Here is a 57,671-nt window from a genome sequence, read left to right as displayed (position 1 = left end):
AGCCTCCTTCGAGCTTCAGTACAATGGCGTTTCCACGGTGATTCCTCTCCAAGGAATCGATTTCGCCAAAACGGCCTCCCTGCTCAATGCAGGAGGTCCTACCGGCTATCTCATGCTCTCGATCGACGACAATCCGGCGACCCTGGCGGGGAGCTTGCAGAACGCGGTCACCAAGGGCGGCCTGCAGGCAGCCTCCAGCGTCATCGGAGTCGACATATCGGTCATCGGGACATCGGCGACGTCGGCCGACCGGAAGAAGCTGAGCGGTCTCAGCCGTTATGCCTCCACGACCTTGCTGACGCCATCAAGCCTGGTGCCGGCATCCGCCTCCACGGTGTTCCTCGACGATGAGACGGCCATGCTCAGCTACGTGCCGACCCGGATCAGCGGGCTGTCTGTGACGTTCAAGCATAAGTCCGGCGGCGTCTTCGTCGTCGTGAGAGGCACGCCCGTGCTGAGCGACGTGAACGGACATTGGGCGAAGAACGATATTGTCGCTCTGGCATCCAAATCGATCGTCAGAGGCAGAAGCGCCAATTCCTTCATGCCCAAAGCCGACATCACCAGGGCGGAATTCGCGGAGTACATCGCAAGGGCCCTTGGCCTCAAAGGCGACCGCGCCGCGGCTTCGGCCTATAGCGACATAGCGTCCGGATCGGCGACCGCTTCTTATATCGGAGCGGCTTCTGCGGCCGGAATCGTGCAGGGAAGCGGCGGGCAGTTCCGGCCGAATGCGGCCATCTCCCGCCAGGAGATGGCGGCAATGATGGTTCGCGCCATCGAAGCCTCCGAGATGAAAATCATTCCGGCGAAGGATAATGCTTCTTATTTGGCGAAATTCAAGGATAAGGGCAAAATCAGCGCCTGGGCGCAGCCGTTTGCGGCCAAAGCCGTTTTTGCGGGCATCGCGAACGGCCAGACCGCCACCGAGTTCGCTCCGCTGGGTCAGGCGACCCGCGCAGAGGCGGCCGTCATGCTGAAGAGGATGCTGCTGTACCTCGGCATGATCGACGTGTAGGTAGAACGGGAGCTGTCTTGCCGGCATCTTGGATGCGGCCGGGCGGCTTCTTTTTTTCATCTCTGTCACATTCCGTCCTTTCCTATTGTCTTCAGTAAGGAGTCAACAAAAGGAGGAAGATTGAACATGAAGCTGCGCATGAACTACTACAAATCCGTGCCCGAAGCCTACCAGGCTATGGCTGCCTTGGAGAAAGCATCCGGGAAGAGCCTCGACCCTGTCCTCAAGGAGCTGGTCAAAATCCGTGTCTCCCAGATCAACGGCTGCGCGTTCTGCATCGATATGCATGTCCGGGACCTTCTTAAGCTGGGGGGGCAGAACGATCGGATGCCGCTGATCAGCGTCTGGCATGACGCACCATGCTTCTCGGATGCGGAGAGGGCGGCGTTGAGGCTGGCTGAGCATGCGGCGGTCGTTTCCGTGAAAGGCATTCCGGAGGAGGTCTATGAGGAAGCGAGGAGGCACTTCGACGAGAAGCAGTTCATGGATCTGATTCTGGTCGTCAACGCCATCAGCGGGTGGAATCGGATCTCCATCGCCACCGGCATGTTCCCGGGCTGCTTCTCATGACCGGCTCCGCCGCGGAGACGCTGTACCGGTCGTGGAAAGGATATGTGTTCGCCATCGCATACCGGATGCTGGGCTCTGCGGCGGATGCCGAGGATGTTGTGCAGGACTTGTTCGCCGAGCTACAAGGGGACGGCATCCCGCAGCCGGATCATCCAAAAGCGTACTTGACGCGAGCCGCAGTCAACCGAAGCCTGAACATGCTGAAGTCGGCACGCCGCAAAAGGGAGCAGTACGTCGGGCAGTGGCTGCCCGAGCCGCTGCCCTTGCAGCCGGACGAAAACGGACCGGAGCAGCTCGCCGAAAGCCGCGAGGCGCTGGGTTATGCGTATATGGTGCTGATGGAGAAGCTGCTGCCGGCCGAGCGCGCGGTGTTCGTCATGCACGAGGCCTATCAATACGATTACCGCTCCATCGGCGAATGGCTGGGCAAAAGCGAGGCGGCCTGCCGGCAGCTTGGAAGCCGCGCGCGCAGGAAGCTGCAGCTTGGGGAAGGAGCGCCTCTTCCGGCAGCGTATTGGAGGATGCAGGACGACAGGTCAAAAGACAGGAGGAAGGCTTTGCTGGAGCGGTTCCTGTTTGCGTTCGAGCGGCATCAGGTGGATGAGCTTCGGGAGCTGCTGGCCGCGGATGCGGTGATGGTCACCGATGGCGGAGGCATCGTTCGCTCCGCCCTGAATCCGATTGTCGGAGCGAAGCGGGTCCATGCCTTTACCGCATCGCCCAAAACCTTCCAGAAGCTCCGGCGGACGAGAACGACGCTGCTGGAGCTGAACGGAGAGCTGCAGGCGCTGTTCTGGGAGGACGACAGGCTTCATGCCGTGCTGTGCTTCAAGCCCGATGAGAGGATGGAGCATCTGAAGGAGCTTTATCTCCTTACGAATCCGGAGAAGCTGGAGTCGATCCAACATCGATTGAATGCATGAATGGGGCCATGCCGGCGGGCATGGTCCTTTTTTTCGGGCAAAGATTCCTGACCGCAGGGCGGACGCGACAGGTCCTTCCTTCCATTCTAAGAGATTATTAACATAGAAAAAGTCAATCATTGTCGAAAGGCTGAAAGGACTATTCTATCAGACCCTCTTTGGTCGTAACTTTTTTCCATTCTGGAAGTCTATTCATTCGTAATGACAGAGTTTCAGACTCGCAAAACGAGTGCCATCCAGATAGGAGAGTTGCAATCTTTATGTCCAATGAAAAGAACCACACGGCAGTCCACGCCCCTTCGGCCCCTACATATAAGCATCCTCGCCCGCTCGGCGGCCGCAGGGTGCTCGTTACCGTGCTCGGCGCCGCCCTCATCGTGCAGCCGCTGCTGGCGCTTGCGCCTGCGCTGCCGGGCGCTCCGTCCATCCTGTCTCCATCCGTCGCCCATGCGGCCGAAAGCGCTCCGAAGCTGACGGTCACGAACCAGGAGATGGTCACCGCCGGCGCCCAGCGCATCGACTATTTGTGGAAGGGCACGCGCAGCGGCAAGGCCGTGCAGGCCAATATCCACGTCATCAAGGTCGATCTGACGAATCCGTACGTCAAGCTGAACGCCATCAACAATACGCAGGGCGTCGTCACCGACCGCGGCAGCGTCATGAGCATGGCCAAAAATTCCGGCGCCGTTGCCGGCGTCAACGCCGATTATTTCCAGACCTCTTCCACGGACGGCGCTCCGATGGGCGCGGAGATTCTCGGCGGCAGCCTGCTGACGAGCCCGATGCAGCTGACGGGCATGTACATGTTCGGCGTCACGAAGGACAAGAAGCCGGTCATCGACCGCTACCAGTTCCAAGGAAGCGTCACAGCCGCCGACGGCTCCGCGTTCACGCTGGCGGGACTCAACCAGTCCTCCTACACGACGGAATATCCGGCCAAGACGAATTCCCATTCCGATTCGCTGTTCATGTATACGAGCGCCTGGATGGATGCGGACCGCCCGGCTGGAGCGAGCTATGCGACGCCTACGGAGGTGCTCGTCCAGAACGGAGTCGTGCAGCAGCTATCGGAGGGCGCCGCCTTCTCCTCCAAGCCGCCGGCTGACGGATATATTTTGCGGGCGCATGGCAAGGCGGCCGCATTCGTGCGCGATCACCTGCAGCCGGGTACGGCCGTGAATGCGAACTACTCCCTTCAGTCCCTGACGACCCAGCAGCAAGCCGATCCGGCCAGCTTCGAGATGATGGTCGGCGGGCATACGATTCTCGTGGACGGCGGCAAGGCGGCGACGTTCTCGCGAAGCGTCTCGTCGATCAGCGGCACTACCGCGCGCTCCCGCACGGCGGTCGGATATTCCTCCGATGCCAAATCCGTCTTCATCATCACGTCGGAGACGAACGGCAGCAGCTCCGGCTTGACGCTTGCGGAGCTCCAGCAGGCCATGGTCAGCATCGGCGTCTACAAAGGGGTCAACCTGGACGGCGGCGGCTCGACGACGATGGTCGCGCGTCCGCTCGGCGACTTCGGCCTGCAGCTTGCCCATCCGACGGAGTACGGCACGACGATGCGGCAGGTGTCCAACGGGCTCGGCGTCTTCAGCATCGCTCCTCAAGGCGCGATCAAGGGCATCAAGGCAAGCGGCTCCGGAGTGCTCTTCCTGGGCCAGTCCGGCACCTATTCGCTGAAAGCCTACGATCAGTACTACAACCCGATGGAGCCGGGCGGCCTCAGCGCCAAATGGAGCTCGTCCAAAATCGGCGGCAGCTGGAACGGCAATGCATTCACCCCGACGAAGGCGGGACAAGGCAGCATCACCGTGAAGTCCGGCTCGGCTGAGGATACGCTTCCCGTGACGGTGGTTGGAGCGGACGACATCGCCGCTATGAGCATCGGCAGCGCCCAGGCCTCGCTTGAAGCCGGCACGACGGTATCCGTGCCTGTGACGGCTACGCTGCGCAGCGGGCAGCAGTACACCGTTCCGCCGGAATCCGTGAAGTGGGAATTCCAAGGGCTTACGGCAGCCCGCAACGGCGAGAAGCTGACCGTGCAGTCCGTCGCCGACGGGGCGGCCATCGGATACGCAATCGCCCGCTACGACGGTTTCTCCGCCGTGCTTCCATTCGCGAAGAGCGGCGGCAGCAGCGTAGTCGCCGACTTCGATGCGGCTTCTCCGGCAGCCTCGTTCTCCTCGACGGCAGGCGTCACCGGCAGCACGTCCCTCCTGAGCGGACTGGATGCCTCCAATGCGACCAACGCGCTGTCCTTGTCCTATGATTTCTCCGCAGGCACGACGGATACGAGAGCCGCGTACGCGATGATGGGCAGCGGCGGCGTTCCGATCGCAGGCACGCCTTCGGGCATCAGCGTCGACGTTTATGGAGACGCGAGCCTCAACTGGGCGAGGGCGGAGCTGACGGATGCCGCAGGAGCGACCCATCTGCTCACGCTGGCCAAAACGGTCGACTGGAGCGGCTGGAGAACGTTGAAGGTCAACCTCGCCGACTCCGGAAAAGCCGTCAAATATCCGGTCAAGCTGACGCGTCTGTATATCGCGAGCCTGAAGGAAGGCGCCGACGAGCGCGCCGCAAGCGGACAGATGGCTTTCGACAACGTGAAGGTGGATTCCCCTGCGGCCTTGCCGGCTCCGGCCTCCGTCAGGATCGAGATGAAAGCCGGCAGCAAGACCGCCATGGTGGACGGCAAAACGACCGCTCTGGACTCCGCTCCTTATATCAAGGGCGGCACCACATATTTGCCGCTCCGCTTTGTCGCCAGCTCGCTCGGCAGCACGGTGAACTACGAAGCGGCCGCAAAACGCGTATCCGTGCTGCGGGGAGGCCAGCTGCTGGAAATGGTCATCGGCAGCAAGGAACTCGTCTCGAACGGCAAGCGATTGTCCGCTGATACCGCGCCGATCGAACAGAATGGCAGGACTTTAGTCCCTATCCGCCTCGTATCTGAGCAGATGGGCCTAACGGTAAAATGGGACGGAACAACCAAAAGGATTACCGTCGAATGATACAAATCTGAGCACGCCTGCTGTGGTATGATAGAGGGGACCTGTCCCTTTCATATTGTAGAGAAGGAAGGTATCTTTCACAGATACCTTCTTCTCGTTTCCTCGCATTTGTCCGCTGCCGCCGGTTGGCGGCGGACCGTGCGGCTTGAAAACGAATGGAGCGGCAGGAATCTCCAGCATCAGAAAGGCAGCCGTGATGACTGTGGATCACCGGATTGTGGACATCGACCGCGTTATCAAAAACGCGATTCAAGTCATGGAAGAAAGCAAATACCAAATCTATGAGATCTGCGAATCCGCGCGCAAGGAACTGGTCACGCTCGAACAGGAGCTGAATCAGGTGCTCCAGGAAACGATCCAGACGATCGACAAGGTCGACAAGCTGGAAATGGAGTACCGCCTTGCGCGTATTCGGCTTACGGAGGTAAGCCGGGATTTCGTTCGCTATAAGGAAGAAGACATCAAGAACGCCTATGAGAAGGCTACCAGCCTGCAGCTGGAGCTGATGGTCTTCCGCGAGAAGGAGACCTATCTCAAGGCGCGCAGGGACGATCTGCAGAAGCGGGTCAAGAACGTCGAGAATTCGGTGGAGAGAGCGGAGACGATCCATTCGCAGATCAATGTCGTGCTCGAATACCTTGCCGGAGATTTGACGCAGGTGACACGCATTCTGGAGTCGGCCAAAAACCGCCAGCTGATCGGCCTCAAGATCATTTTGGCCCAGGAGGAGGAGGAGCGCAAGCGGATCGCGCGCGAAATCCACGACGGTCCAGCGCAGTCGCTCGCCAATCTAGTGCTTAGGACGGAAATTGCAGAAAGAATGCTCGCCAAGCAGGAATTCCAAATGGTCCAGCACGAATTAATAGACTTAAAGGCACAGGTACGCTCTGGATTGGAAGAAATCCGGAAGATAATATTCAATTTGCGACCTATGGCATTAGATGATTTAGGACTTGTTCCCACTTTGCGTAAGTATGTGCAGGATTTTGAGGAAAAAACGCGAATTCATACGGTGTTCGAGACAATCGGCCGCGAAATCCGGCTTCCCTCCGCCATGGAGGCAGGCATCTACCGCTTGGTCCAAGAGGCGTTCACGAATGCGCTGAAGCACGCGAGCGCGAGCTTCGTCTCGCTGGAGCTGACCTATCAGTCGCAAATGGTGAAAATTTCGGTACAGGACAACGGGAGCGGATTCGACACGGAGTTGATTCAATCGAGGGCCAAGATCAACCAGCATTTCGGACTTATGGGAATGCGGGAGCGAGTGGAGCTACTTGAGGGAAGAATGGAGCTTGAGTCCGCCAGCGGCCAAGGCACCAGGATTACGATTCATATCCCTACAGGCGTGGATCAAAGAAAGGAGTAACAAAGCGTATGGACCTGAAGGCAGCAGGAGGCAAGCGCAAGATCAAATTGCTGATTGCCGACGATCACCAGCTTTTCCGGGAAGGCTTGAAGCGCATCCTGAACATGGAAGAGGACCTGGAAGTGATCGGGGAATGCAGCGACGGAATTCAGGTTCTGGAGTTCTGCAATCAACACCAGCCGGAAGTCGTGCTTATGGACATCAATATGCCGATCGAGAACGGGGTTGTGGCAACGGAGCGGCTCCGGGACATGTTTCCGCATATCAAGGTCATCATCCTCTCTCTTCATGACGATGAGAGCTACGTGTTCGAAACTCTGCGCAAGGGCGCGTCGGGTTATCTTCTGAAGGACATGGAGGCGGAGTCGCTGATCAATGCGATCCGTTCGGTGGTGCAGGGACACGCTTACATCCATCCCAAGGTGACGGGCAAGCTGATCAACCAGCTGCGCCGCATGACTTACCTCGATGAGATGGGCGCGAACTCCGGAGCGGCGGCAAGCCGCGAGACGGGCGTGAAGTTCGTCGCCGGCGAGAACAATCCGCTTACGCGGCGCGAAGCGGAAGTGCTGCGCCTCATGGCGGAGGGCAAGAGCAACAAGATGATCGGCGAATTCCTGTTCATCAGCGAAAAGACGGTCAAAAACCATGTATCCAGCATTCTGCAGAAGATGGAAGTGGACGATCGCACCCAGGCTGTCATCAACTCCATCAAATACGGATGGGTGACTCTCTAAGCCTGCGAAGCCTGGACGGTACATAATAAGCCAAAACCCCCGGAGATGTCTCTCCGGGGGTTTTGGCTTATTCGCTTTGCAGGCGGAGGAATATATCCATAAACCCGTCATGCAGAACATACTCCCGTTATTAGGGACGAATATGCTTATCCCTCTGCTAAGTAGAATGAACTCGACCCGCATAGTCTCACGAGTTCCTTTTTTATCGCAAATGCATGCCGGCCGCCGTAACGCCCAGAGCGAAAAAGGCATATGGTACAGTATCCGTCACGGCATACCCCCTTGAGCCGTTCCGCGGGTGCGGCCATCGAAATGATGCTAGGCCGGCCGGTTCGAGGGATTCCATGCCGCGTGAGAGGAGAAGCGGTCCATGATAGATATTTTGCTCGGCGTCATTGGTTGTTACGGCGTTGCGGCGGCAGCGGTTCATATGGCTTCTTACGTCATGGCCAAGGTTCCCCGTGCCGATAAGCATTACATTCTGATGACCCGGAACGATGAATTGCGACTGGAAGGATGCATCCGTTCGCTTCACCGGTTTTCCAAGCTGACAGGGACGTCCGTCCGGATCACCGTGTGGGATCGAGGCTCGACAGACGATACCGCCTTTATCGCTACGCGCTTCGGAGACGGGATTCGTCTGGTGACCGTTTCCGACATGGACAGCGGGGTCATGCATGAGAGAACGGAAGAACAGCCGGAAGCCGATTCGGCGAGCAGCCGGATGGAAATTGTCAAAAGAGAAGCGAGTGAGCTTGGAGCGGGTTGGACCGGAAGTGAAGCTGGCGAGCCTGGAGCGGCATGGACGGGAAGCGAAGCGGATGACCTTGGAGGGGATTGGACGGGAAGCGACGCCGGCGAGCTTGGGGCGGTTTGGACGGAAAGCGGCGGGGCTGCGGACTCCTCGAAGCGGCAATCCCTCGGGGACTCCGGTAAAGGCGGGCGCGATAGGCTGTTATGGAGCCTGCGCAGCCATGGAATCGTGAGGGAGCAGGATCAGCCTGTGCTGGTGGATCTGGATCTTCCCGAGGATTGGTTCAAGCTGCCGTTCTGAGAAGGAATGGAGCCTGCGCTGTCGGGACGATGAAGATGGCATAGCCAAGCGGCGCAAGCTCGGTTATACTAATGCTGTATTTATTTGGGAGCGGAACAGGTGAAGCACACCCGTCGGCGGCGAGCCGCAGGAGTGTGCTTTTTTTGCGTCCTCCTGCCGCGGGCCTGCGGTTCCGTGAGGGAGGATGAGCAGATGGAGGCAGCAGTATATATCAGCCGATCGCCATCGGGGAATTGGCAGGCGGGTTTGACCATCGTTCCGGAGATCGACCGGCTGTGGTTGCTGAACGCGAAGTGGAGGAAGGAGGCTTGCAGCGCTGCTGGAGAGGATGATCTTCCTGGTGCCGAGGAAGTGCTGGCATGCGGCATGCTTCCGCTGGATACGGCCGTCCGGGCGGCGGAGCTGTGGGAAGAAGCCGGCTTGGGGAGCATCGGCTCGCGACAGGCGGAGGAGACGCTGGCAAGATGCGCGGCCGAAGCGGAAGGCCAGCGCGGAGAGAAGGAGCAGGCTCCCCGGCGGCAGACAGTCCGCTGGGAGGCGGACTGGCCCGCCGCTCCGGCTGCAGCGCCGGGCGGAGCGGCCGAGCTGGCGCGCGCGGCCTGCGCAGCCGCAGCCGCGCTGCAGGGCCGCGCGCTGCTTCGCGGCGAGACGCATGCGCTGCTCGGCGCCGCGGGAGCCGCCGGCAGCTGCGACGCCGCGCTGCAGCTGGCGGCGCTGCTTGGCCGGCTGCGCCTCGGCAGCGCCGTTGCCGCCCTGGCAGGGCGCGGGCGGCCCGGCGGCTTCGCCGCCCTCCGCTGCCGGCGCTGCGGCAGCGGCAAGGCGCAGCTGCGGCGCGCGGAATGCGCGTCGTGCGGACGCCGCAGCTGCGCCTACTGCGAGGCATGCCTCGCCATGGGCCGCAGCCGTCAATGCGGGCTGCTCGTGCTGGGCATGCCGCAGCCTAACCGGCGGGCGGCAGCTCCCGTCCCGCCGCAGACATTGCCGCCGGCGGCGGACAGGCTGCGGCGCTGGCGGCTGAGCCCCGCCCAGAGCGCCGCCGCGTCCGCCGCGCTGCAGTTCATCGAGCGGCCGGCTCTGCCCGGCTCGAATCACTCCGCAACGCCGGCAGCGGCATTATTCCCGCCATCCGTCATCGCAGCTGTCTCCCTGGACACTCGTTCGGGCGATTCGGCAGCGGGGCTACAGGCACATGCCGAGCGAAGCCGAAGGAGTTCCATGATGGCAAAGGTTCAAGCCCCGCTGTTCGATTTGGCCGGAGCTTTCCGTTCCCGCTTTTGCAGATCGGCCTCTCCCCTTCCGGCATTTCTGATCTGGGCCGTGACCGGGGCAGGCAAGACGGAGATGGTGTTTCCGCTGCTGGAGTCGGTGCTTTCCAGGGGAGGCCGTGTGCTCGTGGCGGCGCCGCGCCGGGATGTCGTCCTGGAGCTGGCGCCCCGCGTCCGCCGCGCCTTCCCGGATCAGCAGGTCGTCGCCCTCTACGGAGGAAGCTCCCAGCGCTGGGAGAGCGGCTCCATCACGCTGGCGACGACGCATCAGCTGCTCCGCTTCCGGGAAGCTTTCGATCTGGTGGTCGTGGACGAGATCGACGCCTTTCCCTATGCGGGCGATCCGCTGCTGGCCCGCGCCGCCGCCGCCGTCTGCCGCCGCGGGGCGCCGGTCATCCTGCTGACGGCGACTCCAGGCAGGACTCTGCGGCGGCTCGCCCTATGCGGGCGGCTGCCGCATGCCAAAGTCCCGGTCCGCTACCACGGCCATGCGCTGCCGGTTCCCCAGCGTCTTGCCTGCCCGCCAGCGGCGCGTCTGATCGAAGCGGGAAGCCTTCCCCGCAGCCTGGCGAAGGCCATCCGGATTTCGCTGGCGAGGGATGCCCAGATCTTCGTATTCGTCAGCCGAATCCGCCAGGTGGAGCCCCTGACAGCCCGCTTTGCTGCCTGGTTTCCCGGTACGGAGGTGGCGGGCACCCATTCCGGGGATCCCGAACGCGGCGACAAGGTGCTGCGGTTCCGCGAACGAGCCATCCGTCTGCTGGTCACCACGACTATTCTCGAGAGGGGAGTGACGGTTCCAAAGAGCGACGTTTTCGTCCTGGACGCCAATGACCGCATTTTCGGAGAAGCATCGCTGGTGCAGATCGCTGGGAGAGCAGGCAGGTCGGCGGATGACCCCGGAGGCAGGGTGTATTTCGCGGCGCCGGAATACACGGGTTCGCAGGCGGGCGCTATCCGTCAAATCCATTCGATGAACCGCCTGGCCGGCAGCGGAGCTCCCGGAAGGCCGGGCTCGGCTTGCCAGCCGGAGCCGGAGAGCCGATCATGATGGCGCAGCACAATCGCCCCGTCACGGGAACGACAGGGAGTACAGGTCCATTCCTGCCGGGAGGAGAGAAGCCGCCCTTCTTATTCCCGCTGCTGCGCCGCCTTCTGGACCTTCTCTCGCCGGCGCCGGCGCGCTGCATCATGTGCGGCAAGCCCCACCGGCCGGGAGCTCCCAATTCCCAGGGCATCTATGCGACGACATCCCTGCCTCCGGATGCATTCCCGAGAGCCTGGCAGGATTCCCTATGCCGGCCATGCAAGGCAGGCATTCCCTGGATCCGAAAGCCGGCCTGTCCGGTGTGCGGCCGCCCGGAACAGTGCGGAGATTGCCGGAGACGGACGAACGGGGGGCTGCTTCGCAACCGGAGCTCCGTCCGCTATGATCCTTTCATGAAGGAGCTTCTCGCGAGATACAAATACAAGGGAGACGAGGCGCTGCTCCCCCTGCTCGGCGCCATGCTGCTGCCCGCTTACGAGCAGCTGGCCTGGGATGCCCTTGGCATGAGGACAGGGCAAGGCCGCTCTCGCCCGGCCTTTGATTTGATTACGTATGTGCCGGTCAGCCCGGAACGGCTGCGCGAGCGCGGCTTCAATCAGGCGGAGCGGCTGGCGCATCAGCTGGGACTTCATGCGTCCTTGCCCGTAGCAGGCCTGCTCCGGCGCCAGGAGGAAAGGGGCAAGATGAGCTCCAAATCCCGGAGCGAGCGTCTGCAGGCTTCCGAGTCCTTGTTCGCGGCCTCAGCGGAAACGAATGTCCTCCTGCAGGCAGCCGCGCTAAGCCGCGCCGCGCTGCCGGGCGCTCCGATCTCTGCCGTCCAGCCGCTGAGCCTTCTCATCGTGGATGATATTTATACGACGGGAGGGACGCTCGACGGCTGCGCCCACGCGCTGCATGCGGCTTCGCCTGTGCCGCTCGACATCCGCTCCCTTGCTTGGGCGAGGGCTTGAGAGCGTCCTATTTCTATTCTTGTGCTGTCGCTCCCCGCCTTCCAGAGGCGGCGGAGCTGTTCGGCATGTCTTCAGCCCATGCAATTCCCAATACATTCCTGCAATCCTGGACTCCAATGTGACGGTCTCCCCGCCGATAATAGAACTATACAGTCTGGTATCATGAAAGGGGCTTGGCCCATCCGATGAACAATCTCGACAATTGCCCGCGCTGCGGCAGGCTGTTCGCCAAAAACTTCCGAGACGTCTGTCCCCAGTGCATCCGGGATATCGATCGCGAATACGAGCTCTGCTCCGATTATCTCCGCAAGAACCGGGGCACGGCCATCAACGAGCTTTCCGACATGACCGGCGTCAGCATCCGGCAGATCACGAAGTTCATCAAGGAAGGCCGCATTTCGCTGGTTGATTCCCCTAACTTGAGTTATCCGTGCGAATCCTGCGGAATTTTGATCCGCGAAGACCATATGTGCGAGTCCTGCCGGGTACGTCTCAAGAACGACGTGCGTCGAATGAAGTCGGCCGAAGAGGAATCGCTCCGCAACACCTCGGCCTTAAGGGCCTATCAGAGCAAGAATCTGGGCAAAGATCGTACTTGAGTACGGTATGAATTTCTTGTTTATACGATAAATATAGGACTTGACAATTAGTCCGACCGCTCTATTCAGAAAGCTTTTGGGCAGGCCGATAATACGTGTAGAAGCCAAGGCCGATCAGAAAGCCCAATAACGAGGTGAATGGCAATGAAAATAAATGAAACCGGCAGGATCCTTCCTGTCAGCGCCTATCAGAAGACAGGCGCCGAGAACCGGGTGCAGGAAACCGCCCGTCCCCGCAAGACCGACCAAGTGGAAATTTCCGAGGAGGCCAAGGAAATGCTAGCCAGCCGCCAGCCGGAAAGCGCCGAGCGCAAGCAGCGCATCCAGGAGCTGAAGAACGAAGTGGCTTCCGGCAATTACCGCGTAGACGCCCGCAAGATCGCCGACAAGCTATGGGATCATTTGAATTCTTGAGGAGCGAAGCATCATGCCGATAGAAGCGATTATCGATACGCTGGAGCAGCAGGATGCTCTTTATTCTCAGATGATCGAGCTCGCCGACCATAAGACCCCCGCGCTCGTGAAGGGCGATTTGGATGTCCTGAATGCGCTCCTGATGAAAGAACGCAAGCTGGTGAAGACGGCCGGGGAGCTGGAGGAGCGCAGGATGACGCAGGTGAACATCCATTTTTCCAAGCTGCAGCTCCGGCTGCGCAGCGGCAAGCTCGCCGACCTCATCCGGACGGTCAGCCAGCCGGAGGACAAGCAGAGGCTGACGGAGATCCAGCAGGAGCTGAGCGGCAAGCTGGAGCGGCTGAGAATGAAGAATGAGCATAACCAGCAGCTTTTGCGGCAGTCCCTTGAATTCGTCGAGTTTTCCCTTGAGCTTGCCAGCGACCAGCCTCACGACGACTATACCTATATCCATCCGCAGGCAGGCCCGGGCGGTTACGCCAAGGCAGGCATGTTCGACAGAAAAGGCTAGAGGAGGACAGCCCTTATGGCTTCCACTTTTCACGGAATCGAAACGGCCAAGAGAAGCCTGTTCACGCAGCAGACGGCTCTCAACACGGTAGGCCACAACATATCCAACGCCAATACGGCAGGTTATACGCGCCAGCGCGTGAACATGTCGGCGGCGACGCCGATGGAGCCCTTCGGGTTCTTCCACTCGACCGCTGCCGGACAGCTCGGCACCGGTGTCGAGGCATCCACGATCACCCGGCTGCGCACGAGCTTCCTGGATGATCAGTTCCGGGGCGAAACCCAGGCCCAGGGCAGCTGGCAGATCCAGGCGGAGACGCTGGACAAGCTGGAGAAGATCGTCAACGAACCGTCCGACACGGGATTGCGTACTCTGGTCGAGAAGTTCTGGTCCTCCTGGTCCGATCTCAGCAAGGATCCGGGCAACATCACGAATCGCCAGATCGTCAAGCAGAACGCGATCGCGCTGACCGATTCGTTCAACCAGCTCAGCAAGCAGCTGACCGATCTCAGCGGCGACCTGACGAACAGCGCGGATACGAAGGCGCAGCAGGCGACTTCCATCCTGTCCTCGATCGCAGATCTGAACGGCCAGATCAAGCGCATGGAAGGCATGGGCGACCAAGCCAACGACCTGCGGGACAAGCGGGACCTGCTCACCGACCAGCTTTCCAAGCTGGTCAACGTCAACGTGGCCGAGACGGCCGACGGGTACTCCATCGCCATGGGCGGCGCCAATCTCGTCGCGGGAACCGTCAGCTCGGTGCTTACCGGAGCGGGGCTGGAGGCTTCCTACCAAGCGGGCGACCTCCAGGGCGGCGAGATTTTCGGCACGTTCAAGGCGCGCGACGCCAACGTCAAAGGGCTGCAGACGCAGCTGGACGTTCTGGCGAATACGCTGGCCAACGGGGAATTCCAGGTTACCGTGCCGAAGGGCTCCGTCCTGCCGGGAACGACAGTCCCTCTGGCAGACGATACGGTCATGACCGTCAAAGGAATCAACGGCTTGCACAAGCTCGGCTATACGCTGGAGGAGCCTGCGACGGCGGGGCTTGATTTCTTTACCTTCGACACGGCCGGCGGTTCGACAGGCATCACGGCAGCCAGCATCCGGCTGAATCCCGCCATCAATTCCGATCCCAACAAGATCGCCAGCTCCATGCGCACTTCCACGGACGCGGCCGGCGTCACCACCGTCATCAAAGGCAACAACACGCTGGCGCTGCTGATGGGCGAGGCCAAGGACAAGGCGTTCACGATCGATCTCACCTCCTCCGGAGGCTCCGTCTCCTCGGCGACGGTCGGCAGCTATTACAATTCCATCGTCGGTCTGCTCGGCGTCCAATCCCAGGAAGCGCAGCGTAAGTACAGCAACTCGACCGCGATGGTCGATCAGGCGGACAGCAGCAGGCAATCCGTCAGCGGCGTTTCAACAGACGAGGAAATGTCCGATATGATCAAATTCCAAAATGCATACAACGCGGCCGCCCGCTTCATGACGGCGATGGACGAGCTGCTCGAGAAGCTGATCAACGGCACCGGACAGGTCGGCCGCTGACGTTAAGGAGATGAACGGAAATGGCGCTTAGAGTGACCCAGGGCATGATGCATGCCCAGCTGATGAGCAACCTGAACACGAACCTGAGCAAAATGTCGACGCAGCAGGACCAGATATCCACCGGCCGCAAAATCAACAAGGCTTCCGACGATCCCAATGGAATCACCTACGGCCTTCGTTACCGCAGCGATCTGGCAGGCAATGCCCAGTATCAGAGCAATGTCGCTTCCGCCCAATCCTGGCTGGACTTCAACGATACCCAGCTCGATCAGGCGACGCAGATTCTGCAGCGCGTGACGAGCCTTGCCACCCAGGCATCGACCGGGACGAACACGCAGGACTCGCTCGACGCCATCAACAAGGAAATCGCCGAGCTCAAAAACCAGATGACGGATATCGCCAACAGCAGCTTCAACGGCAAATATGTTTTCGGCGGCCAGCGCTTCGACCAGAAGCCGTTCCCGGCCGGAGCGGATGCCAAAGGAGTCGCTGCCGACGGCGGAGACGTGACCTACGCGATCAGCGAATCGATCACGCTCAACGTGAACCTGAAGGCTTCGGACGTATTTGGAGCGGCAGATGCCGCAGGCTCGACGGACAACGTCTTTTCCGTCTTCGATCGTCTTTCGGCCGCCCTTTCCACCTCGAACTACGGCGCCATCGGCGGCGAGCTCGATACGATCAAAAGCCGGATGAACAAAATCATATCGGCACGCGCGGAGAACGGCGCCCGGACGAATCGGGCGGAGCTGATGGACAACCGGCTGAAGGATATGAACATCAGCCTGACGGCTCTCCAGTCCAAAACCGAGGATGCCGACGTCGAGAAGCTGTTCCTGGATTCAACCGTCAGCCAGAACGTGTATCAGGCTTCCCTGTCGGTCGGCGCCAAGATCATCATGCCTTCTCTCGTCAACTTCCTGAACTAGGATGCGGCTGCCGCAGATCCAGATCCAGCAGCAGCCGATCAAGCTCGATATCCAGAGCCTGCGCGCGCAGGTTGATATCAGGCAGCGGAGAGCGGACGTCCAGATCGAGACGTCCAGGCCTCCGATGGAAGCTCAATCCTATCGGCCTGTGCTCAGCATCGACCAGACGGACACCTGGAACGCCATTACCGGCGGCAAGCCGGAGGCGTTCACGCAGCGCATCTATTCCCAGTCGGGCCAATATGCTCAGCAGCACGCCATCCGGACGATTCAGAAGTGGCGGCAGGTATCGGACTTGTCCGCTAAGGAGAACCCGATTCCGGATATGGCGGCTGCGGAAGCGTTCCGGGAGAGAAGCCCTCTTCCGGTGTACGGAGAGGCATCCATTTTCAACACCCGGATTCAGATCGACGTCCGGCCGCCGGATATCGAGATCCAGCCTTGGAAGGTCAACATCGACGTCCAGACGCATAAGCCGGAGGTGGACTACCAGCCTGCCAAAGTGAACGTTGCGGTGGCTCAATATCCAACGGTCACCATCATTCCTCCTCCGCAAGTGGAGCTGATGGCTTGAAGCTGTGCTGGACGAGTCAAAAAAAGACATCGGGCACTCTGAACCGAATTAATCTTTGCCAACGATTGCAAAAGAGCGATAAAATCGGAATAACGATTTTGTTGCTCTTTGTTTCTTTTTCTTGTTTTTTAATCTTCTAGTTTCAAATTTATGATCTCTGATTAATCTCTGATCTTAAACTTCTATTCTTTTCTTCTTCTTTTCCACAGATCAAGCAGACCAGGGAGTGATTGAAATGCTGATTGAAACGACCCGTTTCGGGCAATTGGAGTTCCGGGACAACGAGGTGTATACATTCCCTCACGGCATTCCCGGTTTTGCGGATTATAGAAGCTTTACTTTGATCGATGTGGAGGACAGCCCGTTCTACTATCTGCAGTCCATCGAGGAAGGCAGCCTTGCTTTCGTCGCGGTCGATCCCTTTTCCTTTTATCCGGATTACGAGTTCAATCTTCCCGAGCAGACGGAGCAGGAGCTGGCCATCGCGGCGATCGAGGATGTCCGCGTACTGAATATTGTGAGTATCCAGGGCTCGCTGGAACAGGCCACGATCAACCTCGTGGCTCCCGTAATCTTGAACGCGGCCGCCCGCAAGGGAGCACAGATCATTTTGGAAGGGACGGGGTATACGACTCGACATCGTCTGCAAGCTCCCGTCACAACCGCTGGAACGGAGGGAGAAGCCTGATGCTCGTACTCAGCCGCAAAAAAGGCGAGTCCATTCTGATCGGCCATGACATCGAGCTCAGCGTCCTGGAAGTGACCTCCGACGGAATTCGGCTCGGCATCTCAGCCCCCAAGGATGTCACGATCCTTAGGAAGGAGCTCTATGTCGCAATTGAGGATTCCAACCGCGAATCGGTTCAGCGGTCCGTTTCTATGGATGACTTGAAGAGTCAGATTCAAGCTTTAAATTTATCTAAAAAGCTATAAACAATGACGCTTTCCTCCCCGATATATTCTTTAGAGCAGTTAAAGGGCGGCCGACCTGATAACTGCTTTACCACAAGGATGTGGGACATTCTTTATACTCAGGGAGGAAATGAATCATGATTATCAACCACAATATTTCCGCGGTCAACACGCACCGCAACATGGGCCTGAACCAAACGGCTGCCAGCAAAAACATGGAGAAACTCTCCTCCGGCCTGCGCATCAACCGCGCTGCCGACGACGCTGCCGGCCTTTCCATTTCCGAGAACATGCGCGGCCAGATCCGCGGCCTCGAGCAAGCTCAACGCAACACGCAAGACGGCATCTCCTTCGTGCAAACGGCTGAGGGCGCTCTGAACGAAGTTTCCGCCATGCTGACGCGCATGAAGGAACTGAACATCCAAAAGGAAAACGGCACGTACCAAACGGCTGACAAGGACAACATCGGCGAAGAAATGACGGCTCTGTCTTCCCAAATCAGCAACATCCTGACGAACACGACGTTCAACGGCAAGAGCATCACAGCCGGCGCCGGCATCGTTACGGACGACAAAGGCACGCTGATTACGATTTCCTCCGTGACCACTACCAGTTTCGGCGGTCTGACCTCCGGATCCACGCTCACAAGCATCAACGATGCGATCTCCGCCGTAGCAACGGAACGCGGCAAGCTGGGCGCCGTTCAAAACCGTCTGGAGTACACGTCCAACAACTTGGGAACGACAACGGAAAACCTGACGGCTTCCGAGTCCCGCATCCGCGATACGGACATGGCGAAGGAAATGGTTGCTCTCACGAAGAACAACATCCTTCTTCAAGCTTCGCAATCGATGCTGGCTCAAGCCAACTCGGCTCCGCAAGGCGTTCTGTCCCTGCTTCGTTAATCTTTTCTTATCTTACAGCCTTATCCGAGGACCTTGGATTTCATCCAAGGTCCTTTTGTTGTATAAACAGAGAAATATGAACAGCATGAGAAGGCGATTGGCATTGAAGATATGATCAGGAACGGGCAACGCTGCGCCTTAACTGAATATCGCTCCTGCAACGCGAAACGATTCACAGCTCCGTTCTCTACGGAGGATTTGAAGAATCTGATTCAAGCCTTGATTTTATCAAAAAAAGCTATAAACAATGACGGTTTCCTCCCCGATATATTCTTTAGAGCAGTTAAAGGGCGGCCGACCTGATAACGGCTTTACCACAAGGATGTGGGATTATTCTTTATACTCAGGGAGGAAATGAATCATGATTATCAACCACAATATTTCCGCAGTCAACACGCATCGCAACATGGGCCTGAACCAAACGGCTGCCAGCAAAAACATGGAGAAACTCTCCTCCGGCCTGCGCATCAACCGCGCTGCCGACGACGCTGCCGGCCTTTCCATTTCCGAGAACATGCGCGGCCAGATCCGCGGCCTCGAGCAAGCTCAACGCAACACGCAAGACGGCATCTCCTTCGTGCAAACGGCTGAGGGCGCTCTGAACGAAGTTTCCGCCATGCTGACTCGCATGAAGGAACTGAAGATCCAAAAAGACAACGGCACGTACCAATCCGCTGATACGGCCAACATCGGCGAAGAAATGACGGCCCTGTCTTCCCAAATCAGCAACATCCTGACGAACACGACGTTCAACGGCAAGAGCATCACGGCCGGCGCCGGCATCGTTACGGACGACAAAGGCACGCTGATCACGATCTCCTCCGTGTCGACGGGCAGCTTCAACGCTCTGACTTCCGCTTCCACGCTCTCGAGCATCAACGATGCGATCTCCGCTGTAGCAACGGAACGCGGCAAGCTTGGCGCGGTTCAAAACCGTCTGGAGTACACGTCCAACAACCTGGGAACGACAACGGAAAACCTGACGGCTTCCGAGTCCCGCATCCGCGATACGGACATGGCGAAGGAAATGGTTGCTCTCACGAAGAACAACATCCTTCTTCAAGCATCGCAATCGATGCTGGCGCAAGCCAACTCGGCTCCGCAAGGCGTACTGTCCCTGCTCCGTTAATCGTTTTTTATCCAACAGCATCACCCGAGGACCTTGGATTTCATCTAAGGTCCTTTTATTTTTATAGAGCGAGGAATGGAATGGCATGAGAAAGCAGTTGGCATTGGTTATGATCGTCAAAAACGGAGAGGCTACGCTGGGACGCTGTCTCGAAAGCGTTCGTTCCCATGTCGATGAGATCATTGTCGTGGATACCGGCTCGATCGACAGAACCAAGCAGATCGCGCAGGACTTTGGAGCCGATGTGTTCGATTTTCAATGGGGAGACAGCTTTGCGGAAGCGCGGAACTATGCTCTCAGTCGGTCGTCTGCCGAATGGAAGCTGATTTTGGATGCGGATGAGTACGTGGTATCTGCAGATTGGGAAGAGATCAGGAAATTCATGGAGAATGCCGGACAGATAGGCCGCATCCGAATCGACAGCGATTTCGTGAATGGCGAAGGGGAGAACAGCCAAGCCGGCGGCTGGGTGTCCAGACTGCTTCCCGGAGACGTTCGATATGCAGGCAGAATTCATGAGCAGGCCCAATCCGATGCGCCCCGCCGCAACATTCCTCTCCTCGTAAACCATGACGGATACAAAGGGACGGATAAATCCTCAAGAAACATCCCCCTGCTGCTCATGGAATATGAAGCGGAGGGCACAAGCAAATCCTATTACGCTTATCAATTGGGCAAGGAGTATTACGGCATCAAAAATTATGCGGAAGCATCCCGGTATTTGAAGGAGTCGCTGGGACGGCTCCATGGCCGGGAACCGTATGCTCCCAATGTAGTCGTGCATTATTTGTACGCCCTTATAGGTCTTGGAGACTTGGACCGGGGAATGGAATTGGTCAATCAGTCCCATGAATATACGAGCCAATTTCCCGATTATTACTTTGCATGCGGAATTTTTTATATGGACTACATAATGGCGGAGCCTTCCACTCGTGTCCACCTGCTGCCCCGGATCGAACATTCCTACTTGAAGGCAATAGCCATAGGCGACAGCGATCGTTATGACAGCGTCAAGGGGACAGGTACGGACGCGGCGCAGTTCAACCTGGGCTTATATTATGAATTGTCGGGACAAGCCGGCAAAGCTGCAGAGGCCTACCGCGAGAGCGCCCGTCACGGCAATGAAAAGGCGCAAGCGAGGCTCGATGGCCTTAACCGGTAGGAAACTCTCACAACTTCTTGCGATTAAACCGATAAAAACTATAGTCAAACAATCGGAGGGAACGTCGATGTCCATGAACGTATCCAATCTTTCGTCCATGAACACCAAGCAGCTGCCACCGGTTCCGGCGATGCCGGCAGAGGCTGCCAGGCACGGAATCAGCAAGACCCAAGTCATCAATACGACAGACGCGCTTAGGCTCGCAGAGCTTAGAGGAGCCCATCCAAGCATCTCGGACGAGCAGAAGATCAAGGCGGTGGATCGTGCCATCAAAGCGATGGAGGGCCCCCACACGACTGTGGAGTTTTCCGTCCACAAGGAAACGAATGCCATCATGATCAAAGTGATCAATAAAGAAACGAATGAGATCATCCGGGAAGTGCCTCCGGAAAAAACATTGGACGTCGCAGCCAAGCTGATGGAAGTAGCCGGATTGCTGATCGACCACCGAATCTAAACCTATCCGTCAGAGGGGGAACCAATCGTGACCAGCATGCGCATATCCGGATTCAATTCCGGACTCGATATCGATGCCATGGTAAAGCAGATGATGAAGGCGGAGCGAGCCAAGCTAGACAAGCTCAAGCAGAGCCAGACGTCGATTACATGGCAGCAGGAGCAGTACCGGGATATCAGCACCTCTCTGGTGGACTTCCGTAACAACAAGCTCTCCAAGTACAACACGCTGAATTCCCTCAGCGCCAAAGTCTCCGAGGTGACGGGCAATACAGCTGCCGTGTCGGTAACGTCCACCAGCAGCGGAGCTTCCGGCTCCTTAAGCGTGACGGTTCAGAACCTGGCCACCTCTGCTTCTCTTTTGGGACAGACAGGGGCAACATCGGTCAAGGCGGATACGACCATGAGCGATCTGAATAATTCCGGTTCCAATAGCAACGAAATCAGCATCACTTCAGGCGGGAAAGAGTATAAATTCACTTTTCAACCGGATGAGCTCGTAAGCGATGTTGTGGCTCGAATCAATTCCAATAAAGAATTGAATGCGACGCTCATGATTGGAGCCGGAGGGGAACTGTCCATCCGGAGCAATGCGACCGGTCAGAACGAGCTGTCTATCAATGCGCCAAGCTTATTGAAAGCGGGAAGCACCCAAGCGCCTGCGAATGGCCTCGATGCCGCCTACACCGTCAATGGGATTTCAATGAAATCAGCCAGCAATTATGTCAGCGTGAACGGGTTCAACCTTCAACTAAAGGCGGAGACAGGCAGCGCCGGTGCGAGCACCGTATCGTCGAAGCTGGACACGGATTCTATCGTCAACACGATCAAGTCATTCATAAGCGACTACAACTCTTTGCTCGATCAGGTCAATACCAAGCTCAATGAACAACGGTACCGCACGTATGCTCCACTGACAGAGGAACAAAAGGCGGATATGAAGGAGAGCGAGGTTACTCTCTGGGAATCCAAAGCCAAGAGCGGCTTGCTCAAAAACGATTCCATCCTGAGCTCGATGGTTACGGATATGAGAACCGCGCTTGTATCTACCGTAACGACAGGGACGGGCGACGATGCCATCAAAACGGTTCAATCGCTCGGCATCGTGACCGGACAATGGTCGGAATACGGCAAGCTTAAAATTCAAGACGAGCAGCAGCTGAGAGCGGCAATCGAAAAAAATCCGGAACAGGTCATAGCCTTGTTCACCAGCAAGGATTCCAGTCCTTTACCGGATACCGATCCTAACAAACTGTCTAAATCCGTCGATCCCAAATGGGGAATTTTTGAACGATTGAGCAGTACCGTGATGAAGTCTCTCCAGCAGCTATCCGAGAAAGCGGGAACCTCGTCGTACAGCACAGACAAAAATGGAACCTTCATGGCCAATTCGATGCTAGGCGAACAGCTTCGTACTCTCGATACCCGAATCAGCGACATGAACCGCCTTCTGCTCAACAAGGAGAATCGTTACTATAAACAGTTTACCGCGATGGAAACGGCGATCAACCGCTACAGTTCCCAGTCGGGAGCCTTTGGAAGCCAATAAAAGGAGTGACCTGGTATGATACAGTCTCCCTACCAGAAATATCAGCAATTATCAGCCCAGACCGCCACGCCGATTCAGCTTGTGCTCATGCTCTATGATGGGGCCATTCGGTTCACCAAGCAGGGAATCATGGGAGTCGAGCAGCGCAATTACGAACTCGCCAACAATTGTTTCTGCAAAGCAGAGGCGATTTTGCATGAGCTGATCGCTTCCCTGAACTTCGATTATCCCCTTTCGAGCCAGCTGGTTCATATCTATGAATATATGCTCCATCAGCTGATTCAAGCCAATATCGGCAAGGATCCAAAGCAAGCGTTGGAAGTCGTCGCTCATCTGACCGAATTGAGAGAATCCTGGAAGAAAATAGCGGGCAACATGTCCCTGCAGCAGCAGGCATGAGTGTCGAGAGCAGGCTCAGACATCTGCAGGATTACACGGAGCAGCTGACCCAGCATCTGCACAAGGTCGAATATGAGCAGCTGGAAGAGCTCGTGGACCTCAGGGAAGACGTTTTGAACGGAATCCAAGACGGAGAGTTGACGGAAGAAGACCGGAGCAGGATTCAAGTCTTGCTCTCTTATGACGGGCCGATCCTCTCCAGGATGATTGAACTGAAAGAGGAGGCTTCGATGGCCCTGCTGAAAATAAATCAGTCCAGGTCACAGAAAAACGCCTACGAACAAACAAGTCTGCAAGGAAGTTATTTCATCGACAAAAGAAATTAAGGATTGCCTGTCATGCAGGCAATCCTTTTTTTTATCGGGTTAATAGATCGGTGAAGATAGGGAGTTTGCGGGCGCCTGGGAATTGAGCCAGCAGCTTCTGACGGTATTCTTCTTTTTTCCGCAGATCGACGGCATTTTTGAGGTAAAGCACATAAAGATAAATCTGCCCAGGCAGCTCTCGAATGGCTTCCTCGAGGAACGCAAGACCGTTCTCCACTAAATTCTGATGAAGATGGTGAATGGCCAGGTTTTCCATATTTTTTCCGTTCAAGGCATTCTGGTCCAGAAGGAGGCTGTAGTAGCTCAGGGCGATCTCGGTCTGCTCTTGAGCAAACATATAGTCGGCCATATGCTGGATGACGAAATCATGGGAATAGCGGTTGATCAGCTGGTCATAAATAGAGAACTCTCCTAAATGGAAGCTATCCTTCAACAAGTCAAGCAGGGGACCGGCGTTTTCCTCCGTCACGTCCTCTGCTTCTGTGTCTCCTCCAAGATAGGAACGGATGGCCTCGATCCGATGGGCGGCTTGATTTTGTTCCTCCGTGTCTTCAATTGCGAGGGGAGGTTCAAGGGTTAATCCCCATGCTCGAGAAGCCAAGGCATGAATTCTGGCCAACCGCTCTTGAGTGAATCCGGATGGAATGAGGGCTATGGTCTTTTCATATTCCTTTTTATCCTTGACAAGGAAGAAGTATTCCAGCTTGTCTTCGATGGATAAAGCGAGATCATCTGCTATAGACTCATAATAATGCCTGCTCAGTTCTTCCGCATGATTGGCCAGAGCCGACCGGAACAGAATGTAGCGGTGTTTGCTGTTATCGGGTTCGTAGAGCTTGTCCAACAGCTGGATGGTTGCCTCGACAGTTTCGAATCTCGTCATGATTTTGAGCAAGGCTCTGAGGGCGCTGTAATCGTATAAATCCTGCATGAGCAGTTTGGTCAAATAATGAACGGAGTCAGACCATTTTTTTTGCCATTCATAAATGGAGCTTAACTTGCGCATAGGAATGGTTGTGGCGTATTCGGCGCTTTCGAGCCAGAAAACCTGAGATTCCCTGGATTTTATAGCGGCGGTCTCAATCGTTTGTATATATGCCATCTCTGCTTCTTCCATGAAGCCGAGATGATGAAGAATAGCTGCCTTGTAAAACGCATATTCGGGATAATCCTTCCATGCGCTAAGCTTCTCCTCTGTGAGCTTCCAGGCATCAAACATCCGGTTTTGAACCAAATAGCTGTGAATAAGCGAGATGACGCAATGTGGGAACCAGGAGGAGTTAATCAACTTATTCTGTTTCTTAATGGCTCGTTCATAGTAATAAACCGCTTTTTGAAAATCCTTCCCTACGGCGCATTCATTGCCGAGAGTGTAGTAATCATAAGCGGTAAAGCCTTGCTTTTCTTTCAACTCCTTGAAAATGCCGGCATTCCGGTCCAGCTTGGCTTTACTGTTGACCATTTCCTCAAGATAGCCGGTATGGAAGAGAGAGACAGGAGCTAATGAAGACAGCAGCTCTCCCGATTCGGAACGGAGCTGTTCGTGGATTGGACGGTAATACTCAATGCCGTATCCGTTCGGAAACAGGCGGGGGATTTCACCGGAAGTAATAGAAGCCTGCTCCATGGATTTTCCTACAAAGTTGATGACATTAATAGAATAAATAAGATGAGGAGATGGCTCGGTCATTTCCAGGAACTGCCGAAGCTTCTCCGCATCGCCGGCGGCAAAATATTCGTCCGCATCCATGACAAGAATCCACTTTCCTGCTGCCCTTTTAACGCCTTCGTTGCGGGCTGCGGAAAAATCATTACTCCAGGCATACTCGTAAATCCGCGCCTGGTAGGACAAAGCAATTGCTTTCGTGCGGTCCGTCGAACCTGTATCAATGATGATAATTTCATCTACGGCGCTCTTGACGCTTTCCAGACAGCGTTCCAGCACATCCTGTTCGTTCTTGACGATCATGCACAAGGAAAGAAGCATATTCATTCTCCTATTATTCTTGATTTGCCTTAATTGTATATCGGATATCAATCGTTATTACAATAGATCGTATCAACAGCTTTTATGTTTCCGGTTGGAACGGAAAAACCCTTCCATTCTCCGGAGAGACGAAAGGGTGTCAGGCGAGTATACCTGTCGGCGCCACCGATTATCTCAAGCGTAGACGGTCGACAAAAATGGAGTTGATGCCGGTGAAAGCATATTCGTCGTATCCCTGCTGGTTCATGAAGTGGACGATGTTTTCGTTTTTGCTCCGATGAGCGAGCCTGATATCGTAGTCGATCATTTCAATGACCACAATGACAGGCCTTTTGGACTCAAAATCGATGGATTGCAAAATCTCCATATCCTTGCCTTCAAGATCAATGGACAGCAAGGCTGGAGGAGCATGAAGGAACTGATCCACCAGATCATTGTAAGAAATAGTAGGAACCTTAATATGATCAACGATGGACAGATAGGGATTTTTTTCACAGAATTCCATAGCTGACTCGTAGCTTGTCGTGCAAAGTCCATCCGAATTCAAAATATAGAAATCCTGGCTCCGGCCCGATTGCACATCCACGCAGCGGTTCAAGATCAAATCCCTGCTCCTCTCGGATTCAAGCTCTGGAATAAGGGATGGATTGGCTTCCACCAGAATGCCGGCAGCTCCCCTTGAGTACAAGGCGTAAGTATTGCTCAGGAATTTGGCATGATTCGCTCCCAGATCTACGTAGGTCGCGTCCCCGATTGAAATGTTAAGCATCTGCAAGATATAGAGAATAATGCTGTCTTCTCCGGATTGAGAGTAGGTCTCTTGCACATATGGAGAAGGAGCAGGAGCTTGTGCAGGAGAGCTGTTTCGTCCCAGCTGGTCAAGCTTATCGGCGAGAACGAGCAGCTGCTGCTTCTGCTGGAGACTTTCCTCGGTTAGCTCGACCAGATGTTCAATATATTGTTGGAGGATGGATTGATGCTGTTGAGCAGCAAGGGTGGCATCATCCTGCTGCAACTCGATTTGAGAGATTTTTTCCGCAAGCCATCTGTTATTGTTCACTATGCTCTCGATTTTTTGCTCCATTTCAAGAAGCTGCGAGTTGGGTTCCGGTACGCTGGGGGCGTTCATCGGATTCATTTGGGATCACCATCCGTAGTTTTCTGTTCCTGCATGCGGAGCAATTTTCAAGAAGCGAAATTTCATTCTAGTAGTTTACTCGGTACGAAGAAGGAATTCCGTTAGCGGCTTTGATGTCTTTCTTTATAATTTATATTGATATTAGAACAGACGATGTCGATATTAAAGTCAACGGATAGTCATAAAGGAGTCTTGAAGATGAATTCCAAAGAAAACAAGTCGGCTAGTAGCATCACATGGATCGGGCCGCAGCTGGAACAAGCGAGTCTTGCATTGGTAAATAGAGAAATCGGAATCCGGCTTGCAGATCGCCTGGACCTGGTATCCTTCTCGTATAAGAAAAAGAAAAATAATGGAGATATCGCTCCTGAATATAAAAAGATTGAAGAGAAGGCTTGGCAAGGAGACAGGTCTTCCATTGCAATCGCACATCAATGGCCCCCTGACTTTGAGCGGCCGAACAGCGAGAAATGGATTGTCATGCAGCCCTGGGAATTCGGAGCCATACCAAGGGAATGGTACATTCCGTTCAAGCACCATGCGGACGAGATATGGGTCTACTCTACCCATACAAAAGACTGTTATGTGAAATGCGGAATTCCGTCTGACAAAATCAAGATCATTCCGCTGGGAGTGGACCCTTCTCTCTACTTACCTGAGGGGTCCCGATATCCGCTTCCAACCAAAAAAAAATTCGTTTTCCTGTTTGTGGGTGGAACCATTTACCGCAAAGGAATCGATATCCTGCTTCAGGCTTATATCCAAGAATTCAGTCCTGAAGATGATGTTGTGCTCGTCATCAAGGACAACGGGCAAAAAACTTCCTATCAAGGGCAAACGAACGAGAAAGCCATTCAAGACATACAGAAAAACGACCGTTATCCTGAAATTGTCTATATAACGGATGATCTGAATCCCGGCGAGATGGCGGAATTGTACCGATCGGCGAATTGCCTGGTCCATCCATACAGGGGCGAAGGCTTCGGACTGCCGATTGCGGAGGCTATGGCTTGCGGCATCCCGCCGATCGTACCTGATCGCGGATCAAGCATGGATTTCTGCAGTGCAGAGACGGCAATCTTGGTTCCGAGCTTTGAAAAAAGCCAATTGAATATGAAACTTGGGGCTAGCGCCACCATTGACGTTCCTTGGGTAATTGAAATTCATTCCGAGGATCTTAGCCGGAGTATGAGATCGGCTTATGAGGAGCCGGAGCGGCTGCGAAAATTGGGGACGAACGCTTCCGAATTCATTAGGCGGGCCTTCACCTGGGATGCGACTGCCGACACGGTCGAAGCCGAGATCGGAAGAGCAATGGAAGAAGGAAAAGCGCGGATCAAATCGGAATCTGAAATCGTGGAGGAAGAGTCGAAAGTGGCTTTCGAGTTCTACACGGAAGGAAACGATGCCAAAGCCGAAACGATATTCAGGGCGATTTTGGATTACTACCCTCATCGAGCGGATGTTCGCTACAATCTTGCCGTTGTCTTGTTCCGGATGGGAAGCATTCAATCGGCGAGACATCATCTTCAGTGGATAACCGGGGTCATGAATAGCGAGACAGCGGAGTTCCAATCGGACATTTGGAACTTGCTTGGCGTGTGTTATTCGGAAACCCTGGAGTATTCGAAGGCAGCGGAAGCTTTCAAAAATTCTCTAGTCTGCAACGGAAGCCATCCTACTGCATCAGAAAGTCTCGCTTATGCAGAGACCATGCTGGAAACAAGTTGTGAAAGAAGCTTGGATGACATGTCGGGCAGTCCCGATCAAGAGGACTTCGCTCTTGCCCTGATCAACAACGAAATCCAGCTTGCAGAGATTCATTCGCTTTCTAACGAAGACCTGCAGTCCATTCTGGAGTCTGCTTTCCTTGCCGCATACTTTAAGGCTGCATCGATTCGGTATTACTTGGCCGGAATCATCATGCTGAAGCTGAACCGGATTGAAGAATCCACCGAGAGTTTGAAGCTGGCAGTCAATCATTTTCAAGAGGGAGAGCAGCCTGCGTTCCTCCGCTTCGCCTCGTTGAAGCATTTGGGTCTTGCCTATCTTAAAAAGAAAGACTTGCATCGGGCCATCCAGCATATGAGAGAGGCCAACGCTATGGCGGAGGCAACCGGGAGGGATAATGACGCCGGCCTTATCATGGAATGGATCGAAGAAGCGGAGAAAGAGCGGGAATCACTCCGCAACCATTACTCCAACCATGGCGAGAGCATGCCTCAAACTCAGCCCGCAGTTATAGCGGATGAAACCGGGGGACAGGCGAGGACCTTTCAGGATGAATGCTTGAAAGTCTATTTCAACGAAGGCGACCATGTTCTGGTGCTTGATCCTCCCCTGTTGGCGACATCGGCCTCCACATCGAATCGGGGGAAGGGAATGCTGGAGGTTGGAGGCATTGCCGTCACCCGCCTATCGATCTCCGAATTCAGGAACGAGCGGGGACTGAAGGTTGATGGAATCTACCTCGGCAAAGTGGCGGAGCGTCTCCTGCCCCATGAATGGGTCGAACTGGTCTCCCTCTGCGTCGGTTCCTTGAACTCCAAAGGCAAAATGATCGTTCTCAGCTATGACGTGGAGGCGCAAAAAAACGCCACTATGTTCTGGGAGAAGATCGAGCATGTACGCCCTTATTCTAGAACGCTCATGCATACCGTTCTCGCATCGGCGGGAATGTCGGTTACGCTTGCCTTCGATGCGGAAAGCGAGCAGGCCTATGGACTCGTAGCGCAAAAAAAACCTTATGAAGTCCTGTGGCAATCACCGGTTTATGATGCTTCAGGTTACGCCAATGAGCAGATCGACTACCTGGATTGCCTCAAACGCTTTCCGCTGAAGATACAGCTGAAGCCGAGAGAGATGACTCCCCGGCCTGAACTGCTCTTAGAAGAAAAATATCAATATTTGAGTGCCTTGCAAAAAAACCGCAATTCACATGGAATCGTTCACTACCAGGCTGGCCCGGGATATCATTTCGCTCCTCCCCTGGCTCCTGTGTCCATAGGCCGAACGATGTTTGAGACCGATCGAATACCGGGCGACTGGCTTCCCCACTTGAACGGGCTGACGGAAATATGGGTTCCTTCCGAATTCAATCGGGAAACGTTCGCTTCATCCGGAATAGACCGCTCCAAGCTGGCCGTCATCCCCGAAGTGCTGGATGAGCGGAGATACGACGAGAGCTCGATACGGCCGTTTCCTCTAAAGGAAGTCAAGGATTATGTGTTCGTATCGAATTTTGACTGGAGCAAGCGCAAGGGATGGGACGTGCTCATCCGAGCTTATGTCCAGGAATTCGGCGCATACGAGAATGTATCGCTCGTTCTCAAGGTGAACTTATCCCTTAAGCCAGAGAGCAATCCGAGCATGGAGATTATGTCTCTCGTCAGGGAAATGGGCTTGAGCGCTTTTCCGCATATTCAGGTGATCGATTCTTACCTGGGAGAGAATGAGCTTCTCGGCCTGTATCGGGCATGCGACGCATACGTCATGCCTTCCAGGGGGGAAGGCTGGGGCAGGCCGTATTGGGATGCCATGGCGCTGGGATTGCCCACGATCGGTACCCGATGGAGCGGACAGCTGGAATTCATGACAGATGAGAACAGCTATCTGATTGATGTTGAAGATTTGCTTCCAGTGAGCGAAGATATGCCATCTATGTTCCATGGACACAGATGGGCGGAGCCGAGTGTCGGACATCTTCAGCGGCTCATGCGGCATGTATTCCAGAATCGGGAAGAGGCCAAGGAGAAAGGGAGCTTTGCCAAAGCGGATCTGCATCAGCGATTTTCGAAGCAAAGAGTCGGACAAATGATGTTCGACCGCATTGAAATGCGGGTTCAACACTTTCTCGAAAGCGGCGAGGCTTAAACAGGAAATATACTTTTCGCCCTAAACAGACAGGCTTACCGACAAATTCGGTCATACTTAGACAAGATGCGAGATCATTCATTCAGATGTGAGCGGAATCAGATCTACTTTCGGATTTTGAAGCGCCGCAACGGCAATGAATCCGCTTCCATCTCATATTGACAACTGTTTTAATCCGGTGCTATAGTCAAAATGTGGGCCATGCATACAAGGCGTCTCACAGCATTTGAAGATGAAGGGAATGTTCTGAATGCAAGGTAAAGTGAAATGGTTCAATGCAGAAAAAGGCTACGGATTCATCGAGACTGAGCAAGGCGGCGACGTATTTGTTCACTTCTCCGCTATCCAATCCGAGGGCTTCAAAACCCTGGAAGAAGGCCAATCCGTCGAGTTCGACATCGTAGAAGGCGCTCGCGGTCCACAAGCTGCCAACGTAGTCAAACTGTAATCATCCGGCCGTTCGGCCATGCATAGATGATTGACGAGAATGACAAGTGCCTGTACGGGGCTCTGCAATCGCAGGGCCTCTTTTTTTGTCTTCCTTTTTCGGAAATCCATGATTTTTATCGATTGAATGCGGTTAGTAAGACATTATAGCCAACTCAAAGAGGGAGGGACGAAAGTCGGATGCCGTTTTTTTCATCGGCATTCTATAGGAAGAACAAGATCGAATCTGCGGAGCAATGCCAGCATAAATAGTATTCAGAATATTCACAATTGCTAAATAAGTCTTTTGATTTGAAAGCGCAACCCATGTTATAATGGGACCATGCAAAGGAGGAGTGCTCAATGAACTACAACATTCGAGGTCAAAACATTCAGGTGACGGACGCCATGCGCGATTACGTCGAGAAGAAGTTGAACCGACTGGAAAAGTATTTTGATGCCCCCCTCAACACAGACTCCAATGTGACGATGGCTGTCCACAAGGGACGCCACGGCGTCGAGGTTACGATTCCGATGACGGGAGTCATTCTCCGGGCCGAAGAGAAAAGCCCCGACATGTACGCCTCGGTGGATACGGTCGTCGACAAGCTGGAGCGCCAGATCCGGAAATACAAAACGAAGGTCAACCGCAAATTCCGGCAGAATGAAAGCATCAAAACGCTGTTCCGCGAGGACGACGTGAGCTCCGTTCAGCTGCATGATCCTGAAGACGACCTTGAAGTTGTACGAATGAAGAAGTTCCAACTGAAGCCGATGGATGTGGAGGAAGCCATACTCCAGATGGATATGGTCGGACACAGCTTTTATGTCTTCTCCAACATCGAGACCAAGGAAGTGAACGTGGTCTATCGCCGCAATGACGGCAAGTACGGCTTGATCGAACAGGGCTGAACAACAGCCCGAGCCGATCGTTGAAGTTGCCTCCCATAACGAATCCAAACCCGCCCTTTCCTTTGCCGGAGAGGGCTTTCTGCGTCCATTCCAGCCGTTGCCTGGCAACTAGACGGCGGGTAGGCGCGTATATAGATTGACGATTGTTTTGCGCAGCAACGATGCCCGTTGTTTTAGTACGCAAGCTTTTTATCGCTTAAATGTAGAAGAAGCCCTATTACTTATTGGAAATGATTTGCCTCTCATTGCTACAGGGTCGGCTAACTGTTAAAATTAAGGCAAAGTGGGTTTACGAAAGGGGAAAACCATGCTCGGACTGGTGAAGAAGATATTCGGCGACGCGAATGAGCGGGAAGTAAAACGGCTCTTGCGAACGGTCGAAGCGATAAATGGAATCGAGCCGGAGTTTGCGGCATTGACGGACGAGCAGCTGCGGGCCAAGACACAGGAATTCCGCGACCGCCTCGAGAACGGCGAGGAGCTTGACGACCTGCTGCCGGAAGCTTACGCGACGGTCCGCGAAGCGGGCAAGCGCGTTCTCGGCATGCGGCATTTCGATGTGCAGCTGATCGGCGGCATGGCGCTGCATGAAGGCAAGATCGCGGAGATGAAAACAGGCGAGGGCAAAACGCTGGTCGGAACATTGCCTGTTTATTTGAACGCCCTTCTCGGCAAAGGCGTGCATGTCGTCACGGTCAATGACTATCTGGCCTCGCGCGACAGCGAGATCATGCGTCCGCTGTATGAGTTCCTCGGCATGACGGTCGGCTGCAACCTGCATTCCCTTTCCCATGAGGAGAAGCAGGAAGCTTATGCCTGCGACATCACATACGGAACGAACAACGAATTCGGCTTCGACTATCTCCGCGACAACATGGTCCTTTATAAAGAACAAATGGTTCAGAAGCCTCTCTACTTCGCCATCATCGACGAAGTGGACTCCATTCTCATCGATGAGGCCCGTACGCCGCTCATCATTTCGGGACAAGCGGCCAAGTCGACGGAGCTGTACCATTCGGCGGACAAGTTCGTCAGCCGCCTGAAGCATGAGGACGACTACACCGTCGACATCAAGCTGCGTTCCGTCATGCTGACGGAAGCCGGCGTGGAGAAGGCGGAGAAGGCGTTCGGAGTCGAGAATCTGTTCGACCATGTCAACGTGACGCTCAACCATCATATCCAGCAGGCGCTCAAGGCGCATGCGATCATGAAGCGCGACGTAGACTATGTCGTGCAGGAAGAAGAAGTGCTCATCGTCGACGAGTTCACGGGCCGGATCATGTCCGGACGCCGCTACAGCGACGGCCTCCACCAGGCCATCGAGGCGAAGGAAGACCTCAAGGTCCAGAACGAGAGCATGACGCTCGCGACGATCACCTTCCAGAACTACTTCCGGATGTACCGCAAGCTGGCCGGCATGACCGGTACGGCCAAGACGGAGGAAGAGGAGTTCAAGAAGATCTACGGCCTCGAGGTGCTTCAAGTACCGACGAACCGCACGATGATCCGTCAAGACAGCGCGGACGTGGTCTACAAGACCGAGATGGGCAAGTTCAAGGCGGTCGTAGAGGAGATCGTGGAGCGGCACGGCAAGAACCAGCCGGTGCTCGTCGGCACGGTATCGATCGAGAACTCCGAGAAGCTGTCGGAAATGCTCAAGAAGCGCGGCATCACGCATAAGGTCCTCAACGCCAAGTACCACGCCGAGGAAGCGGAGATCATCTCCCGCGCCGGACAAGCCGGCTCCGTCACGATCGCGACGAACATGGCCGGCCGCGGCACGGACATCCTGCTCGGCGATACGGTGCATGACATCGGCGGCCTTCATATCATCGGCACGGAGCGCCATGAGAGCCGCCGCATCGACAACCAGCTGCGCGGACGCGCGGGACGTCAAGGCGATCCGGGCTCCTCGAGCTTCTACCTGTCGCTCGAAGACGATCTGATGCGCCGCTTCGGCTCCGAAAATATCATGGGCATGATGGAGCGTCTCGGCTTCGAGGAAGACCAGCCGATCGAAAGCCGCCTTATCACGAAGGCGATCGAATCCGCCCAGAAGCGCGTCGAGGGCAACAACTTCGACACGCGCAAAGTCGTCCTGCAATATGACGACGTCATGAACCAGCAGCGCGAGATCATCTACAAGCAGCGCCGCGAGGTGCTGTTCTCGGAGAACATCCGCGATATCGTCATGGATATGGTCAAGCCGGTCATCGACCGCATCATCGAAGCCCATTGTCCGAAGGACGAGGTTCCGGAGAACTGGGATCTGCAAGCCATCGTGGATTATGCCGAAGCGACCTTCCTCAACGAGGGATCCGTCACGAAGGATGACCTGTGGGGCAAGGAGCCGGAGGAAATGTCCGAATTCCTGTTCGGCAAGCTGACGGCGCTCTACGACGAGCGCGAGGAAGCCATGGGCAGCGAGACGATGCGCGAATTCGAGAAGGTCATCGTGCTGCGCGCCGTGGACAGCAAGTGGATGGATCACATCGACGCCATGGACCAGCTGCGTCAGGGCATCCATCTTCGCGCTTACGGCGGCACGGACCCGCTCCGCGAGTACCAGTTCGAAGGCTTCGAGATGTTCAAGGAAATGATCGACACCATCCAGGAAGAAGTCACGAAGTACATCATGAAGGCCCAAGTCGAGCAGAACCTGGAGCGCCAGGAAGTCGTCAAGGGCCAGGTCGTGGAAATGGGCGGCAGCAGCGAAGGCCGCGAGCAGCGTCCGGCTAAGCGCGAGGAGCGCATCGGCCGCAACGATCCTTGCCCATGCGGCAGCGGCAAGAAATACAAGCTCTGCCACGGCAAGTAAGGAACTCCGCTGCATGGCCGGATTGACTGGAACGAATCAAGGCTGTGAACCGCAAGGCGATGTGCCTGACGGGCAGCAGTCCCAACAGCATGAGAGGCCGGGAGAGACGCGTCTTGCGCGCCTGCTCCCGGCTCCTGTCATGAATAGACGAAAATTTGAGGTGAAGCATTGTCATGATCGACGTAACGGTTAAGCAAGACCTGCGCGAGGCGGCAAAGCGGCTCCAAGCTCTCAGGGGGTCTCTTTGACTTAGATCTCAAGCAGGAGATCATAGCCAACTTTGAAGAGAAGATGACCGCTCCCGATTTTTGGGACGACAACGAGAAGGCGCAGAAGGTCATCGCCGAAATGAATGCGGTCAAGTCCGTCGTAGAACTGTACGACAGGCTCGCTTCCCAGCAGGAGGATCTGGAGACGCTGTTGGAGCTGGCCGGCGAGGAAGAGGATGAATCTCTCGATGCCGAGCTGACCGACGGCGTGGCCGACCTGATGGGCAAGATCGGCGATTTCGAGCTGCAGCTGCTGCTCAACCAGCCGTATGACAGGCTGGATGCGATTCTGGAGCTGCATCCGGGAGCCGGCGGCACGGAGTCCCAGGACTGGGGCCAGATGCTGTACCGCATGTACACGCGCTGGGCGGAGAAGCACGGCTACAAGGTCGAGCTGCTGGATTACTTGCCCGGCGACGAAGCCGGCATCAAGAGCGTCACGATCTCCATCAAGGGCCACAATGCGTACGGATACCTGAAGGCGGAGAAAGGCGTTCACCGGCTCGTGCGGATTTCCCCGTTCGACGCTTCGGGCCGCCGCCACACCTCCTTCGTCTCCTGCGACGTCATGCCGGAGATCGAGGATGATATCGAGATCGAGATTCGTCCGGAGGACCTCAAGGTCGACACGTACCGCTCCAGCGGCGCCGGCGGCCAGCACGTCAACAAGACGGAATCCGCGATCCGGATCACCCACCTTCCGAGCGGGATCGTCGTCGCTTGCCAGACGCAGCGCTCCCAGATCCAGAACCGCGAGCAGGCGATGAAGATGCTCCGCTCCAAGCTCTACGAGCGCAAGATCGAGGAGCAGCAGAAGCATCTGGCCGAGATCCGCGGGGAGCAGTCGGAGATCGCCTGGGGCAGCCAGATCCGCTCTTATGTCTTCCATCCGTACAGCATGGTCAAGGACCATCGCACCTCGGTGGAGACGGGCAACGTCGGGGCCGTCATGGACGGCGATCTCGACGCTTTCATCAACGGTTATCTGCGCCACCAGATCAGGCATCAGCCGGAAGCCTGAGGGCAAGCCATGAACGGCATGCAGCGAATAGAAGCACGGAAGAGTTCCAACACTGGATACAGTGTGGAACTCTTTTTCGCGCGGAATGAAATCATGCTCTGCGTTACCGCGGCAGAGCAGGGGGAATCGGCGCCTGGAAAACCGGGCTCTCCATGCGGCCAGCGGAGATAGAGAGGGGTAAACTCGTGAGCAACAGGAACGAAGAGTCATCGAGGGAAAAGCAGATCGGCGCGGAACGCGGCAAAAGCCGCAAAACCCGCCGCATGACCAAGCCGGTCATCAATCATCCCGTCACAAATACGCTGCTGCTGCTTGCAGGAGCGTTCATCATCGCCGTCAGCTTCAACTGCTTCCTGCTCCCCAACGGGGTCGCTTCCGGGGGCGTATCCGGGATTTCGGTCATTATCCAGCATATATACGGCATTACGCCCGCGTACACGCAGTGGGCGCTCAATATTCCGCTGTTTTTCGCGGGTCTGCTGCTGCTCGGTCGCCGCTTTGCCCTTCAGACTCTGTTCGGCTCTGCGATCATGCCGCTGTTCGTGCTTCTGACGGCCCACTGGGGCGCACCGACGGACAATCCGCTGCTGGGATCGATCTATGGAGGCATCGGCGTCGGGCTCGGACTGGGACTCGTGTTCAAAGGACGCGGCTCTACCGGGGGCACGGATCTCGCGGCTCAGATCCTGCACCGGTACTCGGGGCTTACGCTCGGCTTGTCCGTCGCCTGCCTGGACGGCCTTGTCATCGCCGCGGCCGGCTTGTTCCTCTCGCCGGAGAATGCGCTGTACGCGCTGATCGGCTTGTTCGTGACGACAAAGACGATCGACATCGTGCAGACGGGACTCGCCCTCTCCAAGGTCGCGTTCATCATCAGTTCCCGCGCGGAAGAGCTGGCGGACGCCGTGCTGCATGATCTCGACCGCGGGCTGACGCGCCTGGACGCGCATGGAGGCTACACGGGGGATGCGCGCATGGTGCTGATGGTTGTCGTCAGCCAGAACGAGGTTTCCGAGCTGAAGCGGCTCGTGCAGACGGTCGATCCCGAAGCCTTTGTCATCATCAGCCATACGGCGGAGGTGCTGGGGCGGGGATTCAAGCTGGAGTAATTCGGATTCATCCCGGAGCAAGCTTGATAAATCCGGGGTAATCGGGCGCAGATAAAGAATGAAAGCAATAGCGAGCACTTTTTCGAGCAGCGGCTGAATCCGACCGGATTCCCCGCCTGCTGGGGAAAGTGCTTTTTTATTTCCTGGAATCAATTAAGGGAACTCGTCGGAATTTCTAAGAAAATGTTAAACACTTGGCCAGCAGAATATTAAGCCTTTCCAACGATAATGGGTGAAACGACCGCGAGATCGTCGTCCGGCCGTCGTGCCGGGCAAAGGAAAGGGGAAGCAGGACCAGATGAAATTTGCCGATGTTAAGCTCGCACCGAATAAAAACTCCAAAAAGATCATTCTCCTGCTTTTGCTGGCCGTCGTCGGCCTGGGGGCGTTCCTCCGGATGGACTTCGTGCTGTCGGTCGACCACAAGGTCAGCCACGACACGATCAACTACGACATCATGGTCAGGCAGCTGCTGGATAAGGGAATCTACGCCTACAAGAGCGAGGAGCCGAATGCCCAGGTTACTCCGGGATATCCTCTCTTCATGGCAGCCATATACAAAGCGGCGGATTACCGGGCTCACGACCCGTACCGGTGGATCCGCTGCATTCAAGCGCTGCTCAGCACGGCGACGCTTGTTCTCATGTACCGGCTCGGCGCGATGCTTGCGGGCAGATGGGCCGGTCTGCTGGCCGCCTTCATGGGCGCTGTCTATCCCTCCTTCATTTGGACGACAGGAGGCATCCTGACGGAGACGCTGGCCGCTTTTCTATTGGTGCTGTACGTCTATGTCCAGCTGCTCGCTTACCGGTCGCGACGGAAGCTGCCGCAGCTGCTGGCAGGGGCTGCTCTCGGACTTGCGGTGTTGACGCGTCCGGAGTTCCTGCCGCTGTTCGTGCTTGTCCACCTGCTCTTCCTGTGGTGGAGCCGCAAGTGGAAGCAGACGCTGCTGCAGTTCGTTCTCTGCGGGGCCGGGCTGGCCCTCGTGCTTGCCCCATGGGTCATACGCAACGCGGTCACGCTGCATGAGCTCGTCATTGCCTCCACCCAGGTGAATCCGTTCGCCGCCGGGACCTATCCCGACAAAAACTACGACGACGGACTGGTGGACAGGCATGGCAAAACGCAGATGGAGGTCGCCAAGGAACGGCTCCGCGTCGGGTTCTCCGAGCATACGTGGACCTACGTGAAGTGGTACACCGTCGGCAAGCTCGAATCCACCTACGCCCGGATGTTCTATGGAAGCGGACATACGCCGCTCTACCCGGTCATGCCCGCCGCGCTGCGGTATCTCTACCATCTCGCGATCATCTGGACCGGGGCGCTGGCGATCGCCGCGACCGCGATCGGCCGCAACTGGAGACATCCCGCCGCGCTGCTCGCTCTCCTGCTGACCGCCATGTCCGCGCTCAGGCTGCTGTTTGTCCCGGAGTACCGGTACAACTTTACGGCGATGCCGTTTTTTATCGTGCTCGACAGCGCAGCGGCCGTCATGGCCTTCCAGGCTCTGCGGCGCCGGCAGGAAAATCGAATGAAGAAGCCGCATGGCGGAGGAGGTGTTGAAGATGGAGAGACGGCAAGCGCATGAGTCCAAAAAGAAAGCCGATGTGCTGGTCATCGTCCCGGCCTACAACGAGGCAGCCGGAATCAGGCGAACGATCGAATCGATCCGCCAGCGGGCTCCTTATGCCGATATCGTCGTCGTCAATGACGGCTCCGCGGACGACACCGGCTGCCAAGCCGAGATGGAGGGCGTGCCGGTGCTGAACCTCGGCTGCAACCTCGGCATCGGCGGAGCGGTGCAGTCGGGGTACCGCTACGCCGAGGAGAACGGATACGCCTATGCGGCGCAAATCGACGGCGACGGCCAGCATGACCCCGCCGATCTGGCGGCGCTGCTGCAAGCGATGACGGATCGGGGAGCCGATATGGCCGTCGGTTCCCGCTTCATCGAGAGAAAGGGCTTCCAATCCACCTTCGCCCGCAAGCTGGGCATCACCCTGCTCGCCCGCCTGGCATCGGCGCTGACGGGACAGCGGATCACCGACCCGACGTCGGGATACCGGCTATGCGGCCGCCGCGCCATTGCCTTATTCGCCCGGGACTATCCGGTGGACTATCCGGAGGTGGAGGCGCTTGTGCTGCTGGACAATCACCGGGGCTCCTTCATCGAGGTTCCGGTCGTCATGTCGGAGCGGCAGGGAGGCGTCTCCAGCATATCGGCCCTGAAATCGGCCTACTACATGGCCAAGGTCATCCTGGCCGTGCTCATCACCAAGACGAAAAAGAAACGCGACTGGAGCGTCGGTTATGGGAACTGAAATCTACTGGATCAGCTTTGCGGTCAGCCTCGGCTTTGTCGCCGCCATTCTGCTGCTCATCCGCAGGCGGAGGCTGCGGGAGCAGCATGCCATGCTGTGGCTGCTGCTGGGGACGGGGATGACGGCGCTCTCGCTGTTCCCCGGGCTGCTCGACGGCCTCGCGATGCGGATCCATGTCGTATATGCTCCGTCTCTGCTCTACTTTATCGGGCTCATGGGGGTTCTATTCATCCTGCTGCATATGACGATGGCGCTCTCTGCCCTGACGCAGAAAACGATCTCCTTGACCCAGTCGGCCGCACTCCGGCAGGAGCATGTCAGACGGCTGGAGCGGCGGGTGGAGGAGCTGGAGAAGGCCGCCATCCGGCCTTCGGACGAGAGAGGGAGGCCGTGATGGCTTACCTGCTGCTCATTCTAAATATAGGTTGCCTGGTCGCCGGCCAGACAGTCTGGAAACTCGGGCTGGACCGGACCGGAGGGCTGGAAATGGGCAATCTCCTGCAGGTTCTGCTGTCTCCGCTCATCCTGGCCGGAATCGCTCTGTACGGCATCGCCACGGTTCTGTGGCTGGCCGTGCTGTCGAGGCTTCCCCTCAGTGCGGCTTATCCGCTGCAAAGCCTGGCCTATGTGCTCGGCCTCCTGCTGGCATGGCGGCTGTTCGGGGAGGCCGTTCCGCCGAGCAGATGGATCGGATGCGGCATTATCGTTGCCGGCGTCCTGGTGGTCGGCGTCAAGTAAACCCAAAGGAGTTGTGGATTTTGAAAGGGAAAATAATGTTCTTGGCCTTTGCGCTGGCCGCATCCGTGCCGGTTCCGGCCGAGACGCCTGCGGCATTCGCCGCGGATGCGGCACCGGGGGCCGCGACCGGGCTCCGCTTGACGGCCGGCGAGCCCCGGCAGGCCGCGGAGGTTGCGCCGACCGCCTCTACCAGCGTAGGAGCGGCGGCAGGCGCGGCGCCGAATCAGGCCGCCGCCGAATCTCCTTCGGAAGCGGCGCTGCCGAGCCAACCCTCAGACGCTTTCTCGTCAAGCGGGATCCAGGCGAGCGAGTCCTCATCGAACAAGGCTTTGCCAACGGAGTCTCCGTCAGGGGAGTCCTCATCGAGCAAGGCTTTGCCAAATGAGCCTCCGTCAAGCCAGTCCTCGTCAAGCCAGTCCTCGTCCGGCGATCTGCTGCTGTACATGAACAGCGCCCGCATGGAGCAGGGAGGCAAGGCCTATGCGGCGGCCAGGCCGCTCGCCGTCAAAGCCGGCGTCTCCTATGCGAGCCTGCGCTCGCTGGCGGAACGTCTCGGCTTCAGCGTCGCGTACGTCTCCGCCAAGAAGGAGACCGTCGTCCGCAAGGCCGGGCTGGAGGCCCGTTTCACGAACCAGAGCAAGTCTTATACGGCAAGCGGCATCCGGATGCTGATGAAGGGAGCGGCCTACACGGACAAGGGCGTCTTCATGGTGCCGCTCACCTCGATCACGGCCGCGCTGCAAATATCTTATACGGTCGACCAGCGCGAGCATACGATCACTCTCAAGCAGGCTGCCGAACCGGCGGCATCGTTCACCGTTCAAGCCGGCGATATCATCGCAGGCGAAACCCGGGTTCAATACACGGCGCGAGCCTCTTCTCCGTCCAATCTCCAGATCGTGCAGGAAAAATGGGAAGGACGCCAGGAGGTGTTCGCAGAGCCGGGCATTTATCCCGTCACCTATCAAGTTCAGGATGCCGCGGGGAGATGGAGCAAGCCCTATACCCTTTCAGTCGCCGTAACGAGCCCCAATATTCCTCCTGTGGCGATGTTCAGCACGGACAAGAAGGAGTACCGCATGGGAGAACCGGTCGTCATTGCCGACGAGAGCACCGATGAAGAGAACGCCATTGCGGACCGCCAGTGGACGGGAAAGCAAGCGGCGTACTTCCGGCCCGGCCCTGTGACGGTATCGCTGACGGTGACCGACAAGCATGGAGCCGCCGCCGCATTTTCGCAGGAAATTCTCATTACCGACGAAACGCTGTATACCGAGGATGAGTTCAACCGCCTGTTCACGCCCGTCGGCTCCAATTTTCCCATCGACGGGGCTTCCGTGAAGAACATGGAGCTGCTGCCTTTTACATACGATACCGAGCCCTATACGCTCTTCCGCTCTACCGGTCCGGAATCCATCCGGGAGGAAGGGATCTTGTACCAGGATGTCATCGACGGGCCGGCAAGGATTCTGCTTCACCACAAAAACACGATGGGCCCCAAGCTGAAAGTCTACATGCTCGCAAGCAACCCGAACGCTACGCCGGCAACGCTGTCCATCGAGAGCTCCGGAATGGCAGGCCCGACGGCTTACGGCGAAATAGCGGGCCAGATGTCGCTGCAGCGCTATTTCGCTTCGATCGCATCCGGCTCCGCAGCGCGCGAGCTGGTGCTGGCTCCAGGAGAAACGCGCATCCTGTTCCAGGAAATAAGCCAGAACGGCCTGAGCGGGGGAGACATCATCACCTTCCAAGGAGACGTGACCAGCGACATCGGCATCAAGTACACCTCTCTGGTCGTAAAGGCGGAACGGGATCCGCTGCTCGCTCTCCCCGGCCTGCCGTTCCTGGACCCGAACCAGTCGATCGTCAGGGGAACCTTTGCGGAATCTACCCGGATATTCGATTATGCGCCTGTCGTGGGGACGGCCCCGGCCCGAATCTATCTCACCGACAACAATGCCGATCCATTCCAGACCGGCTACGATGGAATCAAAGGGACGCCGGCGACGAACTCCGGCAATTACGGGGTGCTCTACAAGATCGTTCTGGAGCACGCAGCTCCCCGCTCGCTGCTCACCTTCAATCCGCGCGGAGGCCTGTTCCGCGGCTCGGCGCTGGTCAACGGATCGGTCGTCACGTTCTCCCATCTCGGAACGGCCGCGGCGACCGATCAGAACAGCGTCCTCTACCGGACAGGCGAGAGCGAGGAGTCCGTAGAGATCTGGATCTCTCCAGCCGCCGGGAGCAATCTTCCGTTCTGCCTGCTGCTGTCGCCGCTGCCGTCCGCGAGGAGCTGAACATTCAAGCCGAGAAGGCGCGGAATCTTTCCGCGTCTTTTTTGGCTCTCTTGAAGGAAGGCGGAAGCCGGGTCTAGAAGGAAAGGAGAGTCATATTTCCGGTTGTATTATTATTAATATAAACGTATAATGATTCAGGTATAAGAGGCCTGCGACGGCCTCTCTCAGGAATCAGGGCGAAGAAGGGAAGTGCTGGATGATGGGGACAAAAATAAGGGCTGCCATTGTAGGCTCAACCGGCTACGGAGGCGTTGAGCTGATCCGGCTGCTTCAGGCGCATCCGCATGCGGAGGTCAGTTCGGTCATTTCCTCTTCCAGCGCCGGAACGCCGATTGCGGACGGATATCCGCATCTGTCGGACATTTTCCCGGGGGTTCTGGATGGCGTAGACCCCAAAGAGATCAAGAGCAAGGCGGATGTCGTCTTCCTGGCCGCTCCGGCCGGAGTGGCGAGCCGGATGGCGCCGCAGCTGCTGGAGGAAGGGCTGAAGGTCATCGACCTGTCGGGCGACTTCCGCCTGCCTCAGCCGGATGTATATGAGCAGTGGTACGGCAAGCCTGCGGCAGACCCGGCCTACTTGGAGAAGGCGGTGTTCGGCCTTTCCGAGATCTACGGAGAACAGGTGCGCGGGGCGGAGCTGCTGTCCAATCCGGGCTGCTATCCGACAGCGACGCTGCTGGGCGCGGTGCCGGCCATCAAGGCGGGGTGGATCGATCCGTCCACGCTGATCGTCGACGCCAAGAGCGGCGTATCCGGCGCGGGCAGGGGAGCGAGCCTCGGCACCCATTATTCGGAGCTGAACGAGAACTTCAAGGCCTACAAGGTCAACAAGCATCAGCATATCCCGGAGATCGAGCGCGTTCTGTCCGATGCGGCAGGCAGGAATATCGTCACCACCTTCACGACCCATCTCGTTCCGATGACCCGGGGCATCATGGCGACGATGTACGCTACGCTTGCGGAAGAGCGGACCGAGCAGGAATTCATCGAGCTGTACCGGCAGTTCTATGAGGGCCGCCCGTTCGTGCGCATTCGGCCGGAAGGCGTCATGCCGGCGACGAAGGAAGTCGCGGGCTCGAACTTCTGCGACATCGGCTTTGCCGCCGACCGCCGCACAGGGCGTGTGACGATCGTGTCGGTCATCGACAACCTCGTCAAAGGCGCTGCCGGCCAAGCGATCCAGAACCTCAATCTGATGATGGGCTGGGAAGAGAATGCCGGCCTGCAGTTCATCCCGATGTATCCTTAATTCCTTGGCGGAACCCCACTAGAAGGAGATGCGATTTACGCGATGACACAAGAGACAGCAGGCAAGCCGTTCACGATCGTCCAGGACGGCTCCGTCACGACACCGGCAGGCTTTCGGGCGGGCGGGCTTCACTGCGGACTGAAAAAAACGAGCCGCAACGACCTGGGAGCCATCGTATGCGAGGTTTCTGCGGCGGCCGCGGCGGTTTATACGACCAACAAGGTGCAGGCGGCCCCGATCAAGGTGACCCGGGAAAGCCTGGCGGCGGGAGGACGGCTGCGCGCGCTGCTCGTGAACAGCGGCAACGCCAATGCCTGCACGGGCAAGCAAGGCGAGGCCGATGCGTACGAGATGCGCTCGGCCTTCGCGGCCGCGGCCGGAATTCCGGCCGAGCAGATCGCGGTGGCCTCTACCGGCGTCATCGGCGAGCTTCTCAAGATGGACCGCGTGCGTGAAGGCATCGGCCTTCTGCCGCAGCAGCTTGCGGGCGACGATCGGAGCGCGAATGAGTTCTGCCAGGCGATCCTGACGACGGATCTTGTGAAAAAATCGATCTGCGTCGCCGTCGAAGCGGGCGGAAGGACGATTCATGTGGCAGGCGCCGCCAAAGGCTCCGGCATGATCCATCCCAACATGGCGACGATGCTCGGCTTTGTCACGACCGATGCCAATATCGGCAGCGAAGCTCTCCAAAGCCTGCTGAGCTCCGCTACGGACCGCACCTTCAACATGATTACGGTAGACGGGGACACGAGCACCAACGACATGCTGGTCGCGATGGCGAGCGGTCTTGCCGGCGGCGAGGAGCTGACGCCGCTGCATCCGGATTGGAATTCGTTCAGCGATGCGCTGATACATGTATGCGAGGTGCTGGCCAAGGCGATCGCCCGCGACGGCGAAGGCGCCACCAAGCTCGTCGAGGTCCGCGTCAACGGAGCGCAGAGCGACCGGTCGGCCGCTGCCATCGCGAAGACGATCGTCGGCTCTTCGCTCGTGAAGTCGGCCGTCTTCGGCGCCGACGCCAACTGGGGGCGCATCATCGCGGCCGCGGGCCGGGCGGGCGAGCCGCTCGATCCGGATTCCGTCGATATCTCGCTCGGACCGATCCTGACGCTCAAGGAATCCCGGCCGGTCGCCTTCGACGAAGAAGCGGCGCTGGAATATTTGAAGGGCGACACGGTGGAAATCATCGTCGATCTCCATATCGGCGTCGGCGCGGCCGTAGCCTGGGGCTGCGACCTGACCTATGACTACGTCAGGATCAACGCGGCTTACCGCACTTAACGGCAGGAACCTTTAACAGGTGAAAATATAAGCGGCATGAAGCTTCAACCGGCTTGAATCCAAGCGGCATGAAGCGGATGAAGGAGCATGAGGCGGATGGAACAGCGGTTTGTGATGAAATGCGGGGGAAGCACGCTGGCGGCTCTTCCCGCCGCGTTTTTCGAAGATCTCCGGCGCCTGCAGGAGCAGGGCGTGAAGCCGGTCATCGTGCATGGCGGCGGCCCCGCCATTTCCGGGACGCTGGAGAAGCTCGGCATCGAGACCGAGTTCGTCGACGGGCTCAGGCGGACGACGGAGGAAGTGCTCGACGTCGTCGAGATGGTGCTCTCCGGAACGATCAACAAGGAGATCGTCAGGCGCATCCAAGGCGCAGGAGCGCGGGCGCTTGGACTCTCGGGCGTCGACGGCATGCTCATCCAGGCCAGGCCGGTCGGCAATGCCGACAAGGTCGGCCATGTCGGCGAAGTGACGGATGTCAACGCGGAGATCATTGAAGGCGTGATGGGAATGGGCTACATCCCGGTCATCGCGCCGGTCGGCATCGATGCGGCCGGGCAGCGCTACAACATCAATGCCGATACGGCGGCTGGAGCCGCCGCCTCCCATCTGGGCGTGGAGCGGATGATCGTCGTGACCGACGTGCCGGGCATCATGCGCACCGTGGACGGAGCCAAGACGGTTCTTCCACGCGTGAGCGCGGCCGATATCGAGGAAATGATCGCCAGCGGCGAAATCTATGGCGGCATGATCCCGAAGGTGCGGGCTGCTCTCGCTTGCCTGCACGGCAATGTCCGCGAGGTCGCCATTGTCAGCGGCACCGAGCCGGACGTTCTCAGCCGGGCTGTCCTCGAGGGCGGCGTCGGGACAGTCATTACAGGCTGAAGCGGAAGCGGACTCCGAAAACGGAGGACTCTTCTTTTGAAGCAGACTCCGAAAACGGAGGGCTCTTCCGATCGCTGTTGAAGCCCGGATTCCTTGAACTTACCCCATGAATGGGGGAATCCGGTCTTCAAATGCGAACGCTCCGCTTCTACAGAGCCCCTCCGTCTTTCTTCGTCCTTGCGCCTCGCTCGGATGGAAAAAGAAGCTCTGCCTGCTGGCTTGCCTCCATCAGCAGAGACCGGAATTCGTTTGCGAAGCACGCCTGCAACGGCAGCTTGAGGCTGACCCGGGGCGAAGCATCCGGAATGGCGCCTTGGGATTGAAGCCCGGAGCCAAGTGCCCGGCGTGGCGCCTTGGGTTGAAGCCCGGAACGGAGCGGGTGGAATGGCGCCTTGGGTTGAAGCCCGGAGCGAAGCGGCCGGAATGGCGCCTTGGGTTGAAGCCCGGAGCGAAGCATCCGGAATGGCGCCTTGGGATTGAAGCCCGAAGCCAAGTGCCCGGAGTGGCGCCTTGGGGTTGAAGCCTGGAGCGAAGCAGCCGGAATGGCCCTGGAGAAATGACAATGGTCGCCTTTGCCGCCGGATTTCCACCATTGAATTCACCTATTCAGGAAATCTGGCGGCAACAGCGATCGGAAGGGCCATCCGGCGGCGGAGCGACTCTAGGATTCAACGCACCAAGGGCCATCCGGCGGCGGAGCGACTCTAGGATTCAACGCACCAAGGGCCATCCGGCGGCGGAGCGACTCTAGGATTCAACGCACCAAGGGCCATCCGGCGGCGGAGCGACTCTAGGATTCAACGCACCAAGGGCCATCCGGCGGCGGAGCGACTCTAGGATTCAACGCACCAAGGGCCATCCGGCGGCGGAGCGACTCTAGGATTCAACGCACCAAGGGCCATCCGGCGGCGGAGCGACTCTAGGATTCAACGCACCAAGGGCCATCCGGCGGCGGAGCGACTCTAGGATTCAACGCACCAAGGGCCATCCGGCGGCGGAGCGACTCTAGGATTCAACGCACCAAGGGCCATCCGGCGGCGGAGCGACTCTAGGATTCAACGCACCAAGGGTCATCCGGCGGCGGAGCGACTCTAGGATTCAACGCACCAAGGGCCATCCGGCGGCGGAGCGACTCTAGGATTCAACGCACCAAGGGCCATCCGGCGGCGGAGCGACTCTAGGATTCAACGCACCAAGGGCCATCCGGCGGCGGAGCGACTCTAGGATTCAACGCACCAAGGGCCATCCGGCGGCGGAGCGACTCTAGGATTCAACGCACCAAGGGCCATCCGGCGGCGGAGCGACTCTAGGATTCAACGCACCAAGGGCCATCCGGCGGCGGAGCGACTCTAGGATTCAACGCACCAAGGGCCATCCGGCGGCGGAGCGACTCTAGGATTCAACGCACCAAGGGCCATCCGGCAGCGGAGCGACTCTAGGATTCAACGCACCAAGGGCCATCCGGTAGCGGAGCGACTCTAGGATTTAACGCAACAGCAGCCATCCGGCTGCGAGTCCATATAACGATAGGGAGAGGTGGATCTGCAATGAGCAACAGCGCACTGTTTCCAACCTACGCAAGATATCCGATCGCGCTCGTCAAAGGCGAGGGAAGCTGGCTGTGGGACGATACCGGAAAGAAATACCTCGATTTCATGAGCGGCCTCGCCGTCACGAACCTCGGCCATGCGCCGAAAGCGGTCAAGGATGCGCTCGTGAAGCAGCTGGATGAAGTCTGGCATGTATCGAATCTGTTCCATATTCCGGGGCAGGAAGCGGCAGCGGAGCTGCTCGTGCAGCATACATGCGCGGATGCGGTCTTCTTCTGCAATTCCGGAGCGGAGGCCAACGAAGGCGCGATCAAGCTGGCCCGCCGGTACTTCCAAAAGATCAAGGGAGAGCACCGGTACGAGATCATCACCTTCTCCCAGTCCTTCCATGGACGGACGCTCGCAACGCTGACGGCAACGGGCCAGGACAAGGTCAAGGAGGGCTATCTGCCGCTGCCCGAAGGCTTCACCACCGTGCCGATGGACGATCTCGAGGCGCTCAAGGCTGCCGTGAACGATCGGACCGCCGCGATCATGCTGGAGCTCGTCCAAGCCGAAGGCGGCGTCCTGCCTGTCCGGGCGGAGTTCCTGCACGACATCGTCAAGCTGTGCAAGGATAACGGCATTCTGCTGATTGTCGACGAGGTGCAGACCGGCATGGGACGCACGGGCAAGCTGTTCGCCCATGAGCATTACGGCGTGCAGCCGGATATTTTCACCTCGGCCAAAGGGCTGGGAAGCGGCTTCCCGGTAGGAGCCGTCCTTGCGAAGGAATTCCTCCGCGAAGCGTTCATGCCGGGCTCCCATGCGACGACCTTCGGGGGAACGCCGATCGCCTCCGCCGTCGTCAAGGCGACGGTCGAGGAAATCGCCGGCAATCGGGTGTACGACCGCGCCGCAGGCGCGGCCAGCTACCTGACCGGACAGCTGCGCGAGAAGCTTGCCGGCAATCCGTGGGTGACGCAGATCCGTGGGCTCGGCCTGCTGATCGGCATCGAATGCGCAGGTCCGGTCGCCGACGTGATTGCGACGATCCACGAGCGCGGCCTGCTGGTCGTGCCGGCCGGCCCGACCGTCATCCGCCTGCTGCCGAACCTGCTCGTCTCCAATGACGAGATCGATCAGGCGGTCGGCATCATCGCCGCCGTCCTCAAGGAGAAGACGGTCACGGCATCCCAGAACTAGACATCCCGGAACGAGAAGGGATGCAGGTTCCCGATCCCCACGAATCCAAGCGCCGCCGGACGACCGGCGGCGAGCATAGAAAGAGCAGGTGTTCCAATGATGCAGCAACCTCTTATCTTGGCCGGTGCCCGCAGCGGGGAGCTGGCGGCAGGCCTCAAAGGGCGCGATTTCCTCGCATTGGCGGACTACACGCCGGAGGAGCTCCGCTACCTCATCGATCTGGCGGTCGAGCTGAAGCGCATCCAGAAGTCCGGGGAGGCCTATCACCCGCTCAAGGGCAAGACCCTCGGGATGATTTTTGAAAAGGCGTCCACCCGCACGCGGGTCAGCTTTGAAGTCGGCATGTATCAGCTCGGAGGTCATGCGCTGTTCCTGAGCGGCAACGATCTTCAGATCGGACGCGGCGAGCCGATCTCGGACACGGCGCAGGTGCTGTCCCGCTATCTGGACGGCATCATGATCCGCACGTTCGCGCACCGCACCGTCATCGAGCTCGCGCGCGCTGCCACCGTGCCGGTCATCAACGGCCTGACCGATTCCGAGCACCCTTGCCAGGTCATGGCCGATTACCAGACCGCCCTGGAGCATAAGGGAAGGCTGGAAGGGCTCAAGGTCGCCTACATCGGCGACGGCAACAATATGGCGCATTCGCTGCTCATGGGCGCGGCCAAGCTGGGCCTGCACATGAGCGTGGCGACTCCGGAAGGCTATGAGCCGGACGCCTCTATCGTGAAGCAGACCCAGGCGGTCGCTTCCGGCACGGGGTCGGTCATTCACGTCTGCCGCGATCCGCGCGAAGCGATCGAGGGAGCGGACATCGTTTACACCGACGTATGGGCGAGCATGGGCCAGGAGGCCGAGCAGGCGGAGCGCGAGCGGGCATTTGCCGGCTATCAGGTCAACGAAGACTTGACGAAGCATGCCAAGGCCGACTACCTGTTCATGCACTGCCTGCCCGCGCACCGCGGCGAAGAGGTGAGCGAGGGCGTCATCGACGGCAAGCATTCCATCGTATTCGACGAGGCGGAGAACCGCCTGCACGCGCAGAAAGCGATCATGGCCGCACTCATGTAGGAGGCGGCTCCGACGATAGACTACGACTATATCCAGATCCGGGGCGGCCGTCTCATGGCGTGGAGCTTCCGGAAGGGACAGGGAAAGGACGATATCAGCGACATGGCAAAGGAAAAAATCGTGCTGGCCTATTCGGGAGGCTTGGATACATCCGTCATCCTGAAATGGCTCAAGGAAACGTATGACGCGGAAATCATCGCCTTCACGGCCGACATCGGCCAGAAGGAAGAACTCGACGGCCTGGAGGAGAAAGCTCTGGCGACCGGCGCCTCCAAGGTCTATATCGACGACCTGCAGGACGAGTTCGCCAAGGACTTCATTTATCCGATGTTCCAGTCCGGTGCTCTCTATGAGGGGCAGTACCTGCTCGGAACGTCCATCGCGCGGCCGCTGATCGCCAAGCGCATGGTCGACATCGCCCGTGCCGAAGGAGCGACCGCGATCGCCCACGGCGCGACGGGCAAAGGCAATGACCAGGTGCGCTTCGAGCTGACGGCCGCCGCGCTGGCGCCGGACATCAAGGTCATCGCGCCTTGGCGGAGCGAGGAATTCCGGGCGCAGTTCCCGGGACGCGCCGAGATGATCGCTTACGCCGAGAAGCACGGCATTCCGGTGCAGGCATCCGCCGCGAAGCCGTATTCCATGGACCGCAACCTGCTGCATATCAGCTTCGAGAGCGGCATGCTGGAGGATCCTTGGTTCGATCCGAGCTCGGAGGAGAACGAGGGCATGTACGTGCTCAGCGTGTCTCCGGAGCGAGCGCCGGACAAGGCCGAATACGTGGAGCTTACTTTCGACCAAGGCAATTGCACCGCGATCAATGGCGAAGAGCTGAGCCCGCTGCAGGTGATGGACAAGCTCAACGAGCTGGGCGGCAAGCATGGCATCGGCCGTGTCGACATGGTCGAGAACCGGTTCGTCGGCATGAAGAGCCGCGGCGTATACGAGACTCCGGGAGGCACGATCCTGTTCAGCGCCCACCGCAAAATGGAGTCGCTGACAATGGACCGCGACGTCATGCATCTGCGCGACTCGCTCATCGCCAAGTACGCGACGCTTGTCTACAACGGCTTCTGGTTCGCGCCGGAGCGGCTTGCGCTGCAGGCGCTCGTCAATGAAAGCCAGAAGAACGTCAGCGGAACCGTCCGCCTCAAGCTGTACAAAGGCAATGTCATCGGCGCCGGCGTCAAAAGCCCGGTCAGCCTGTACAACCCGGACATCGCTACGATGGAGGCCGATCCGTCGCAGGCTTACGACCAAGGCGACGCGACGGGCTTCATCCGGCTGAACGCGCTGCGCCTGAAGGTTTCCTCCGGCGTGGAGCAGAGCCGCAAGGACTGACCTGGCGAAAGAGGATTTCGGTCCTGACATGCAGGCCCGAAGGGCTGAATGAATAGGACGGAAAGCCGATCGACGCGCCCGAGCCTTGACGAAGGGACGGGCGATGAATCCAAAACAAGCATAAGGGCTTGCTGCGCCGGTCCGGCGCGCAAGCCCGTTGTCATATCCGAAGGGGGAGCAGGGCGATGAGCAAACTGTGGGGCGGAAGGTTCACGAAGCAGACCGATCAGCTGGTCGAGGAATACACGGCGTCGATTACATTCGACAAGGAACTGGCGGAGGAGGACGTGCGGGGCAGCCTGGCGCATGTGTCGATGCTCGGGAAGCAGGGCATTCTGCCGGCCGAGGACGTCGAGACGATCAAGGGCGGGCTGAACCGCGTGCTGGAGCGCATCCGCAAGGGCGAGCTGGAGTACAGCGTCTCCGACGAAGATATCCATATGAACATCGAAAAAGCGCTGATCGAAGACATCGGCCCCGTCGGGGGCAAGCTGCATACCGGCCGCAGCCGCAACGACCAGGTGGCGACGGACATGCATCTGTACCTGCGCCGTCGCGTCGTCGAGTTCGTCGGCCTGCTGCGCAGCCTGCAGGAAGCGCTCATCGGCCAGGCCAAGGAGAACCTGGACACGATCGTGCCCGGCTACACGCATCTGCAGCGCGCCCAGCCGATCCTGTTCGCCCATCATCTGATGGCCTACGTCAGCATGTTCGGCCGCGACGCCGAGCGGCTGCAGGACAGCTACAAGCGCATCGACACGCTGCCGCTCGGAGCCGGCGCGCTGGCGGGAACGACGTTCCCGATCGACCGCCATTACGTAGCGGAGCAGCTCGGCTTCGGCCGTGTTTACGAGAACAGTCTAGACGCGGTCAGCGACCGCGATTTCATCCTGGAGTTCCTCTCCCACGCTTCCATGATCATGATGCATCTGTCCCGTCTGTCGGAGGAGCTGATTCTCTGGTCGAGCACGGAGTTCCGTTTCGTGGAGCTGGACGACGCCTTCTGCACGGGCAGCAGCATCATGCCGCAGAAGAAGAACCCGGACGTGCCGGAGCTTGTGCGGGGCAAGACGGGCCGTGTGTACGGCAACCTTACGGGCCTTCTGACGGTGCTGAAGTCGCTGCCCCTCGCCTACAACAAGGACATGCAGGAGGACAAGGAAGGCATGTTCGATACGGTGAAGACGCTCTCCGGCGCGTTGCGCCTGTTCGCCCCGATGATCGCCACGATGAAGGTGAACGGCGGACAGATGCGCGAGGCGGTCAACAAGGACTTCTCCAACGCGACCGATATCGCCGATTTCCTTGTCGGCAAAGGACTGCCTTTCCGCCAAGCGCATGAGGTGATCGGCAAGACGGTGCTGTACTGCATCGAGAACGGCAAATTCCTGCTTGACCTTACGCTGGATGAATTCAAGGGGTTCTCGGAGCTGTTCGACGAGCGCATCTACGAGGTGCTGCAGCCGGAGACGGTCGTCAATGCGCGCAACGTCTACGGCGGCACGGCCCGTCCGCAGGTCGAAGCCGCCATCGGGCGCGCGGAAGCCGCGCTCGCGGAAACGGCAGGCTGGGTAGAGGCGTATTCCGCCAAGCAGAACTAGCAGGCTGCATGCCTGCGCAGCTCCGCACAAGCGATGCCTTGCGATAGCAGCGAAGGAAAGAGGGCTCTGTCCGCCATGCGCGGACGGGGCTTTTTTTCGCTCCATGACAAGCCGTTGCACGGCTATGGCCAAAAGAGCGGGCAAGACAGGCTCTGCGGAGAGCAGGAAGAAAGCAGGGAGAAAGCAGGGAGAAAGCAAGGAGAGAAGAGGACAGGGAATTAGGAGATCGGCAGCATCTTAGCGGGTCGGACGTTGGGAAATAGGAGGCGCCAAGGGAAAAGGGGGAGAGGAGGGGAGAAGAGAGGCGAAGAGAAGAGAAGAGAAGAGAAGAGAAGAGAAGAGAAGAGAAGAGAAGAGAAGAGAAGAGAAGAGAAGAGAAGAGAAGAGAAGAGAAGAGAAGAAAAGGAGCTCTGCTGCAGCGGCGGGGTGGATTTTCGGGATTGATTTCATTATCATCTATACCAAAGGCAGGCCCAGTCCGTACCGTCCTCACGCCCAGTTCGAGAAAGAGGTGACGATCATGCAGCTGCTGGCGATATTCTCGATGCTCATCGACCATATCGGAGTCATTTTCTTCCCCGACTCCACAGCCTGGCGGATCGTCGGGCGGATCGCATTTCCCATTTACGCCTATGGAATCGCCGTCGGCTGCCTGATGACCCGCTCCCGAAAACGGTACATCGGCAGGCTCGCGCTGCTCGCGGCCATCGCGCAGGTTCCTTACATGCTGGCGTTCGGAACGAGCCATTACAACGTCATCTTCACTCTGCTTGCCGCGGCGCTCGTCATCTTCGCCCTCGACGGCCTGCTTGAGTGGAGCGCCCGCCCGGACAGCCATTCCGACGCCGAACGCAGCGGATCCAGCAGAGGCCGGCACATTGCCGGATGGTCTGCGGCGGCCTTGCTGGTGGCAGCAGCCTCCATCATCATGGAGGAGCTTCCTTTCGACTACAACGCCTACGGCTTGCTGCTGATCCTGATCTTCCGGTATGCGGGCCGAAAGAGGATGGTCATGCTGCATCTGCTGCTGAACGTAGCGATCATCGCCGCATACGGATCATCGTGGATGCTTCAGCTGTTCAGCATCGCCCCGACTCTGCTGCTCGCCTATGGGGAAGACCTGCGCGAGGGGCTCGACAAGCTGAAGGTTCCCCGCTGGCTGTGGAGATCGTTCTATCCTGCCCATCTGGCCGCTCTGGCGGTATTGGACTTCATGCTTCGCAGCTGAGCTTTGGAAGCATCGAATACCAGCGAGCATCGGATGCCAACCCGTACTCAAACTCCAAAGAGCCGCTAAGAACAAACGAAAGGCAGCGGTCGGATGCGAGCCGGTGTCGTTCAGCATAAAAAAAGAGCACCTGGCGTCGACGACGCAGGTGCTCTTTGTGCTGCAGGCTTTATTTGGCTAGCGTCCTTGCCGCAGGGAATCGCCACCCATTGGAGACAGACCGCTCCTGCTGACCTCGATTAGGCGCTGAGAGCACTCAGCAGGCCCGGCAGCTCTTCGGCCGGAATCGGCTGGCTGAAGAAATACCCTTGGGCTTCATGGCATTGGCGCTGCAGCAAATACTGCAGCTGCTCGTCGGTTTCCACGCCTTCGGCGATGACCTTGAGCCCGAGGTTGTGGGCCATGTTGATGATTGTGTGGACGAGCGCTTCATCCTTGGCATCCTGAAGGAGGTTGCGCGTGAAGGAGCGGTCGATCTTCAGGCTGTCGATCGGGAACAGCTTCAGGTAGCTCAGCGAGGAATAGCCGGTGCCGAAATCGTCAATCGACAGGCAGATGCCCATCGCCTTGAGCCTGTGCATGATCGAGATCGCTTTCTGCGAGTTCTGGACGATGCTTTCGGTCAGCTCGAGCTCGAGGTATTGCGGATCCAGGCCGGTCGTCTCCAGCGTCGAGCTGACCATTTCGGCAAAGTCGTTCTGCTGGAACTGGCGGGAGGAAATGTTGACGGCGATCCGGATCGGCTCGTAGCCCTCGTCCTGCCAGGCTTTGTTCTGGCGGCATGATTCCTGCAGCACCCACTCCCCGATCGGGATGATGAGGCCGGTTTCTTCGGCCAGAGGAATGAAGTCGGCCGGCGAAATGAGGCCCCACTGCGGATGCTGCCAGCGGACGAGCGCCTCGAGGCCGACGATCGTGCCCGACATGATGTCGACCTGAGGCTGATAGTGGACCTTGAACTCGCCTCTCTGGAGACCTTTGCGCAGGCCATGCTCCAGCTTCATCCTGCGGGTGACCGCTTCGTTCATTTCGGGCGTGTAGAACTGGAAGTGGTTCTTGCCCTGCTCCTTGACCCTGTACATGGCCGTATCGGCGTTCTGGATGAGCGTCTCCTGCGTCTGGCCGTCGCCGGGGTACACGCTGATTCCGATGGATGGGGTGACGAACATTTCGTTCCCGGAGATCAGGATCGGCTTGGCGAAGCTTTTGACGATGAGGAGGGCTTTGCGGCTGATCTCGTCCGAGGTCGTGCCCGGCAGCAGGATGATGAATTCGTCGCCTCCCAGGCGCGATACGGTGTCGCCGCTGTCGATGCTGTCCCGCAGCCGCTTCGATACCTGGATGAGCAGCAGATCGCCCGTTGAATGGCCGAGCGTGTCGTTGACATACTTGAACCGGTCCAGGTCGATGAACAGGATGCCGACCTGCTGGCCGGTCTCCTTGGCGAACTCAAGCGACTGCTTGAGCCGGTCTCCGAGCAGCAGTCGATTGGGCAATCCGGTGAGAGCGTCGAGATACACCATCTGGTTGATTTTCTGCTCGGCTTTTTTTCGTTCGGTGATGTCCCGGATAATGCTGCTGAAGTATTTCTCTCCGTCTTCGGTCCATGATGCCAGGGACATCTCGATCGGGAACTCCACTCCGTCCTTGCCCAGCCCGGACAGCTCCAGCACGCTTCCGGACCCGTCGGGAGCAAGCGGGGAAGCATAGGGCTCAATCTCCTTGCGGTGCTCGTCGCGCAGGCGGTCGGGAATGATCATCTCCAGCGGCTTGCCGGCAGCCTCCGCTTCGGAGTAGCCGAAGATGCGCTGGGCTCCCTTGTTCCAGGATTGGATGATCGTCCGGCTGTCGGCGAGAATGATGGCGTCGCTGGCGGATTCAATGACGGATTTGAATTTGCGTTCGGATTCCATCGATTGGGATTCGAAGCGCCGGTTCAAGTAGGTGCTGATGAAGACGAGGCCAAGGATGACGAGCATGCCGATGAAAATCGCATAAGCGAGAAGCGTGTTGTCCAGAGCGGTGTCGTGGCCGGCGGGAGCGCCTCCCATATGGTGGAAGGAAGCGGCGGCCATGCCCGTATAGTGCATGCCGGCGACAGCCAGGCCCATCAGGACCGCTCCGGCGGATTTGAACTTCCAGACGCCGAGAGTGCCGGAGCGCTGCTTGATGGCGAAGATCAGATGGAGGGCGGCCAGGGAAGCCAGGACCGCGATGGCGCATGACGCCGCTACCAGAGGGGTGTTGTAGGTCACATGCGCCTCGACGACAATGGCCTTCATGCCGGTATAATGCATGGAAACGATTCCGGCGCCCATCAGCACGGCGCCCGAGCATGAGCGCAGCATAGGAAGAGACGAGCCGCTGACGGTGATCAAGGCAAGGCCGGAGGCGAAGATTGCCGGTACGATGGATACGAGGACCAGCATCGGATGGTAGGTGACCCGGACGGGCAGATGCATGGCCAGCATGGCCACGAAATGCATCGACCAGATGCCGAGCCCCATCGCGACGGCTCCGGAGAGGGTCCAGATGTAGCGCGTTCGTTTTCTGGCCTTGTCGATCAATATGGCAAGATCAAGGACCGTGAACGATGAGATCACGGCGATCAGGATGGATAGGGCAGCTAGCGGCATGTTATAGGAGCTGTGAAGGATAGGCATCGGTGGTTGATCTCCTTAGACAATCGGCGGACGGCGGCAAGCCGGTTTCCTTTTTGTATATAACGGCAAAATGCAGATGGTTGGTAAGCCTTTTTGCAGGAAGGGAAAAAATTTCTTCGGTTGTTTCAACGCGGGGAGAAACGGGTATAGAAAAAGTTGCCATTCTCTTTTCGGTTATATCTGGAAAAAGACGATATTTATTGAAATGAAAATAATTGGGGCGGACTGGCTTCATGGCCGAGGCTGGATTATAGGATTAGGAGCGGGTAAGGGTGGAATGCTCAAGCTGCAGGATGGAACCGTTGGGAATCGAGCTTCGCTGCGCCGGAGAGCAAAGTCTGCTCGCGGTCCGCGAGGCGGCAGATCATCTGAGGAGTCAAGGAAAGGACGCGGTTTTCAAAGGCAGCATACTGAGGATATCGGAAGCGGATTTGCCGGGCATGCTTGATTTTTGCCGGGACCATGCCGATGCGGAGGCGATCGCCTTCCGCATCGCTGCCGAGGGAGGGTGGAGACCGCTGGCCGAAGCCGGCTCGATCGCCGGCACGAAATGGGTCGACGACCTGATCCGGGAAGAGCGGATCAGCTGCCATATTCAGCCGATCGTCAACGGGAGCGGAGAGCTGTACGCCTATGAGTTCCTGGCGAGGTTCATCCGGGAGGACGGAACCTTGATTTACCCGGGCGAAATGTTTCAGGCGGCGCGGGAGCGGGGGCGTCTGTACGCGCTGGACAAGGCTTGCCGCATGGCTGCGGTCAGGCATGCGGCTCCTTTGAAGACCAGAGCCTTCATCAATTTTGTCCCGACGTCCATCTACGCTCCCGAATATTGCCTCCGGACGACCGTGAATCTCGCCGCGAAGCTTGGAGCGGATCCTTCCCTGCTCGTCTTCGAGGTGGTGGAGACGGACAAGGTCGAGGATACGGAGCATCTGAAGCGGATTCTGGCCTACTACCGCGAGCGGGGATTCCGGTGCGCTCTGGACGATGCGGGGGCCGGTCACAGCACGGCGGAGCTGCTGGCGGAGCTGAGTCCCCATTACATGAAGCTGGACATGCAGCATGTGCAAGGCGTCGCGCGGGACGCGGACAAGCAGCGCTCCGCGCTGGCCTTTCTGGAAGCGGCCTTGCGGATCGGAGCGGTCCCGCTTGCAGAAGGAATCGAGCTGCAGGAGGACTTCGAATGGCTGAAGCGGCAGGGATACCAGCTGTTCCAGGGCTATCTGTTCGGCAGGCCGGCTCCGGTGGACCGTTATTATCCCGGCCGCAGCGATGCGGCGCCAGCGGTCATCGCTTGAAGGCGCGGGAATTCGGGCCTCGCAGCGGCCGGCT

The 57,671-nt window shown here is 57.9% G+C and carries 48 protein-coding genes (1 of these 48 only partly in view); 45 read left to right on the top strand and 3 right to left on the bottom strand.

Annotated elements, in window-relative coordinates; translation table 11 throughout:
* The 24 genes from CIC07_RS22890 to fliT all read left to right on the top strand — a co-directional run.
* Nucleotides 1-1,018: the 3' end of an Ig-like domain-containing protein gene (locus CIC07_RS22890; protein WP_076357804.1), read on the top strand. It extends 3,332 nt beyond the left edge of the window; only the last 1,018 of its 4,350 coding nucleotides appear in the window; its start codon lies beyond the left edge, outside the window; the stop codon is at nucleotides 1,016-1,018.
* 126 nt (nucleotides 1,019-1,144) lie between these two features.
* On the top strand, nucleotides 1,145-1,588 hold the full coding sequence (locus CIC07_RS22885; protein ID WP_076357805.1) for a carboxymuconolactone decarboxylase family protein: 444 nt from the start codon (nucleotides 1,145-1,147) through the stop codon (nucleotides 1,586-1,588).
* A complete protein-coding gene (locus CIC07_RS22880) occupies nucleotides 1,585-2,511 on the top strand; it encodes a sigma-70 family RNA polymerase sigma factor (RefSeq protein ID WP_076357806.1) in 927 nt (308 codons plus the stop codon). The genes CIC07_RS22885 and CIC07_RS22880 overlap by 4 nt, the downstream gene beginning before the upstream one ends.
* Nucleotides 2,512-2,771: 260 nt before the next feature.
* Nucleotides 2,772-5,531, top strand: a complete 2,760-nt coding sequence (locus CIC07_RS22875; RefSeq protein ID WP_083688239.1) for a stalk domain-containing protein — start codon at nucleotides 2,772-2,774, stop codon at nucleotides 5,529-5,531.
* A gap of 196 nt (nucleotides 5,532-5,727) precedes the next feature.
* On the top strand, nucleotides 5,728-6,897 hold the full coding sequence (locus CIC07_RS22870) for a sensor histidine kinase (RefSeq protein WP_094248426.1): 1,170 nt from the start codon (nucleotides 5,728-5,730) through the stop codon (nucleotides 6,895-6,897).
* Nucleotides 6,898-6,905: 8 nt separating this feature from the next.
* Complete coding sequence (locus tag CIC07_RS22865; protein ID WP_021880897.1) at nucleotides 6,906-7,634, top strand: response regulator; 729 nt, start codon at nucleotides 6,906-6,908, stop codon at nucleotides 7,632-7,634.
* A 370-nt stretch (nucleotides 7,635-8,004) separates the two neighbouring features.
* A complete protein-coding gene (locus CIC07_RS22860; RefSeq protein ID WP_076357807.1) occupies nucleotides 8,005-8,688 on the top strand; it encodes a hypothetical protein in 684 nt (227 codons plus the stop codon).
* A gap of 192 nt (nucleotides 8,689-8,880) precedes the next feature.
* Nucleotides 8,881-11,004, top strand: a complete 2,124-nt coding sequence (locus tag CIC07_RS22855) for a helicase-related protein (protein ID WP_076357808.1) — start codon at nucleotides 8,881-8,883, stop codon at nucleotides 11,002-11,004.
* Nucleotides 11,001-11,951 carry a ComFC family protein gene (locus CIC07_RS22850; protein ID WP_094248267.1) on the top strand — a complete coding sequence of 317 codons (951 nt, stop codon included), beginning with the start codon at nucleotides 11,001-11,003 and terminating at the stop codon, nucleotides 11,949-11,951. Before CIC07_RS22855 ends, CIC07_RS22850 begins: the two co-directional genes overlap by 4 nt.
* A 185-nt stretch (nucleotides 11,952-12,136) precedes the next feature.
* Entirely contained in the window at nucleotides 12,137-12,550 is a 414-nt protein-coding gene (locus CIC07_RS22845) for a TIGR03826 family flagellar region protein (RefSeq protein WP_076357810.1), read from the top strand.
* A gap of 144 nt (nucleotides 12,551-12,694) precedes the next feature.
* Nucleotides 12,695-12,964 carry a flagellar biosynthesis anti-sigma factor FlgM gene (gene flgM / locus CIC07_RS22840; RefSeq protein ID WP_076357811.1) on the top strand — a complete coding sequence of 90 codons (270 nt, stop codon included), beginning with the start codon at nucleotides 12,695-12,697 and terminating at the stop codon, nucleotides 12,962-12,964.
* Nucleotides 12,965-12,977: 13 nt separating this feature from the next.
* The gene (locus CIC07_RS22835; RefSeq protein WP_076357812.1) at nucleotides 12,978-13,475 is read left to right on the top strand and encodes a flagellar protein FlgN; all 498 of its coding nucleotides are present in this window, start codon (nucleotides 12,978-12,980) and stop codon (nucleotides 13,473-13,475) included.
* A gap of 15 nt (nucleotides 13,476-13,490) precedes the next feature.
* A complete protein-coding gene (gene flgK / locus CIC07_RS22830) occupies nucleotides 13,491-15,032 on the top strand; it encodes a flagellar hook-associated protein FlgK (protein WP_076357813.1) in 1,542 nt (513 codons plus the stop codon).
* Between the two features lie 20 nt (nucleotides 15,033-15,052).
* Complete coding sequence (gene flgL, locus CIC07_RS22825; RefSeq protein ID WP_076357814.1) at nucleotides 15,053-15,961, top strand: flagellar hook-associated protein FlgL; 909 nt, start codon at nucleotides 15,053-15,055, stop codon at nucleotides 15,959-15,961.
* Nucleotide 15,962: 1 nt separating this feature from the next.
* Nucleotides 15,963-16,535, top strand: a complete 573-nt coding sequence (locus tag CIC07_RS22820) for a DUF6470 family protein (protein WP_076357815.1) — start codon at nucleotides 15,963-15,965, stop codon at nucleotides 16,533-16,535.
* 235 nt (nucleotides 16,536-16,770) lie between these two features.
* Complete coding sequence (gene fliW, locus CIC07_RS22815) at nucleotides 16,771-17,223, top strand: flagellar assembly protein FliW (RefSeq protein ID WP_076357816.1); 453 nt, start codon at nucleotides 16,771-16,773, stop codon at nucleotides 17,221-17,223.
* Nucleotides 17,223-17,468 carry a carbon storage regulator CsrA gene (gene csrA / locus CIC07_RS22810; protein ID WP_076357817.1) on the top strand — a complete coding sequence of 82 codons (246 nt, stop codon included), beginning with the start codon at nucleotides 17,223-17,225 and terminating at the stop codon, nucleotides 17,466-17,468. The genes fliW and csrA overlap by 1 nt, the downstream gene beginning before the upstream one ends.
* A 116-nt stretch (nucleotides 17,469-17,584) precedes the next feature.
* Complete coding sequence (locus CIC07_RS22805) at nucleotides 17,585-18,352, top strand: flagellin N-terminal helical domain-containing protein (RefSeq protein WP_076357818.1); 768 nt, start codon at nucleotides 17,585-17,587, stop codon at nucleotides 18,350-18,352.
* A gap of 361 nt (nucleotides 18,353-18,713) precedes the next feature.
* The gene (locus CIC07_RS22800; protein WP_076357819.1) at nucleotides 18,714-19,481 is read left to right on the top strand and encodes a flagellin N-terminal helical domain-containing protein; all 768 of its coding nucleotides are present in this window, start codon (nucleotides 18,714-18,716) and stop codon (nucleotides 19,479-19,481) included.
* Nucleotides 19,482-19,566: 85 nt separating this feature from the next.
* Nucleotides 19,567-20,643 (top strand): glycosyltransferase family 2 protein, encoded by a 1,077-nt coding sequence (locus CIC07_RS22795; protein ID WP_083688241.1) that lies wholly within the window; start codon nucleotides 19,567-19,569, stop codon nucleotides 20,641-20,643.
* Nucleotides 20,644-20,710: 67 nt separating this feature from the next.
* A complete protein-coding gene (locus tag CIC07_RS22790) occupies nucleotides 20,711-21,100 on the top strand; it encodes a flagellar protein FlaG (RefSeq protein WP_234992967.1) in 390 nt (129 codons plus the stop codon).
* A 36-nt stretch (nucleotides 21,101-21,136) separates the two neighbouring features.
* Entirely contained in the window at nucleotides 21,137-22,648 is a 1,512-nt protein-coding gene (fliD, locus tag CIC07_RS22785; protein WP_076358044.1) for a flagellar filament capping protein FliD, read from the top strand.
* A gap of 15 nt (nucleotides 22,649-22,663) precedes the next feature.
* Nucleotides 22,664-23,047 (top strand): flagellar export chaperone FliS, encoded by a 384-nt coding sequence (gene fliS / locus CIC07_RS22780; RefSeq protein WP_076357821.1) that lies wholly within the window; start codon nucleotides 22,664-22,666, stop codon nucleotides 23,045-23,047.
* Nucleotides 23,044-23,373 carry a flagellar protein FliT gene (gene fliT / locus CIC07_RS22775; protein ID WP_076357822.1) on the top strand — a complete coding sequence of 110 codons (330 nt, stop codon included), beginning with the start codon at nucleotides 23,044-23,046 and terminating at the stop codon, nucleotides 23,371-23,373. Before fliS ends, fliT begins: the two co-directional genes overlap by 4 nt.
* A gap of 31 nt (nucleotides 23,374-23,404) precedes the next feature.
* Here the strand turns inward: fliT and CIC07_RS22770 are convergent, their stop codons facing one another.
* Both CIC07_RS22770 and CIC07_RS22765 read right to left on the bottom strand, forming a co-directional pair.
* A complete protein-coding gene (locus tag CIC07_RS22770) occupies nucleotides 23,405-25,360 on the bottom strand; it encodes a glycosyltransferase family 2 protein (protein ID WP_076357823.1) in 1,956 nt (651 codons plus the stop codon).
* Between the two features lie 169 nt (nucleotides 25,361-25,529).
* Nucleotides 25,530-26,498: an FkbM family methyltransferase gene (locus CIC07_RS22765; protein WP_076357824.1), complete on the bottom strand. Its 969-nt coding sequence runs from the start codon at nucleotides 26,496-26,498 to the stop codon at nucleotides 25,530-25,532.
* Nucleotides 26,499-26,696: 198 nt separating this feature from the next.
* Between CIC07_RS22765 and CIC07_RS22760 the strand changes: the two genes are divergently transcribed.
* The 20 genes from CIC07_RS22760 (at nucleotide 26,697) to CIC07_RS22665 (ending at nucleotide 53,676) form a co-directional block, all read left to right on the top strand.
* Nucleotides 26,697-30,371, top strand: a complete 3,675-nt coding sequence (locus CIC07_RS22760) for a glycosyltransferase (RefSeq protein ID WP_076357825.1) — start codon at nucleotides 26,697-26,699, stop codon at nucleotides 30,369-30,371.
* A gap of 250 nt (nucleotides 30,372-30,621) precedes the next feature.
* Nucleotides 30,622-30,819, top strand: coding sequence for a cold-shock protein (locus CIC07_RS22755; RefSeq protein ID WP_028599014.1), 198 nt, complete (start codon nucleotides 30,622-30,624; stop codon nucleotides 30,817-30,819).
* A gap of 341 nt (nucleotides 30,820-31,160) precedes the next feature.
* Nucleotides 31,161-31,709, top strand: coding sequence for a ribosome hibernation-promoting factor, HPF/YfiA family (gene hpf, locus CIC07_RS22750; RefSeq protein ID WP_048745177.1), 549 nt, complete (start codon nucleotides 31,161-31,163; stop codon nucleotides 31,707-31,709).
* 307 nt (nucleotides 31,710-32,016) lie between these two features.
* Nucleotides 32,017-34,527 carry a preprotein translocase subunit SecA gene (gene secA / locus CIC07_RS22745; RefSeq protein WP_076357826.1) on the top strand — a complete coding sequence of 837 codons (2,511 nt, stop codon included), beginning with the start codon at nucleotides 32,017-32,019 and terminating at the stop codon, nucleotides 34,525-34,527.
* Nucleotides 34,528-34,700: 173 nt separating this feature from the next.
* A protein-coding gene (gene prfB, locus CIC07_RS22740) for a peptide chain release factor 2 (RefSeq protein ID WP_234992968.1) occupies nucleotides 34,701-35,817 on the top strand; the annotation gives its coding sequence in 2 pieces (ribosomal slippage) (nucleotides 34,701-34,772 and nucleotides 34,774-35,817; 1,116 coding nt in all).
* A 263-nt stretch (nucleotides 35,818-36,080) separates the two neighbouring features.
* The gene (locus CIC07_RS22735) at nucleotides 36,081-36,926 is read left to right on the top strand and encodes a YitT family protein (RefSeq protein WP_076358045.1); all 846 of its coding nucleotides are present in this window, start codon (nucleotides 36,081-36,083) and stop codon (nucleotides 36,924-36,926) included.
* Nucleotides 36,927-37,224: 298 nt separating this feature from the next.
* Nucleotides 37,225-38,514 (top strand): ArnT family glycosyltransferase, encoded by a 1,290-nt coding sequence (locus CIC07_RS22730; RefSeq protein WP_076357828.1) that lies wholly within the window; start codon nucleotides 37,225-37,227, stop codon nucleotides 38,512-38,514.
* Complete coding sequence (locus tag CIC07_RS22725) at nucleotides 38,492-39,247, top strand: glycosyltransferase family 2 protein (protein ID WP_076357829.1); 756 nt, start codon at nucleotides 38,492-38,494, stop codon at nucleotides 39,245-39,247. The genes CIC07_RS22730 and CIC07_RS22725 overlap by 23 nt, the downstream gene beginning before the upstream one ends.
* Complete coding sequence (locus CIC07_RS22720; RefSeq protein WP_076357830.1) at nucleotides 39,237-39,641, top strand: DUF2304 domain-containing protein; 405 nt, start codon at nucleotides 39,237-39,239, stop codon at nucleotides 39,639-39,641. Before CIC07_RS22725 ends, CIC07_RS22720 begins: the two co-directional genes overlap by 11 nt.
* Nucleotides 39,641-39,985 carry an EamA family transporter gene (locus tag CIC07_RS22715; RefSeq protein ID WP_076357831.1) on the top strand — a complete coding sequence of 115 codons (345 nt, stop codon included), beginning with the start codon at nucleotides 39,641-39,643 and terminating at the stop codon, nucleotides 39,983-39,985. Before CIC07_RS22720 ends, CIC07_RS22715 begins: the two co-directional genes overlap by 1 nt.
* 20 nt (nucleotides 39,986-40,005) lie before the next feature.
* Nucleotides 40,006-42,282 (top strand): stalk domain-containing protein, encoded by a 2,277-nt coding sequence (locus tag CIC07_RS22710; protein ID WP_157741971.1) that lies wholly within the window; start codon nucleotides 40,006-40,008, stop codon nucleotides 42,280-42,282.
* A gap of 199 nt (nucleotides 42,283-42,481) precedes the next feature.
* Nucleotides 42,482-43,531 carry an N-acetyl-gamma-glutamyl-phosphate reductase gene (gene argC, locus CIC07_RS22705; protein ID WP_076358047.1) on the top strand — a complete coding sequence of 350 codons (1,050 nt, stop codon included), beginning with the start codon at nucleotides 42,482-42,484 and terminating at the stop codon, nucleotides 43,529-43,531.
* 42 nt (nucleotides 43,532-43,573) lie between these two features.
* On the top strand, nucleotides 43,574-44,815 hold the full coding sequence (gene argJ, locus CIC07_RS22700; RefSeq protein WP_076357832.1) for a bifunctional ornithine acetyltransferase/N-acetylglutamate synthase: 1,242 nt from the start codon (nucleotides 43,574-43,576) through the stop codon (nucleotides 44,813-44,815).
* Nucleotides 44,816-44,911: 96 nt separating this feature from the next.
* On the top strand, nucleotides 44,912-45,697 hold the full coding sequence (argB, locus tag CIC07_RS22695) for an acetylglutamate kinase (protein WP_076357833.1): 786 nt from the start codon (nucleotides 44,912-44,914) through the stop codon (nucleotides 45,695-45,697).
* Nucleotides 45,698-47,244: 1,547 nt separating this feature from the next.
* Nucleotides 47,245-48,432 carry an acetylornithine transaminase gene (locus tag CIC07_RS22690; RefSeq protein ID WP_094248266.1) on the top strand — a complete coding sequence of 396 codons (1,188 nt, stop codon included), beginning with the start codon at nucleotides 47,245-47,247 and terminating at the stop codon, nucleotides 48,430-48,432.
* Between the two features lie 96 nt (nucleotides 48,433-48,528).
* Entirely contained in the window at nucleotides 48,529-49,506 is a 978-nt protein-coding gene (gene argF, locus CIC07_RS22685; protein ID WP_234992970.1) for an ornithine carbamoyltransferase, read from the top strand.
* A 102-nt stretch (nucleotides 49,507-49,608) separates the two neighbouring features.
* Nucleotides 49,609-50,847, top strand: coding sequence for an argininosuccinate synthase (locus CIC07_RS22680; RefSeq protein WP_076358049.1), 1,239 nt, complete (start codon nucleotides 49,609-49,611; stop codon nucleotides 50,845-50,847).
* A gap of 185 nt (nucleotides 50,848-51,032) precedes the next feature.
* Complete coding sequence (gene argH / locus CIC07_RS22675) at nucleotides 51,033-52,448, top strand: argininosuccinate lyase (protein WP_076357836.1); 1,416 nt, start codon at nucleotides 51,033-51,035, stop codon at nucleotides 52,446-52,448.
* Nucleotides 52,449-52,700: 252 nt separating this feature from the next.
* Nucleotides 52,701-52,892 carry a hypothetical protein gene (locus tag CIC07_RS22670; protein WP_165895366.1) on the top strand — a complete coding sequence of 64 codons (192 nt, stop codon included), beginning with the start codon at nucleotides 52,701-52,703 and terminating at the stop codon, nucleotides 52,890-52,892.
* A gap of 76 nt (nucleotides 52,893-52,968) precedes the next feature.
* Complete coding sequence (locus CIC07_RS22665; RefSeq protein WP_076357837.1) at nucleotides 52,969-53,676, top strand: TraX family protein; 708 nt, start codon at nucleotides 52,969-52,971, stop codon at nucleotides 53,674-53,676.
* Between the two features lie 239 nt (nucleotides 53,677-53,915).
* Here CIC07_RS22665 and CIC07_RS22660 read toward each other — a convergent pair whose 3' ends face one another.
* Entirely contained in the window at nucleotides 53,916-56,339 is a 2,424-nt protein-coding gene (locus CIC07_RS22660) for a bifunctional diguanylate cyclase/phosphodiesterase (protein ID WP_076357838.1), read from the bottom strand.
* Between the two features lie 293 nt (nucleotides 56,340-56,632).
* Here CIC07_RS22660 and CIC07_RS22655 point away from each other — a divergent pair, with 293 nt between their 5' ends.
* A complete protein-coding gene (locus tag CIC07_RS22655) occupies nucleotides 56,633-57,637 on the top strand; it encodes an EAL domain-containing protein (protein WP_094248265.1) in 1,005 nt (334 codons plus the stop codon).
* The last annotated feature ends 34 nt before the right edge of the window (nucleotides 57,638-57,671 follow it).

This window comes from Paenibacillus sp. RUD330 (assembly GCF_002243345.2).
Lineage (GTDB): Bacteria > Bacillota > Bacilli > Paenibacillales > Paenibacillaceae > Paenibacillus_O.
Note: the sequence above shows the minus strand (reverse complement) of the source record. Positions and strands in the feature narration are given on the sequence as shown.

Coding starts and splice junctions, on each gene's coding strand:
- fliT (WP_076357822.1), top strand. CDS start 23,044: ATGAGTGTCGAGAGCAGGCTCAGACATCTGCAGGATTACACGGAGCAG.
- flgL (WP_076357814.1), top strand. CDS start 15,053: ATGGCGCTTAGAGTGACCCAGGGCATGATGCATGCCCAGCTGATGAGC.
- argC (WP_076358047.1), top strand. CDS start 42,482: ATGGGGACAAAAATAAGGGCTGCCATTGTAGGCTCAACCGGCTACGGA.
- CIC07_RS22790 (WP_234992967.1), top strand. CDS start 20,711: ATGTCCATGAACGTATCCAATCTTTCGTCCATGAACACCAAGCAGCTG.
- CIC07_RS22860 (WP_076357807.1), top strand. CDS start 8,005: ATGATAGATATTTTGCTCGGCGTCATTGGTTGTTACGGCGTTGCGGCG.
- CIC07_RS22660 (WP_076357838.1), bottom strand. CDS start 56,339: ATGCCTATCCTTCACAGCTCCTATAACATGCCGCTAGCTGCCCTATCC.
- CIC07_RS22870 (WP_094248426.1), top strand. CDS start 5,728: ATGACTGTGGATCACCGGATTGTGGACATCGACCGCGTTATCAAAAAC.
- CIC07_RS22820 (WP_076357815.1), top strand. CDS start 15,963: ATGCGGCTGCCGCAGATCCAGATCCAGCAGCAGCCGATCAAGCTCGAT.
- CIC07_RS22875 (WP_083688239.1), top strand. CDS start 2,772: ATGTCCAATGAAAAGAACCACACGGCAGTCCACGCCCCTTCGGCCCCT.
- argH (WP_076357836.1), top strand. CDS start 51,033: ATGAGCAAACTGTGGGGCGGAAGGTTCACGAAGCAGACCGATCAGCTG.
- CIC07_RS22735 (WP_076358045.1), top strand. CDS start 36,081: ATGACCAAGCCGGTCATCAATCATCCCGTCACAAATACGCTGCTGCTG.
- argF (WP_234992970.1), top strand. CDS start 48,529: ATGATGCAGCAACCTCTTATCTTGGCCGGTGCCCGCAGCGGGGAGCTG.
- fliD (WP_076358044.1), top strand. CDS start 21,137: ATGCGCATATCCGGATTCAATTCCGGACTCGATATCGATGCCATGGTA.
- argB (WP_076357833.1), top strand. CDS start 44,912: ATGGAACAGCGGTTTGTGATGAAATGCGGGGGAAGCACGCTGGCGGCT.
- CIC07_RS22805 (WP_076357818.1), top strand. CDS start 17,585: ATGATTATCAACCACAATATTTCCGCGGTCAACACGCACCGCAACATG.
- CIC07_RS22795 (WP_083688241.1), top strand. CDS start 19,567: ATGAGAAAGCAGTTGGCATTGGTTATGATCGTCAAAAACGGAGAGGCT.
- CIC07_RS22855 (WP_076357808.1), top strand. CDS start 8,881: ATGGAGGCAGCAGTATATATCAGCCGATCGCCATCGGGGAATTGGCAG.
- CIC07_RS22655 (WP_094248265.1), top strand. CDS start 56,633: ATGGAACCGTTGGGAATCGAGCTTCGCTGCGCCGGAGAGCAAAGTCTG.
- CIC07_RS22760 (WP_076357825.1), top strand. CDS start 26,697: ATGAATTCCAAAGAAAACAAGTCGGCTAGTAGCATCACATGGATCGGG.
- CIC07_RS22715 (WP_076357831.1), top strand. CDS start 39,641: ATGGCTTACCTGCTGCTCATTCTAAATATAGGTTGCCTGGTCGCCGGC.
- fliW (WP_076357816.1), top strand. CDS start 16,771: ATGCTGATTGAAACGACCCGTTTCGGGCAATTGGAGTTCCGGGACAAC.
- flgM (WP_076357811.1), top strand. CDS start 12,695: ATGAAAATAAATGAAACCGGCAGGATCCTTCCTGTCAGCGCCTATCAG.
- CIC07_RS22725 (WP_076357829.1), top strand. CDS start 38,492: ATGGAGAGACGGCAAGCGCATGAGTCCAAAAAGAAAGCCGATGTGCTG.
- CIC07_RS22880 (WP_076357806.1), top strand. CDS start 1,585: ATGACCGGCTCCGCCGCGGAGACGCTGTACCGGTCGTGGAAAGGATAT.
- CIC07_RS22845 (WP_076357810.1), top strand. CDS start 12,137: ATGAACAATCTCGACAATTGCCCGCGCTGCGGCAGGCTGTTCGCCAAA.
- hpf (WP_048745177.1), top strand. CDS start 31,161: ATGAACTACAACATTCGAGGTCAAAACATTCAGGTGACGGACGCCATG.
- CIC07_RS22690 (WP_094248266.1), top strand. CDS start 47,245: ATGAGCAACAGCGCACTGTTTCCAACCTACGCAAGATATCCGATCGCG.
- CIC07_RS22835 (WP_076357812.1), top strand. CDS start 12,978: ATGCCGATAGAAGCGATTATCGATACGCTGGAGCAGCAGGATGCTCTT.
- csrA (WP_076357817.1), top strand. CDS start 17,223: ATGCTCGTACTCAGCCGCAAAAAAGGCGAGTCCATTCTGATCGGCCAT.
- CIC07_RS22680 (WP_076358049.1), top strand. CDS start 49,609: ATGGCAAAGGAAAAAATCGTGCTGGCCTATTCGGGAGGCTTGGATACA.
- argJ (WP_076357832.1), top strand. CDS start 43,574: ATGACACAAGAGACAGCAGGCAAGCCGTTCACGATCGTCCAGGACGGC.
- secA (WP_076357826.1), top strand. CDS start 32,017: ATGCTCGGACTGGTGAAGAAGATATTCGGCGACGCGAATGAGCGGGAA.
- flgK (WP_076357813.1), top strand. CDS start 13,491: ATGGCTTCCACTTTTCACGGAATCGAAACGGCCAAGAGAAGCCTGTTC.
- CIC07_RS22770 (WP_076357823.1), bottom strand. CDS start 25,360: ATGCTTCTTTCCTTGTGCATGATCGTCAAGAACGAACAGGATGTGCTG.
- CIC07_RS22865 (WP_021880897.1), top strand. CDS start 6,906: ATGGACCTGAAGGCAGCAGGAGGCAAGCGCAAGATCAAATTGCTGATT.
- CIC07_RS22730 (WP_076357828.1), top strand. CDS start 37,225: ATGAAATTTGCCGATGTTAAGCTCGCACCGAATAAAAACTCCAAAAAG.
- fliS (WP_076357821.1), top strand. CDS start 22,664: ATGATACAGTCTCCCTACCAGAAATATCAGCAATTATCAGCCCAGACC.
- CIC07_RS22755 (WP_028599014.1), top strand. CDS start 30,622: ATGCAAGGTAAAGTGAAATGGTTCAATGCAGAAAAAGGCTACGGATTC.
- CIC07_RS22765 (WP_076357824.1), bottom strand. CDS start 26,498: ATGAATCCGATGAACGCCCCCAGCGTACCGGAACCCAACTCGCAGCTT.
- CIC07_RS22885 (WP_076357805.1), top strand. CDS start 1,145: ATGAAGCTGCGCATGAACTACTACAAATCCGTGCCCGAAGCCTACCAG.
- CIC07_RS22665 (WP_076357837.1), top strand. CDS start 52,969: ATGCAGCTGCTGGCGATATTCTCGATGCTCATCGACCATATCGGAGTC.
- CIC07_RS22850 (WP_094248267.1), top strand. CDS start 11,001: ATGATGGCGCAGCACAATCGCCCCGTCACGGGAACGACAGGGAGTACA.
- CIC07_RS22800 (WP_076357819.1), top strand. CDS start 18,714: ATGATTATCAACCACAATATTTCCGCAGTCAACACGCATCGCAACATG.
- CIC07_RS22720 (WP_076357830.1), top strand. CDS start 39,237: ATGGGAACTGAAATCTACTGGATCAGCTTTGCGGTCAGCCTCGGCTTT.